Raw genomic sequence first — 56,284 nt, forward strand, 5'->3', positions numbered from 1 at the left:
GTCGAGCTGGACCAGAAGTACAAGGCCTACCACGACGAGCTCGACAAGGAGTACGACGGCTTCAAGGCGAAGCTGACCGCCGAGCACCAGAAGGTCCTCGCCGACGCCCGCGCCGAGGCCGACCGCATCGCCACCGAGGCCGAGACCGCCCGCGTCGAGGCGCTGCGGAAGCTCGACGCGGAGCTCAAGAGCAAGCGGACCGAGACCGAGAAGGCCATCGCCGACCTGGAGGCCGACGCCCTCGCGCGGGTCGAGAAGACCACGTCCGAGGCCACGGCGGCGGCCACCGCGCTGGTAGACGACGCCGAGTCGAAGGCGACGACCCTCGTGGGCGACGCCGAGACCAAGGCGGCGGCCCTGGTCTCCGAAGCAGAATCTCGCGCCGCGACGACCGTGCGCGAGGCCGACGAGAAGGCCGTGGGCCTGGTGAGCGTCGCGCAGGAGAAGGCCACCGGCCTGGTCCGCGAGGCGGAGGAGACGGTGACGCGTCTGAAGGCCGACGCCGACCAGCGCGCCGCCCACGCCGCCGAGCGCGAGGCCGCCCTGCGTGCCGCCCACGACAACCTGACCACCCAGTTCAACGCGGCCCAGGCCGCGGTCGAGGCGGCGATGACGGCGCTGAAGCCCCTGCCGTCCTCCGAGGTCGACTCCGACGCTGCCGCGGAGGCCGCCGCCCCGAAGGCTGGCGGTCCGAAGGCCGCTGCTCCGAAGGCTGGCGGTCCGAAGGCCAGTGGCTCGCCGGACTCCGAGCCGAAGACCGAGCAGTTCCCCAAGCAGCAGCGCCCGCAGAGCTGAGTCAGCCGGGGGGAACGGGGGCTACGGACCCGTTCCCCGCCGACTGACGCACGTGCGCTCGTTGCCGTGCGCGTCGATCAGGGCGTCGGCGGTGTGCCGCCGGTCCACGACGACCGCATGGGGCCGCGCGGGGCGAGCAGAAGGCGTCGGCGGCCTGCCGCCCGTCCACGACGACCGCATGGGGCCGCACGAGGCGAGCAGAAGGCGTCGGCGGCCTGCCGCCCGTCCACGACAATCCACGTGAGGCCACGCGACGCGAGCAAAAGGCATCGCCGGTCCGCCGCCCGTCCACGACGACCCGCGTGAGGCCACGCGAGGCGAGCAGAAGGCGTCAGCGGTCCGCCGCCCGTCAGGCCTTCTCCAGGAACTCCGCCCGTTCGTCCGTCAGCAGCGTCGTCACCATCCCCGCCAGCCCCGGATGCGCGGCCAGGTCCGGATCGGCGTCGACCACCACCTGGGCCGCGGCACGGGCGTCGGCGATGACGTCCTCGTCCCGCAGCAGCGACAGCATCTTCAGCCCGGACCGCTTGCCGGACTGCGCCGCGCCGAGGATGTCGCCCTCCCGCCGCAGCTCCAGGTCGAGCTGGGCCAGCTCGAAGCCGTCCAGCGTGGACTCGACCGCCCGCAGGCGTTCCATGGTGGCCGTCATCTCCGGCATCTCGGTCACCAGCAGGCACAGGCCCGGCGCGGAACCACGGCCCACGCGACCCCGCAGCTGGTGCAGCTGGGAGACGCCGAACCGGTCCGCGTCCATGATCGCCATGACGGTCGCGTTCGGCACGTTCACGCCGACCTCGATGACCGTGGTGGCGACGAGGACGTGGACCTCGTTCGCGGAGAAGGCGCGCATCACGGCGTCCTTCTCGTCCGGGGGCATGCGGCCGTGCAGGATCTCGACGCGCAGGCCCTTCAACGGGCCGGCGACCAGGGTGTTCGCCACGTCCACAACGGACAGTGCCGGGCGCTTGCCCTCGTCGTCGGGGCCCTTGGGCTCGTCGTCGCCGTCACCGATGCGCGGGCAGACGAAGTAGGCCTGGTGGCCCGCCGCCACCTCCTCGCGGACGCGGGCGAAGGCGCGGTCGAGCCACGCCGGCTTCTCGCGGACGGGGACCACGGACGTCTTGATCGGCGAACGGCCGCCGGGCAGCTCGCGCAGCGCCGAGACCTCCAGGTCGCCGTAGACGGTCATGGCGACGGTGCGCGGGATCGGGGTGGCGGTCATGACGAGGACGTGCGGGTTCTCGCGTTCGCCGCGGGCGCTCAGCGCCGCGCGCTGCTCCACGCCGAAGCGGTGCTGCTCGTCGACGACGACCAGGCCCAGCGAGTGGAACTCGACCTTGTCCTGGATGATCGCGTGCGTTCCCACGACGATGCCCGCCTCGCCGGTCACGATGTCCAGCAACGCCTGGCGGCGCTGGGCGGTGTTCATCGAGCCGGTCAGCAGCGTCACGCGGGTCGCGGTCTCGGCGGCGCCGAGCTGGCCCGCCTGGGCGAGGTCGCCGAGCATCTCCGCGAGCGACCGGGCGTGCTGGGCGGCGAGGACCTCGGTCGGGGCGAGCATGGCGGCCTGCCGGCCCGCGTCAACGGCCTGGAGCATCGCCCGCAGCGCGACCATGGTCTTTCCTGACCCGACCTCGCCCTGCAGCAGGCGGTTCATCGGCACGACCGAGGCGAGGTCGGACGAGATCTGCTCGCCCACCTCCACCTGGCCCGCCGTCAGCGTGAACGGCAGGCGCGCGTCGAACGCGTCCAGAATGCCGCCGGAGCGGCGGGCGCACGAGGGGGCCGGGCGGGCCGTGGCGGACTTGCGGCGCTGGGCCAGTGCGAGCTGCACGGCCAGGGCCTCGTCCCACTTCAACCGCTGCTGCGCCACGGAGATCTGCGCCCAGCTCTCCGGGCGGTGGATCGCGCGGAGCGCCTCCTCCAGACCGATCAGGCCGTGCTCGGCGCGGAAGTCGGCGGGCAGCGGGTCCTCCGGCACGCCGTCCCAGACCTCCAGCAGCTGCTTCACGCAGTTGGCGATGTTCCACGTGTTGATGTGCTGCGAGGCCGGGTAGACCGGCAGGAACGCCTGGAGGAACGCGGAGCTGTCCGACTCCGGGGTGAGGACCTCGAACGCCGGGTGCACCAGCTGGAGGTTCTGCCGGTAGCGGCCGACCTTGCCCGCGAACAACGCCTTCGTGCCCGGCAGCAGCTCCTTCTCCGCGACGAACGCCGGCTTGCCGAAGAACACCAGGTGCAGCTCGGAGGTGCCGTCGGTGATGACGGCCTCGGTCATCTGGCCGCGGCGCGCCTTCATCTGCCGCTTCTGGCACTTGCGGACCTCGGCCTGCACGGTGACGTGCTCGTCGATTTCCAGCGATTTGATGTCGGTCAGCTGCCCGCGCTCGTCGTAGCGGCGCGGGTAGTGGCGCAGCAGGTCACCGACCGTCGTGAGGCCGAGGCCGGTCTCCAGCGCGTCGGCGGACTTCTTGCCGAGCAGCGGCTGCAGCTTGTCGTCGAAGGAGATCATCGCGTCCCATTGAACTACTCGACACCGACAAAAATCACCGCGTCCGGCTGGCCGCCGGGGTAGGCGGTCACCTCGACCTCCGGGTGGGTGACGCGGAGGTGGTCCTCCAGCACGTCGACCAGGCCGCCGGGGGCGTCCGCTCCCAGCAGCACGGTCACCAGCTCGCCGCCGCCGGACAGCATGCGGTCGACCAGCCGGCAGGACAGGTCCAGCAACGACTCGGGAACCGCCGGGCCGGGCTCGATCAGCACGACCTCGCCGTCCAGCATGCCCAGGAGGTCACCGGGCTGGCAGCGGCCCACCCACGTGATGGCCTCGTCGGCGGCGATGGCGAGCTCGCCGCGGCGGGTCGCGGCGGCGGCCTCGGCCATCGCGACAACGTCGTCACCGGCCCGGCGTGAGACGTCGTGCACGGCCAACGCGGCGAGGGCCTGCACCGGCGACAGGGTGGGCACCACCACCACGTCCTGTCCTGCGGCCTGTGCGTACGCCACGGCCTCTTCCAGCGCCTCGCGGATGTCCGGGTCCCCCGGCAGCACGGCGACGTGACGCGCGCGCGTCGACACGATGGCGGACAACAGGTCCGTGGGCGTCGCCGAAGAAGATGCGAGGTCGAACACGGTGGCGCCCTCGGCGCGGAACAGGTCCACGGCTCCGCTGACCACCACCACGATCGCCCGGTCGCGCACGAACCGGGAGGCCTGCGCCGCGATCTGGTCGGCGAAGCGCGCCACCGTGATGCGGTGTGGACGCCCAGCGCGCACACCGGACTCGATGGCCGCGCCGATGTCGTTGCAGTGCACGTGCACGGTCCACAGCGAAGCGCCGTCGCCGACGACGGACACGCAGTCGCCGAGCCCGGTCAACGTGGCCCGCAGCTCGTCCACGGCCTTCTCGGAGGTGTCGTCGAGCAGGTACATGACCTCGTACTCGAACTCCGACGAGCCGCTCTCCCGCTCGGTGGTGAGCGACTCGGGCGTGCGCGGCAGCAGCGGCGCGTCCACGGGCGTCTCGACGGCCTGACCGGTGATCACCGCGGCCAGTGTGTCCAACAACACAACCAGCCCTCGGCCACCGGCGTCGACCACCCCGGCCTTGGCCAGGACGGCGAGCTGGCGGGGGGTGTCGGCCAGCGCGGCGGCACTCGCGCGGGAGGCCGCCACGACCACCTCGTCGAGCTCGTCGGACGGGCAGTCGCGGGCGGCTTCCGCGGCCGCGTGCAGCACCGACAGGACCGTGCCGGGAACGGGCTTGGACACCGCCGCGGTGGCCAGCTCGTCGGACCGCTGCAGGGCCCTGCGCAGCGCGGCCCCGGACACCTCCGAGATGCCCTGCGCGGTCTCCGCCAGGCCCCTGAGCACCTGCGACAGGATCACGCCCGAGTTGCCGCGGGCCCCGGCGAGCGCGCCGCGGGCCAGTGCCGACAGCGCGTCCCCCACGGTCGTCATGGGCGAGCGCAGCAACGCGTCGAGCGCCGACTGCATCGTGTGCAGCAGGTTCGTGCCCGTGTCGCCGTCGGGCACTGGGAAGACGTTGATCTGGTCGATCGACGCCCGGTTGGCGTCCAGCGACCGCACGCACGCGTCCGCCCACCTGCGCACCGCGACCGCATCCATGACCTGCATGGCGGGGAGGGTATCCACCCGGTTTGGTCACCGGTGCGGCCACCGGCTACCCTGACTGGGTTGCCGTGCCCGGTTGAGGCTTGTGCACGCTTGCGCGCCCACCGGGACGCGAGACTTACCGCTTGAGGAACCTGAAGGAGTGGCTGACGTGGCTGCCGTGTGCGACGTCTGTGGCAAGGGGCCGGGCTTCGGCCATTCGGTTTCGCACTCCCAGCGGAAGACGAACCGCCGCTGGAACCCGAACATCCAGTCCGTGCGCGCGAAGGTTTCGGCCTCGCAGCGCCAGCGCATCAACGTGTGCACCTCCTGCCTGAAGGCGGGCAAGGTCGTGCGCGGCTGATACCCCGCCACAGTTCGTGATCTACGAGAAGAGCCCGGCTCCGGCCGGGCTCTTCTCGCGTTCCGGGGTCCTGCGCAACGGCCTGGGATCGTCCCCCGCGCGCCGCCATCGGCGCGAAGCGTGCGGGGGACGACGGATTACGGCAGCTTCCAGTCGATCGGCTCTGCGCCCTGCTTCTCCAGCAGCTCGTTGGCGCGGCTGAACGGCTTCGAGCCGAAGAACCCGGAGTGCGCGGACAGCGGTGACGGGTGCGCGGACTCGATGGCGGGCAGCGGTTCGAGCAGCGGGCGCAGGTTGCGCGCGTTGCGGCCCCACAGGATCGAGACCAGCGGCGCCTCACGGGCGGCGAGCGCCTTGATCGCCTGCTCGGTGACGGCCTCCCAGCCCTTGCCCTGGTGGGAGTTCGCCTTGCCGGGCTGGACGGTGAGGGCCCTGTTGAGCAGCAGCACACCCCGCTCCGCCCACGGGGTGAGGTCACCGTTGGACGGGATCGGGTGTCCCAGGTCCTCCGCGTACTCCTTGTAGATGTTGATGAGCGACTTGGGGATCGGCCGCACGTCGGGTGCCACGGAGAACGACAGGCCGACCGCGTGGCCGGGTGTCGGGTACGGGTCCTGGCCGACGATGAGCACCTTCACCTGGTGGAACGGCTGCTGGAACGCGCGCAGCACGTTCTCGCCCGCGGGCAGGTAGGTGCGGCCGGCGGCGACCTCCGCGCGCAGGAACTCACCCATGGCGGCGATCTGGTCAGCGACGGGGGCGAGAGCTTCAGCCCAACCGGCTTCGACAACTTCGTTGAGGGGACGAGCCACGACTGTGAACCCTATCCCACTCAATCCAGGCGCCGGAGGTTCTCCCGGTACACCGCGATGTTCTGCACGTATTTGTCGACGATGAATGCCCACGCCTGTTCGGGCACGACATAACCGGCCCGTTCTCGTGCGGGAACTCCGAGCACCATCGTGCGTTCGCGGACGTGGCCGTCGAACGAGACCACGGCACCGGCGCCGACGATCGCGCCCTTTTCCACGATGGAACCGTTGAGCACCACCGATCCCGACGCGATCAGGCAGTCGTCGGCGACGGTCGCGCCCTCGATGTGGACGTTGTGCCCGATGACGCACCCCGAGCCGATGTGCACGGGGTGCACCTCGGTGCAATGGATCACCGTGCCGTCCTGGACCGAAGTGCGTTCGTCGATCACGATTCGGCCGTAATCGCCGCGAAGAACGGCCTGGGGCCACACCGACGAATGCGCGCCGATCCGGACGTCACCGATCACCGTGGCATCGGGGTGCACGTACGCGTCCGGGTGGATCTGCGGCGTGTAGTCCCCGAGCGCGTAGATGGCCATGGAGGCGAACCTACAACGGCTTGCCGTAGCAGCGGCTGTCCGGGTGGTCGCGGTAGACGCCGAAGTTCGCGATGCGCTCGTAGCCGGTGGCCAGGTACAGGCCGATGGCCTCGGGCTGGCGGGTACCGGTTTCCAGCACCATCTGCTTGTGGCCGGCCTTGCGCGCGGTGTCCTCCAGGTTCGTGAGGACGAGGCGGGAGAGGCCACGGCCGCGCAGCGCCTCGGCGACGTACATGCGCTTGATCTCGGCGGCGCCGTCGAGCTCCTGGTGCACGCGCCAGCCGCCGCACGCCACGGGCGTGCCGTCGAGGTAGCCGACCACGAAGTAGCCGAGCGGAGCGGCGAACTGGGCCGGGTCGACCGGCGTCACGTCCTCCTCGCCGTAGCGCTCGACGAAGACCTGCTGGAGGTCCTCGATCAGCTTGACCGAGTCTGGATGGTCATACGTGCGCGTGCATAGTTCCACGACCTGCAGTCTACGCGCGCCAGTGCTCCCAGCCAGGGGGTTTCTCGTACGCCCTGCCGTCGACCGTGACACCGCTGCCCGCGCGGACCGTGCCGATCGTGGTCCAGCCCTCCGGCACGGACTTGGGACCGGGGAAGGTCGCGGCCAGCGCGTGGTCCTCCCCGCCGGTCAGCGCCCAGTGCCGCGCGTCGCCGCCGAGCGCGGACGCCACGTCCAGCAGGCGCGGGTGCAGCGGCAGCAGCTCGGTGCGGATGTCGATCGCCACGCCCGACGAGTCGGCGATGTGGCCGAGGTCCTGCAGCAGGCCGTCGGAGACGTCGATCATCGCTGTCGCGCCGGCCTCCGCGGCCCTGGGACCCTCCTCGTAGGGCGGTTCCGGGGTGCGCTGGGCGTTGACGATGCCGACCGGGGAGCGGAAACCGCGCCCCAGCACGGCCAGTCCCGCTGCCGCCCAGCCGAGCCGTCCGGTGACCGCCACGACGTCGCCGACGAGCGCTCCCGACCTCGTGACCGGCTCGAGCCCGTTCATGTCGCCCATGGCCGTGATGGAGATCACCAGCGTGGCGGAGCTGACCATGTCGCCGCCGACGACGCCCGCGCCGGCCTTGGCCGCCTCCTCCCACAGGCCCGCCATGATCCCGGTGATCGTCGCCGCGGGGGTGTCCGGCGGGCACGCCACGCCGACGAGCAGACCGGACGGCAACGCCCCCATCGCGACGACGTCCGCGAGGTTCACCGCGGCTGCTTTTCGGCCCACCTGCTCAGGACTGGACCAGTCGAGTCTGAAGTGGACACCCTCGACCAGCACGTCCATCGACGCGACGACACGCCCGTCCGGCACGGCCACCACGGCCGCGTCGTCACCGGGACCGAGGACGGTCGTCTCAGGCTGCGCCCGACCGGTCGTCACCCGGTGGATGAGATCGAACTCACCCACGTCGGCGACCGTCTCCGCGTCGTGCGGCGGCTCCGGACGCAAAGTTGCCTCCCAATCTGAGCATTCGGAACCCCAACTGGGGTACGTTGCGTGACACGTTCCTACCTCGACCCAACCTGTCGCGACGAAGGGGCACGCCGTGGTGCATGCATACATCCTCATCCAGACCGAGGTCGGCAAGGCCGCTGCAGTCGCCTCCGAGATCTCCGGCATCACCGGCGTCGCCACCGCCGAGGACGTCACCGGTCCGTACGACGTCATCGTCCGCGCCGAGGCCGACACCGTCGACCAGCTCGGCCAGCTCGTGGTGGCGCGCATCCAGAACGTCGAGGGGATCACCAGGACGCTCACCTGCCCGGTGGTCCACCTCTAGCCAGCCCGTGTTGTCATAGCCGGGTGACTCAGCAGGAATCCACGTCGGCGCTGTCCCGGCCGCTCGTCCTGGCGGTCGGGCTCGCCGTGCTCCTCGCCATCGGTGTCGCCGGGCTCGGCCTCGTGCTGGGCACGGGGAACCAGGTCGAGGACGTCCCCGGCCGGTCGGGCCCGCTCGCGCTGGTCTCGATCGACGCGCCGGACGCCGGTTCACCGCAGTGCACCTCGCTGGTCGAGAAGCTGCCGGTGGGCCTGCCGTCCGGCAAGGACATGCTGCCGCGCCGGGAGATCGCCACGCCCGCACCCGCCGGCGCCGTCGCGTGGGGTGACGCCCGGCACGACCCGGTGGTGCTGCGCTGCGGCCTGCCGCGGCCGGCCGAGCTGACCCCGTCGGCCCAGCTGCGGGTGATCTCCGACGTGCAGTGGCTGCAACTGCCCGGCTCGGGCACCTCGACGTGGGTGGTCGTCGACCGCAGCGTGCACGTGGCGCTGACGGTGCCCGACGACGCGGGCACCGGACCGTTGCAGGACATCTCCACGACGGTGCGCGACCTGCTGCCGAAGCAGCCGGTCAGGACCTCGCCCTAGCGCAGGCCGGACCCGCGCGCGACCGCCGTCTCCACGAGCGTGGTCAACAGCGTGGCGAAGTCCACACCGGTCGCCGCCCACGCCTTGGGGTACATGGAGATCGGCGTGAAGCCGGGCATGGTGTTCAGCTCGTTGATGATCAGCTGGTCGTCCTCGGTGAGGAAGAAGTCCACCCTGGACAGGCCCTGGCAGTCGAGCGCCTTGAACGCGGTGACGGCCATCTCGCGCAGCCGCGCGGTGATGTCGTCGTCGAGCTTCGCCGGGATGTCGGACTCGTAGGAGTCGTCGACGTACTTGGCGTTGAAGTCGTACCACTCGACGCCCTCGCCCACCGGCCGCAGCTCGGCGGGCAGCGACGCCTCGACCCGGCCGTCGGGGAACTCGAGCACCGCGCACTCGATCTCCCGCGCGTTCGGCACGGCCGACTCGACGATGACCTTCGGGTCGTGCTGACGGGCCTCGAAGACGGCGGCGTCGAGGTCGGCCCAGTCGCTGATCTTCGTGATGCCCACCGACGAGCCGGCGCGCGACGGCTTCACGAACACCGGCAGTCCCAGCAGCTCGCGCTCGTCGAGGGTGAGCGTGGTGGCGGCGCGGTCGAGCGCGACGAACGTGCCGACCGGCAGCCCCTCGGCCTGCAGCAGCTTCTTCGCGAAGACCTTGTCCATGGCGGCGGCGCTGGCGAACACGCCCGGCCCCACGTACGGCAGGCCGCCCAGCTCCAGCAGGCCCTGGATCGTGCCGTCCTCGCCCCACGCGCCGTGCAGCAGCGGGAACACGACGTCGACGCCTTCGAGCGCCTGCCCCGGCTCGACCGCGACGACGGTCCGGTTGCGCAGCGTCGGGAGGTTGCCGGCGCCCGCCTCCAGCGCGCTCGGGTCCGTGCCGAGCGCCCACTGCCCCTGCGGCGTGATGCCGATCGGCACCACCTCGAAGCGGTCGGGGTCCAGGTGCGGCAGCACGCTCTTGGCGGACTGGCAGGAGACCTCGTGCTCGGAGCTGCGGCCGCCGAACACCACGGCCACCCTCGTCTTGCGCTGCGTCATGCGGGCGACCCTACCCGTTTGGGCGATTGCCCCTGATGACACGTTGGTGGCCGTCAGCGTGGCGTCCGTGCTGGAGATCAGACCGCTCGACCTCGACGATCTGGACGGTTGCGTCGCACTGCGGATCGCGGCCCAGACCGTGGACGACCCCGCTGGGCCGGTGCCGGACGGGGAGCGGATCGCGCGCGGGCTGCGGAACCCGCGCGTGGAGCACGGCGAGGTCGTCCACCGCATCGCCGTCCGGGACGGGGTGGTGGTGGCCGCGGCGTCGGTGGCGTTGCCGCCGGACGAGAACGCCAAGATCGCCGCCGGTGGGATCGAGGTGCACCCCCGTCATCGCGGGCAGGGCGTCGGCACCGAGGTGCTGGAGGCGTTGCTGGCCGAGCTGTGCGCCAGGGACAGGGAGACGTTCGAGAACCTGTGGGTGCCCAGGGGCAGCGCGGGCGAGAAGTGGGCGGTCGCACGCGGGTTCACGGTGGGTGCGCACCGGCTGTGGCAGGAGCTGAGGATCGCGGACGTCGACCCCGCGCTGTGGGACGTGCCGGTGCCGGACGGGTACCGCGTGCAGCAGTGGACCAACGCGACGCCGGAGCACCTGCTGGCGTCGGTCGCCACGACCAGGCAGTCGATCGCGGACGCCCCGGCGGAGGGCATCGTGCTCGTCGCTCCCGCCTGGACGCCCGAGCAGGTGCGCGCCAAGGAGGCGCTGTCGAGGGCGGCGGGTGTCGAGCAGCGCATCGTCGTCGCCGTGCACGGTGACGAGGTCGTCGCGCTGACCGAGATGTCGCTCTACCCGTCGAACCTGACCTCGGTGTACCAGGAGGACACGGTGGTGATGCCCGCGCACCGCGGCCGCGGGCTCGGCCGGGTGGTCAAGGCGCACATGCTGCGGTGGCTGCTCGCGGACCGGCCGGGACTGGAGCTCGTCGAGACGCAGACCAACGCGGACAACGTCCACATGATCCGGGTGAACCACCGGCTCGGGTTCGTCGACGCCCGGGAGTTCGTGACGGTCAGCCGGCCCTGCTGAGCAGTTCGGTGAGCACCGGCAGGGCGCTGATCAGCTGTTCCCGCGAGCAGGCGCTGTACCCGATGGCCAGCCCGTGCCACCGGGCGCGGTTCACGAAGTGGCGGGCCAGGCCGTCCACGCGCAGGCCGCGTTCCAGTGCCCGCTTCATCACCTCGCGCTCCGCGTCCGCGTTCGGCAGCAGGACCACGACGTGCGCGCCCGCGTCGTCGCCGAGGACCTCGATCCCCGCGCCGGCGAAGGTGTCGACGATCAGGGCGCGGCGTTCGGCGAGCTCGCGGCGGAGCTTGCGGAGGTGGCGGCCGAGGTCGCCGGTGCGGGCGAGCTCGACCACCACGCGCTGGCCCGCGGCGGCGGGACTGGTGCCGGTGAGGTCGCGGTGTTCGAGGACCGCGGTGGCGATGTGCTCGGGGGCGACCATCCAGCCGGCGCCCAGGGTCGGGGTGAGGATCTTGCTGGTGGTGCCGAGGTGGACGACGACGTCCGGGGCCAGTGCCGCGAGCGACGGGAGCGGCGCCACGTCGTAGCGGAGCTCGCCGTCGTAGTCGTCTTCGATGACCAGCCATCCGTCCCGGCGCGCGCGCTCGACCAGTGCCACGCGGCGGCCGGCGGACATGCGGCCGCCGAGCGGGTACTGGTGGGCGGGCGAGCAGTAGACGGCGCGGACGCCCGCGGGCACGGCGCCGGGCAGCAGGCCCTCGGCGTCGACCGCGGCCGGGACGACCTTCAGGCCCGCCGCGCGGAACACGCCGACCGCGCGCTGGTAGCCGGGTTCCTCCACGGCCACGGCGTCGCCCCGGTGCAGCACCGCCACCGCGATCTCGGTGAGCACGGCCGTGGTGCCGCCGGTGGCGAGCACGGGTTCGGCGTTCACGGCCAGGCCGCGGTGGCGCAGCAGGTGCTCGGCGATGGCCTCGCGGTACTCGGGCAGGCCCGCGCGTTCCGGGCGGGACAGCGGGGGTGCGTCCGCGGCGGCCCGCCAGGCGCGGCGCCAGGCCGCGCGGTCGAGGCCACCGGCCCAGGGGGCGCCGGTGCCGAGGTCGACGAAGTCGGTGATGGCGGGCACGACGGCCTTGCGCGAACGTTTGCGCATGGGGCCGGGCGGCGTCGTCGTCACGTAGGTGCCGGAACCGTGCCGGCCGGCGATCCAGCCCTCGGCGTGCAGCTGGTCGTAGGCGGCGGCGGTCACCGTGCGGGACACTCCGAGGCGTTCGGCGAGCGCGCGTGTGGACGGCAAGCGGTCGCCCGCGCGCAACCGGCCTTCGGACGCCGCGGCGCGCAGGGCGTCGGCCAGCTGCACGGCGAGCGGCTCCGGCGACTCGCGGTCAAGGGCGACGGGCAGTGCGGTCTCCACCAAAGTGGCCTTCTCAGATCGATCGAAAATGGCGCTTCAATGATGCCACTTGGACCGTCAGAGTGGTGCGCATGACCACTGACGTGCAGCTCTCCCCCACCCCGCGCAGCACCGTCGTCCGCGGCAAGAAGAGAGCGGTCGAAGACCGCCGGGTGCTCTACGACATCCTCGACGCCGGACTGGTGTGCCACCTCGCCGTGGAGGTCGACGGCGCCCCGTTCCTCATCCCCACCGCGTACGGGCGGGACGGCAACCGGATCTTCCTGCACGGCTCGACGGGCTCACGGTCCATCAGGAGCATGCTGGAGGGCAAGCCGGTGTGCGTGTCGGTCACGCTCGTCGACGGCGTCGTCTACTCGCGCTCGGTGTTCCACCACTCGATGAACTACCGGTCGGCGATCATCCACGGCACCGCGCGGGTCGCCGAGGACCCCGAGCACGCGCTCAAGGTCATCGTCGAGCACGTCACCCCTGGCAGCTGGGACTACGCGCGCCGGCCCAACCGGAAGGAGCTGGCCGCGACGGTCGCGCTGGAGCTCGACCTGACCGAGGCCAGCGTGAAGGTGCGCGACGGCGGACCCGGCGAGGACCCGGAGGACCTGGCGGCGAACCTGGTGTGGGGCGGGCACATGCCGCTCCTCACGACGTGGGGCGCGCCCGTGCCGCACGAGACGGACAAGCCCGTCCCGCCGCACGTCAGCGCACGGGGCCGTTGACCGGGTCGTAGCGGTACGGGGTCATGGCGCGCGAACCGTGCCGGTACACGTGGACCGACACGGCCGGGTCGACGCCGTCGTTGCGCACGTGGTGCACGTAGCCGGGGCCCCACACGCGCGACTGACCGGTGTGCAGCGTGTGCACGACCTGGATCTTCGTCGTCACGACCTCGGTGAGCACGCCGCTGACCACGGTGAACGCACCGGTGGTCACGGCGTGGTCGTGCAGGGAGGCCGTCTGACCGGGGAGCCAGCTCATGAGCCAGATCTCCTGGTCGGCGGTCTTCTCCACCAGCGTCGAGAAGCGCTCCTCCGGGTCGTAGCGCAGCAGGTGGGCCCACCGGGAGCGGTCGGCGGCGACCGCCAGCGCCACCCGGACGGGGTGCAGCAGCGCGGAGCTCTCGGGGAGCACGACGGTGTTCTCGGGAACGGCGAACATGGGAAGAACTGTCCTAACCATGGCGAATGCGCGAAAAGAGGACGCGGGACTATCGCCAGGTACAACACAGAACGCGGGAGGACATGTGGGAGAGGGTCCCGGAGCCGGGACCCCCCGTCAATCCAGTCCCAGCGCGTGGGACACGTCCGCGACCAGGTCCCGCGTGTCCTCACAGCCGGCCGAGAAACGCACGAGACCTGGGGAAACGGGGTCGCCGAACTGGGCGCGCCGGTCGGCCGTGGAGTGCAGGCCGCCGAACGACGTCGCCGCCGACACCACCCGAAGGCGTGACAGGAACTCGTCCACCGCCTCCGCCGACTCCAGCTCGAACGTGAGCACGCCGTTGAACCGCCGCATCTGCCGCGCCGCCACCGGGTGCGCGGGGTCCTCCGGCGCACCCGGCCACCGCAGTCCCCCGACCCGGCCCTTCAGCAGTTCGTGGAGCGCCGCCGCGTTCTCCGCCTGCCGCGCGAGCCGCAGGTCGAGCGTCGCCAGGCCGCGCAGCGCGAGCCACGTCTCGAACGGTCCGGGGATGGCACCGTTCGACGTCCGCGCGGTCCGCACCCTCTCGGCCAGCTCGGCGGAGGCGAGCGTCACGTGTCCGAAGAGGACGTCGCTGTGCCCGGACACCGCCTTGGAGTCCGACGCCACCACGACGTCCGCGCCCAGCTCCAGCGGCCGCTGCCCCAGCGGGGTCGCCGTCGTGTTGTCCACGGCCAGCAGCGCGCCCGCCGCGTGCGCCGCGGCGGCCAGCTCCGCGATGTCGCACACGTCGAGACCGGGGTTCGACGGCGTCTCCAGCAGCACGAGCGTGACGCCCTCGAACGACGGGTATGGCCCGGCCGTGGGCACCTCGACGACGTTGACGTCCATTTCGGACACCACGCGCCTGGTGAGGAAGTAGCCGTCCGACGGCACCGCCAGCGTGTCCCCCGCGGACAGCACGGTGCGCAGCAACGTCATGATCGCGGCCATGCCGGACGGGAAGATGACGCACTCCCCGCCCTCCAGCGACCCGAGCGCGTTCTCCAGCGCCCGCCAGGTCGGGTTGCTGACGCGACCGTAGAAGTCGTCGCCACCGAGGTGGTACGCCGACGCGAACACCGGCTGCGCGCCGAACGGTTCGCCGGGGGAACCCTGCACCGCGTGCACGACGCGCGTGCCGTCACCGAAGGTCTCGTTCACTGGCGCTCGTGCTTCCTGTCTCGTCCCAGCAGCGCGGCACCGAGGTCACGCGCGCTCAGCCCGTCGTGGCACACCATGTGCACGCCTTCGGTGATCGGCATGTCGACGCCGTTGGCGCGGGCCAGCTCGCGGATCGACGAGCACGACTTCACGCCCTCGGCGACCTGGCCGTGCGCGGCCTCCTGGGCCTGCTCCAGCGTCTCGCCCTTGCCCAGCCGCTCGCCGAAGGTCCGGTTGCGCGACAACGGCGACGCGCAGGTCGCCACCAGGTCGCCCAGCCCGGCCAGCCCGGCGAAGGTCAGCGGGTCCGCACCCAGCGCCGCACCGAGCCGCGCGGTCTCGGCGAGCCCGCGGGTGATGATCGACGCCATCGTGTTGTTGCCGTAGCCCAGGCCCGCCGCCATGCCGCACGCCAGCGCGATGACGTTCTTGCACGCCCCGCCGAGCTCGCAGCCGATCACGTCGGTGTTGGTGTACGGGCGGAAGTACGAGTTCGAGCACGCGTGCTGCAGGTCGACCGCGCGGTCGTGGTCGGTGCACGCGATGACGGTCGCGGTCGGCTGCCCGACGGCGATCTCCTTGGCCAGGTTCGGTCCGGACACGACGGCGACCTGCGCGGGGTCGGCACCGGCGACCTCGCTGATCACCTCGCTCATCCGCTTGAGCGTGCCCAGCTCCACGCCCTTGGACAGCGACACGAGCGTCGCGTCCGGCGGCAGCAGCTCCTTCCACGCCGACAGGTTCACTCGCAGCGTCTGCGACGGCGTGGCCAGCACCACCGCGTCGGCACCGTCGAGCGCCTTGGCCGGGTCCGCGGTCGCCGCCAGGTTCGCGGGCAGCGAGATGCCCGGCAGGTACCCGGAGTTCACGCGGGTCTCGGTGATCTCGTCGGCCACCTGCTGCCGGCGCGCCCACAGCACGACCTCGGGACCGGAGTCGGCGACGACCTTCGCGAAGGTCGTGCCCCACGAACCGGCGCCGAGCACCGCGACACGTTCGATTGCCATGTCAGGCCTTCCTCGGTCCGTAGAAGCCCGCCGGCGCCTGCTCCTGGCGGATCTCGGCGAGGCGGTCCTTGACGCTGCCCATCAGCAGGTCGGTGACCTCCCGCAGCAACGGCAGCGTCTCCTCCTTGCCGCGGTAGGCGGACAGGTCGACCGGCTCACCGACGAGGTGGGTGATCGTCTTGCGCGGGAACGGCCGGAACTTGCGCTGGTAGTGGTTGTAGAGGTCGAGGGTGCCCCAGCGGGCGACCGGGATGACCGGGCCGTCGTGCTGCAGCGCCAGCCGTGCCACGCCGGTGCGCGAGTTCGCGGGCCAGCCGTCGGGGTCCCTGGTGATCGTGCCCTCCGGGTAGATCACCACCACCTGGCCGTTCTCCAGCGCCTCGTGCGCCGCCCGCAGGCTCTGCTGGGCGTCGGAGGTGCCGCGGTAGACCGGGATCTGCTTCGCGCCCTTGAGGATCGAGCCCATGACCGGCACGTTCCACAGGCTGTGCTTGGCGAGGAAGTGCGGCACCCGGTAGCTGCGGTGCACGAACACGGCGTCGTAGCACGGGTCGAGGTGCGAGATGTGGTTCATCACGAGCAGGGCCGCACCTTGGCGCGGGATGCGGTCCTTGTGCAGGATCCGGTGCCTGCCCAGCACGAACGACATCGGGTAGACGATCGCCGCGGCGACACCGACCCAGAAGCCGCCCTTCTCCCGTTTGGCCACGTGGCCTCTCCTCACCTGCGTAGATCTGCGCCCATGCGCACATTAGTCGCCAGATCGTGGACTATGACGAGGTGCGGGATGAAGTCGACCTCGTGGTTCCGGTCAAGACGCTGGACAGGGCCAAGACCAGGCTGAGCAGTGCCACCGGCGGCGATCCGGTGTCGCACGCGGCGCTGGCGCTGGCGCTCGCCCTCGACACCGTGAGCGCCGCTCTGGCCACCCCCGGTGTCCGGCGCGTGGTCACCGTCACATCCGACCCGGCGGTGGCCGCGGAGATGGCCGCGCTCGGCGTCGCGGCGCTGCCGGAGCCGCCCGAGCCCGGTCTCAACGAGGCGCTGCTGCACGGCGCCCGGTCGCTGCGGTCGCACCGGATCGGGGCGCTGCAGGCCGACCTGCCCGCGTTGCGGTCCGGCGAGCTGCAGGCGGCGCTGGTCGCCGCCGACGGCAGGCGCGCGTTCGTCCCCGACCGCCAGGGCACCGGCACGACGCTGCTGCTCGCCGCACCCGGTGGTGAGCTCGACCCGCGCTTCGGCGCCGGCTCCGCCGGGCTGCACGAGCGGTCCGGCGCGGTCGCGCTGGCCGGACCGTGGCCGTCGCTGCGCTGCGACGTGGACACGGAGGAGGACCTGCGGCTGGCGCGGACCCTCGGGCTGGGCCGGCACACCGCGAACGCCTTGCCCGCCTGGACAACCTGAGCGGCTCACACGCGTCCTCGGAGGTGATCCACGACCTTGGGGACCAATGCGAACTCTGATCGGACTGGCGGTGCTCACCGCCGTCGCCGGCTGCGCCACGGCACTGCACCTGGACCGGCCGGACGGGTACACCGCACCGAGCAAGCTGCTGTCGTGCCGCGCGGAGCTGCCCGCGGACTGGAAGGACCAGCTGTCCCGCAACGGGACCGAGGTGGGTTCGCACGAACACGTGAGCGTCGTCGCCGCTGACGGCACCGCGGGCACGACGCTGGTGAAGACCAAGCGCAACCGCACCACCGAGCTCGTGCTGCGCGACCGGAGCAAGCGCCAGCAGGTCATGGCGGCGCAGGACGACGCGCAGATCTCGGACGTCGAGTTCGACGGCCGCTGGGTCACGTTCGCGACCGCGCCCGGCCAGGAGAGCCGCGACCTCACGATCTACGCCTGGGACTCCCAGAGGGACGGCGCACCCGTCGAGCTCGCGGGCCGCAGCGCTCCCGTGCTGCACAACGGCAAGGCCGCGTGGTCGGACGCCGGCGAGGTCCACCTGCACGACCTCGCGAAGAAGAAGGACACCGTCGTGGGCAAGGGCAAGTCGCCGGCGTTCTTCGGCGACATGCTCGTCTGGACGCAGGACGGGAGGTTCCGCGCGGTGCGGACCGACCGCGGCGAGGCGGTGGTCCCGGAGCCGCTGGCGACGGCGGCACCCCGCGGTGACGTGGCCTCGGACGGCCGGACCCTCGCGTGGGCGCAGGAGGACGAGCTGTTCGCCTGGCGGGCGGACTGGCCACGGCCGCGCAGGATCGCCGAGATCGAGGCGGTGCCGAAGACGGAGGGCATCGTGCTCCCGCGCGTCAGCGGCGACTTCGTGTCGTGGCGTTCGGAGTCCTCGTACGTCACGGACGTCCGCAGCGGCACCACCGTGCACACGACCGAGGACGACTACTGGCTGGAGGTCCACGGCGGCGCGCTCACCCGGCGCGGCCGCGACGTGGCGGCCGCCGCTCCCCTGTCGGCGCTGTCCGCACTGCCAGCCTGCTGACACCGTGACGAACGCCACGAATCAGTTACTCCGAGCAACGCAACGGGAACCCTCAGCACCTTTACATCCGTATCCCCCGAAGTAACCCCCTGGCGACGTGCCCCCGACGTCGTGTTCCCCGACGCGTTCCCGAGGTGTTCTGAGTTGTCTTCGTTGACGCACGCCGACTACCTGGCGTTGCGCCGCTTTCCCGCTCTCGACGGCCTGCGCGCCATCGCCGCCGTGCTCGTCGTGTTCTTCCACTACGGCGGCCCCGACTGGTTGCAGGGCTGGGCCGGTGTCCAGATGTTCTTCGTCCTCAGCGGTTTCCTCATCACCACGCTGATGCTGCGCGAGGAACGCAGGACCGGCCGGATCTCGCTCAAGGAGTTCTACCTGCGCCGGGCCTTCCGGATCATGCCGGTGTACCTGGTGGTGCTGGCGGTCGCCGCGGTCAGCTCGGCGCTCTACGGCACGTTCACGAGCAACGGGATCGGCCCGTCGCTCAAGTACTTCCTCACGTTCACCAACGAGTTCGCCGACAACAGCCCGTACGGCCAGTCGTGGTCGTTGGGCATCGAGCAGAAGTTCTACCTGGTCTGGCCGTTGGTGGCGATCGCGCTGGGCACCGTCGTGCTGCGCCGCCGCGCCGGTGCCGCGCTGCTGGGCATGCTGCTCGCGCTCGTCGCGGTCAACTTCACGGTGGGCCACGGCAACCCCGGCTGGCCGCTGCACTACTTCTCGATCCTCACCGGCGTGCTGCTGGCCGTCGCGCTGCACAGCCCGCTCGGCTTCGCGGTGCTGCGGCCGCTGACGAACCGCGCGGCGCAGCTCGTCGTCCCGATCGGATTCGCCGGCGTGCACCTGGCCGTGAAGCCGATGGCCGCGTTCCTCGACGGGCTGGCGGGTATCCCCGGTCACGTCCTGGTCATCCCCGTCTACGCGGTGGCGACCGCGGTCCTGCTCGCCGCGCTGGTCTCGCCGGGACCGGTCACGACCCTGCTGTCCACCCGGCCCATGCAGTTCGTGGGTGAGCGGTCGTACTCGCTCTACCTCGTGCAGACGGTCGCGGCGACGGTCATCTGGTTCTTCTGGCCCGAGCTGTCCGGCACCGGGCAGGCCGTGGCGGTCACCGCGCTGGGGCTGGCGCTGGCGAGCGTCCTGTACCGCGCGGTCGAGATCCCGATGATCAACCTCGGCCGCCGGGTGATCGCCCGCCGGCGCGTCCAGGAGGCGGACGTGCCTCAGCAGGGCGCTCCGCAGGCCCCCGCTCCGCAGTCGCCGGAGTCGGCGCGGTTGGCGACCATCGGGCAGGCTCAGCCGTAGAACGGGTTCGGGGCGAGCGGCACGGGTTCCCGGTCGCTCTCCCCGGCCGATCCGGCTCGTGCCCCGCAGGGCGGCGAACCCGGCGGGTGCTCGCGGGCCGGTCTTGGCGTCCGACCTGCCCAACCCCGCCGTCCACAGGAACGAGCACCCGTTGATGCACGCGGACGTGCCGGTGGGCAGCACCCCGAGTCCGGCCGGGTCCACAGCAGACACGATGTTGTGCCTTCGACGCCCCAAGTTCCCCCCTGGCTCTGCCGGCATCTGCAAGTACCACCAACTCAACATCAACAGGCGTTCCGGCTGGTCCGGTTCGGTGACGTCGGACGTCGTGAGGCCGGTCTCCACGCCGGCCCGGCGGCGCACCGGTTCGGCCGGTCGGGTCCGGACGTCTATCGTTCTGCTCCGTGCAGGCGACGGTGTCCACGTTTGACGGTGATGGTTCCGCGGTGGTCCTGCGGGACGACGGCGTTCTGCTCGACGTGAGCGCGGAAGCGGTCGCGGCGGGTGGCTGGCGGATGCTGCGCCCTGGTCAGCGGGTGACGCTCGAACGCGATGCCGACGGCGTCGTGACGGCCGTCCGGCCGCCTGTTCTGTGACGAGGAGTTCACCGGTCGGACGTTCTCGGCGGGGGCGCGCACGCCGATAGTGCGGAACAATGCGGGGCGTGAGCACGGAGAACACTGACGGCAAGCCGACACCTCCCCGGCGTCGAGCCACGCGGAGCAAGGCGGCGGAGACCCCGCCCGAGGCGACCACGCGCAAGCAGCCGCGCGCGGCCACGAGGCGGGCGTCCAACCCACCGCGGCGCAAGACCCAGCCCGCGCAGCCGGTGGCGACGCCGGTGCGGGGTGTTCCCTCCGCACCGCCCGCCGTGACGTCGAGCGCGCTGCCGACCGACCTGCCCGACGACCGCTACCTCAACCGGGAACTGTCCTGGTTGGACTTCAACTCGCGGGTGCTCGCGCTGGCGGAGGACTCCTCGCAGCCGCTGCTGGAACGGGCGAAGTTCCTCGCCATCTTCGCCTCGAACCTCGACGAGTTCTACATGGTCAGGGTCGCCGGGCTGAAGCGGCGGGCGGAGACCGGTCTCACGGTGCGCAGCGCGGACGGGCTCACGCCGCTCGAGCAGCTCGTGGCCATCTCCAAGCGCTCGCAGGAACTGGTGGAGCAGCACGCCCGCGCGTTCCTCGACCACATCAGGCCCGGTCTGGAGGAGCACCGGATCAGCATCGTGACGTGGGGCGACCTCACGGACTACGACCGGCTGCGGCTCTCGAACTACTTCAGCGAACAGGTCTTCCCGGTGCTCACGCCGCTGGCCGTCGACCCCGCTCACCCGTTCCCGTACATCTCGGGGCTGTCGCTGAACCTCGCCGTGACCGTGCGCGACCCGCAGGGCGGCGGCGAGCGCTTCGCACGCGTGAAGGTGCCGGACAACGTGCCGCGCCTGGTGCGGGTCGAGTCGGACCGGTCCTCGTCGTCGGCGACGTTCCTGCCGCTGGAGGAGCTGATCGCCGCGCACCTGGGCGAGCTGTTCGCCGGCATGCAGGTCATCGAGTGCCACGCCTTCCGGGTGACCCGCAACGCGGACCTGGAGGTCGAGGAGGACCGCGACGAGGACCTGTTGCAGGCGCTGGAACGCGAGCTCGCGCGGCGCCGCTTCGGCCCGCCGGTGCGCCTCGAGGTGGCCGACGACATGACCGAGCACATGCTCGAACTGCTGCTGCGGGAGATGGAGGTCGACCCGCACGACGTCGTGACCGTGCCGGGGCTGCTCGACCTGTCGTGCCTGTGGCAGCTCTACGGCATCGACCGCAAGACGTTGAAGGACCCGGCGTTCGTGCCGGCGACGCACCCGGCGTTCGGTGAGCGGGAGACGCCGAAGAGCGTGTTCGCGACGCTGCGCGAGGGCGACGTCCTCGTGCACCACCCGTACGACTCGTTCTCCACGTCCGTGCAGCGCTTCATCGAGCAGGCGGCGGCCGACCCGTACGTGCTCGCCATCAAGCAGACGCTGTACCGCACCTCCGGCGACTCGCCCATCGTGGACGCGCTGATCGACGCGGCCGAGGCGGGCAAGCAGGTCGTGGCGCTGGTGGAGATCAAGGCGCGCTTCGACGAGCAGGCGAACATCAAGTGGGCCCGCACGCTGGAGAAGGCGGGCGTGCACGTGGTGTACGGCCTGGTGGGCCTGAAGACGCACTGCAAGACCTCGCTGGTGGTGCGCCAGGAGGGCTCGACGATCCGCCGCTACTGCCACATCGGCACCGGCAACTACAACCCGAAGACGGCGCGGCTGTACGAGGACGTCGGCATCCTCACCGCGGAGCCGACGATCGGCGCGGACCTCACGGACCTGTTCAACGTGCTGACCGGGTACGCGCGCCAGGACGAGTACCGCTCGCTGCTGGTCGCGCCCTACGGCGTGCGCAAGGGCATCGTGGAGCGCATCAACCTGGAGATCGAGCACGCGCAGGCGGGCCGTCCGTCCGGTGTGCGCATCAAGGTGAACTCGCTCGTGGACGAGCAGGTCATCGACGCCCTGTACCGCGCGTCGCAGGCCGGTGTGCCGGTCGACGTGGTGGTGCGCGGGATCTGCGGCCTCAAACCCGGCATCAAGGGGTTGTCCGAGAACATCAACGTGCGGTCGATCCTCGGCCGGTTCCTGGAGCACTCGCGCATCTTCCAGTTCGTCGGCTGCGACGAGTTCTGGATCGGCAGCGCGGACATGATGCACCGGAATCTCGACCGGCGCGTCGAGGTCGCCGTTCGCGTGACCGATCCGCGGCTCACGAACCAGCTTTCGAACATCTTCGTCTCGGCATTGGACCCGCACACCCGCTGCTGGGTGCTGCGCGCCGACGGAGAATGGGAACCATCGCCCTCGGACGGCACGTCCGTGCGCGACCACCAAATGGAACTGCTGCACGAGCACGGAGCCCTTGGGTGATCAGAGCTGCCGGTGCGGTGCTCTGGCGCGACGCCGACGGGGACGTCGAGGTCGCGCTGGTCCACCGCACGCGTTATGACGACTGGTCGTTGCCCAAGGGGAAGCTCGACGACGGGGAGACCATCCCGCAGTGCGCCGTGCGGGAGATCGCCGAGGAGACCGGGTACGCGTGCGTGCTCGGCCGGCACCTGAAGCAGGTCTCCTACGACGTCAAGGGCGTGCCGAAGACGGTCGACTACTACGCGGCCGAGGCCGTGTCGGGGTCCTTCGCGGTCAACGACGAGGTCGACGAGCTGCGCTGGCTGCCGGTCGCCGAGGCCACCGCGCTGCTGACCTACGAACCGGACCGGCTGGTGCTGGCCGAGTTCGCGCGGCTGCCCGCGGACCTGCTGCTGGTGCTGCTGGTGCGGCACGCGAAGGCCGGCAAGCGGTCCGAGTGGGAGGGCGACGACGACCTCAGGCCGCTCTCCGACGCCGGGTGGCGGCAGGCCAAGGCGTTGCGAGCGCTGCTGCCCCTGTGGGCGCCCACGCGCGTGCACACGGCCCCTCGGGTGCGCTGTGCGGACACCGTGCGGGGTGTGGCCGCGGACCTGGACGTGGAGGTGGTCGAGGAGCCGCGGCTGTCCGAGGAGGGCTACTGGCCCGACCCGGAGGCGGGGCTGGTGCGGCTGCTGGAGGTCGCGGCTGACGAAGGCAGGGCCGTGGTGTCGTCGCAGGGCGGGGTGATCCCGTCCCTGGTGCAGACGCTGGCCGAGCTCGGGGGTCTGCGGCTGCCGGAGGTCCCGTGCAAGAAGGGCAGCACCTGGGTGCTCGCCTTCACCCGCCCGTTCGGCTCCTGGTCCACTTCGGACGCGCCTTCGCGCTGGCCAACGCTGGTGTCGGCGCATTACCTGGCCTCGCCGCTGCCCCGTCCCTGAGACCGTTCCGGCCGCGCTCGCACCGCCGCCGTCTTCTCGCCCGACGAAAGTTCGCCTCCGGCAACTGAGTGGGCCGGGAAGGCGGCGGTTTCGCTTGTGCGGGGGTGCGTTCGGAAGGGCCGAGCGTTATTTGTATTGGCGGAATGGAGATTGGCGGCGCCATCCGCGCCGCGAGCTCACGCCTGCGAACTCAGCGCCGGTTCCGGCCCGCACCGGCGAACACGAAGGCCCCGGTGTGCGCACACCGGGGCCTTTCGCATGATGCTGAAGTGACGCAGCCTCCTCTCCGGGAGGCCCGTCTCACTTCTTCTTGGCAGCCGTCTTGCGAGCAGCCGGCTTGGCCGCGGCCGTCGTCTTGGCAGCGGGCTTCGCCGCGGCCGTCGTCTTGGCGGCGGGGGCCTTCTTGGCCGGGGTGGCCTTGGCAGCCGTCGTCTTCGCAGCCGTCGTCTTCGTGGCGGCGGCGGCCTTGGTGGCGGGCGCCTTCGCGGGCGCCTTGGCAGCCGTGGTCTTCGCCGCGGCGGCCGTGGTGGTGGTGCGACGGGTCGCGGGCGCCTTGGTGGCGGCCGCGGCCGTGCGCGTGCGCGTCGTGGTCGCGCGGGTCGTCGCGGCCTTGGTCGCCGGAGCCTTGGTGGCCGCGGGCTTCGCGGTGGCAGCGGCGGCGGCGGGCTTCGCGGCGGCCTTGGCCGCAACGGCCTTCGGCAGCTTCTTCGCACCGCTGATGACGTCCTTGAACGTCGAGCCGGGCCGGAACGCGGGCACGTTGGTCTTCTTGACCTTCACGGTCTCGCCGGTGCGCGGGTTGCGCGCAGTGCGAGCCGCGCGGGCACGCTTCTCGAAGACGCCGAAGCCCGTGATGTTGACCTTCTCGCCCTTGTTGACGCTTCGCACGATCACATCGACGAGACCGTCAACAGCAGCACCGGCAGTCTTCTTGTCTCCGAGGCGCTCGGCGAGCGCCTCGATGAGCTGGGCCTTGTTCACCTTCAGTCCCTCCCAGGACGCTCACGGCCCTAGCTCGGGCCGACTAGAACGCAACGGTAGGCCCAAATCGCGGGAAATACCAATCGCCACGCCAAAATTTTCGTTGTGGCGTGGCTAATTGCGCCCCTTCGAGGGACTCCGGGCGCCGGATTCGCCCCTCTCAAGGGGAGAATCCGGCCCCCTCTCAGACCGCCGGAAGCGGATCCGTTGTGGGCAACCAAGTCTGGCGATTGCCCTCGAAATCGCTGATCTCGGCCTCGTGGCGCAGTGTCAAAGCGATGTCGTCGAGGCCTTCCAGAAGCCGCCAGCGGGTGTAGTCGTCGATCTCGAAGGGCGCCACCAAGTCCTTGGCGCGGACGGTCTTGTCGGTGAGGTCGACGGTGACCGGGGTGCCGGGTTCCGACTCGAGCAGCTTCCACAGCAGCTCGACATCGGACTGGGAGCACTGGGCGGCGACGAGGCCCTGCTTGCCCGCGTTGCCCCGGAAGATGTCGGCGAACCGGGACGAGACGACCACCCGGAAGCCGTAGTCCATCAACGCCCAGACGGCGTGCTCGCGGGAGGAGCCGGTGCCGAAGTCGGGGCCGGCCACGAGCACGCTGCCGGCCCGGAACGGCTCCTGGTTGAGGATGAAGTGCTCGTCACCGCGCCAGGCGGCGAAGAGGCCGTCCTCGAACCCGCTGCGGGTCACGCGCTTGAGGTAGACGGCCGGGATGATCTGGTCGGTGTCCACGTTGGACCTGCGCAGCGGCACACCGACGCCGGTGTGGGTGGTGAAGGCGTCCATGGTCAGTTCTCCAGGTCTGCGGGGGCCGACAGGGTGCCGCGCACGGCCGTCGCAGCCGCCACGAGCGGGGACACGAGGTGCGTGCGGCCGCCCTTGCCCTGCCTGCCCTCGAAGTTGCGGTTGGAGGTCGAGGCGCTGCGCTCGCCGGGGGCGAGCTGATCCGGGTTCATGCCAAGGCACATCGAGCAGCCGGCCTGCCGCCACTCGGCGCCCGCGTCCAGGAACACCTTGTCCAGGCCCTCGTCCTCGGCCTGCCTGCGCACCCGCATCGAACCGGGCACGACGAGCATCCGCACCCCGGAGGCGACGCGCTTGCCCTTGATGACGTCCGCGGCGGCCCGCAGGTCCTCGATGCGCCCGTTCGTGCACGAGCCGAGGAAGACGGTGTCCACCCGGATGTCGCGCAGCGGCATGCCGGGCTCCAGGCCCATGTACGACAGCGCCTTCTCGGCGGCCACGCGCTCGTTCTCGTCGGCGATGGCCTCCGGGTCGGGAACGCTCGCGCCGAGCGGCAGGCCCTGACCGGGGTTGGTCCCCCACGTCACGAACGGCGTGAGCTCGTCGGCGTCGATCGTCACCTCGGCGTCGAAGGTGGCGTCGTCGTCGGTGCGCAGCGTCCGCCAGTACTCGACGGCCTTGTCCCAGTCCGCGCCGGACGGTGCGTGCGGGCGGCCCTCCAGGTAGTCGAAGGTCGTGTCGTCCGGCGCGATCATGCCGGCGCGGGCGCCCGCCTCGATCGACATGTTGCAGACCGTCATGCGCGCTTCCATCGACAGGTCCTCGATGGCGGCGCCGCGGTACTCCAGGACGTAGCCCTGCCCGCCGCCGGTACCGATCTTCGCGATGACGGCGAGGATGACGTCCTTCGCCGTGACGCCCGGCTTGAGCGCTCCCTCGACGTTGATCGCCATCGTCTTGAACGGACGAAGGGGCAACGTCTGCGTCGCCATCACGTGCTCGACCTCGGACGTGCCGATGCCGAACGCCAGCGCGCCGAACGCGCCGTGCGTGGACGTGTGGCTGTCACCGCACACGACCGTCATGCCGGGCTGCGTGAGGCCGAGCTGCGGGCCGACCACGTGCACGATGCCCTGCTCCAGGTCGCCCATCGGGTGCAGCCGCACGCCGAACTCCGCGCAGTTGCGGCGAAGCGTCTCGACCTGCAGGCGCGACACGGGGTCCGCGATCGGCTTGTCGATGTCGACGGTCGGGACGTTGTGGTCCTCGGTGGCGATCGTGAGGTCGGGCCTGCGCAGCTTCCTGTCGGCGAGGCGCAGCCCGTCGAACGCCTGGGGGCTGGTTACTTCGTGCAGCAGGTGGAGGTCGATGTAGAGCAGGTCCGGCTCCGCGCCACTGCCGTGGCGCACAACGTGTGCCTCCCACACCTTCTCCGCGAGCGTGCGGCTCATCGCGACATCTCCCACAGTCTGGACGTGCCGACAGATCTGGACTTCTCACTGTCTGGGAAGTTAGTATCGGCTTGTGGGACAGCATAGCGGGATCGGCGTGCTGGACAAGGCAGTGGCCGTGTTGAACGCCGTGGCAAAAGATCCGTGCGGCCTGGCTGAGTTGTGCAATCGCACCGGCCTTCCGCGAGCAACAGCGCACCGCTTGGCCGTGGGCCTGGAGGTGCACCGCCTGCTGCGCCGGGGCTCTGACGGCCGTTGGCGTCCGGGTGCGGCGCTGGCGGAGTTGGCGGGTGGTGCGACGGACCCGCTCCTGGACGCGGCGTCCTCGGTGTTGCCGCGGCTGCGTGACATCACCGGTGAGAGCGTGCAGCTGTACCGCCGTGACGGCATGCAGCGCGTCTGCGTCTCGTCGGCGGAGCCGCCGTCGGGTCTCCGCGACACCGTGCCGATCGGTGCCCGCCTGCCGATGACTGCGGGTTCGGGCGCGAAGGTCCTGGCGGCCTGGTCGGATCCCGGCACCCAGCGCGCGGTCCTCGCGGACGCCGTCTACGGCGAACGCACGCTCTTGGAGGTCCGCCGCCGCGGCTGGGCGCAAAGCGTCGCAGAACGCGAACCAGGCGTCGCCTCAGTCTCCGCTCCAGTCAGAGACTCCTCCGGCGCCGTAGTGGCCGCAGTCTCCGTCTCAGGCCCCATCGACCGCATGGGCCGCCGCCCCGGCGCCCGCTGGGCAGCAGACCTCCTGGCCGCCGCAGAAGCTCTCCAAAGCCGCCTGTAACCCCTCTCACACACAAAGCCCCCGCTACTCAAGGCGGGGGCTTTGTTGCACACCAAACTAATAAGACCCGCCACCGCTCCCATTAATCGGGGGCGAGCGAAGCGATGCCCTGTCTGCCTTCGTTGTTTGTCACCCAAGGGGCGAGCGAAGCGAAGCCCGCACATTCCTCGACGGGAACCCCAACGGGGGGTCCGGGGGCGAAGCCCGCCGGCTGGGGGTCTGGGGGCTCGGCCCCCAGAGGACAAAGCGAAAGAGGCCTGTCAGCGCTTTCCGCTGACAGGCCTCTCCCACCTCTGTAGCCCCGAAGGGATTCGAACCCTCGCTACCGCCTTGAGAGGGCGGCGTCCTAGGCCGCTAGACGACGGGGCCCTAGAACTTCTTGCCTGGAGGAACCTTATCAGATCGCTCTGCCGGTTCCAAATCCGGGCTATTCAGTTCGTTTTCTTGCTTTGCCGAGATTCTCGATCGAGAGCTTACCACTCTCGATTTTCTTCTCAGCAGCTGGGGTACCAGGACTCGAACCTAGACTAACTGAACCAGAATCAGTCGTGCTGCCAATTACACCATACCCCATTGGCTCTCACGATCGTCTTCGGTTCTCGCTGAGTTCCGAAGGCCCTCGTTGCTGCCGGGAGAAATACTAGACCACGTCCCCGCCAGAAGTGAAATCGGCCCCCACCTAACGGCAAAAGCCCAGGTGGGAGCCGGTCTCGGGGAGCGCTCAGGCGGTGGCGGCGGAGAGCTCGCAGACGAGCAGCTCCGGCAGTTCCGCCAGCGTCGTGATGGACGACAGGCCCGTGGGCAGGGTGCCGCCGGTGGGGCCGGTGCGGTTGATCCAGACGCCGTGCATCCCGGCGTCCCTGGCGCCGATGGCGTCGGCGTGCAGCCGGTCGCCGACGTGCACGGTGTCGCCGGGCGGGACGCCCAGTGCGAGGCACGCGGTGTGGAAGATCACGCGGTCGGGCTTGGCGCAGCCGACCTCGCCGGCGATGAGCACGGCGTCGAAGTACGGCGAAAGGCCGAGCTGGGCGATCTTCACGCGCTGGTGGCGTCCGGAGGCGTTGCTGATCGCGGCGATCGGCAGGCCGGTGGCCCGCAGCCAGTCGAGCATGGGGATGACGTCCGGGAACAGGCACCAGCCCGCCGAGAGGACCGCCTGGCGTCCGAGCTCGCGGCGGGTGGCCTCCTCGATCGACAGCTCCTCGCCGAGGGCGGAGAAGAAGGCCTGGGTGCGGATGTTGCGCATCTGCTCGTACTGGAGCTCGCCGGCGAGCTGGCGGGAGACGTGGTCGTCGGTGATCCGCTGCCACAACGACCAAGCGTCGGCGTTACCGACCATCGAGGCCAACGCGGCGCGCGAAGAGGTGCTGTAGTCGACAAGTGTGTCGTCGACGTCCAGGCACACAGCGCGGATCTCGCCGGTTCTCTTACGCGTGAAAGTCGGGGACGCAGTTGTCACCCAGGAAGGTTAGGTGCGTGGGCCCCTCGTCCGATTCGGCTAACGAGGTGATTCCCGTGGGTCCTTGCTCGATCCAGCCGACCTTGAGGCCCCGAACGAACCAGTGAGACTCGTCCGGCCGCCGAATGCAATCGCCCGGACGAGTGTTGTTCGACTACCCCTGGCACCACTCGGAAGGCGGTTGTTCCAGCGGCGCGACACCTTAGCTCCAGTCGCACTGGATCGCACCAGCCGCAACGGTTTCGGGGCCTGGGGTACCAGACAGTCCACAGAGGACTGTCGAGCTGCGGCGCGACCGCGCGACACCCGCCACAGCACGACCGGCTTGACGGCCATGGCGATCAGGAGCATGCTGAATTTATTCAACGAGGGTTGAAAAGAGGGGATCGACATGGAGAGGACCACCTGCCTCGTCGTCGGAGGCGGACCCGCGGGAATGGTGCTGGGGTTGCTGCTGGCGCGCGGGGGCGTCGAGGTGACGGTGCTGGAGAAGCACGCCGACTTCCTGCGGGACTTCCGCGGTGACACCGTGCACGCGTCGACGCTGACGCTGCTCGACGAGCTGGGCCTGGGGCCTGCCTTCGAGCAGGTGCCGCACCAGCTGGTCGACGAGGTCGAGGTGCTGCTGGACGGCGGCCGCAAGGCCACGATCGCCGACCTGAACCGGCTTCCCGGTGCCCACCGGCACATCGCGATGGTGCCGCAGTGGGACTTCCTCGACCTGCTCGCGGACGCGGGCCGGCTGGAGCCGCGGTTCCACCTGCGGATGAGCACCGAGGTCACCGGGATCACCAGGAGCGGCGGCCGGGTCACCGGCGTCACCTACCGGGACCGGGCCGGCGGGCACGAGGGCGAGATCGCTGCGGACCTGGTCGTCGCGGCAGACGGGCGCGGCTCGATCCTGCGCGACGCCGTGGAGCTGCCGGTGTACCGCTTCGGCGCGCCGATGGACGTGTGGTGGTTCCGGCTGCCGCGCACCGAGGACGACCCGGTCCGCGGCGGTGCCGGCCGGTTCAGCGCGGGCAGCGGCCTGGTGCTGATCCCGCGCGGTGAGTACTTCCAGTGCGCGTTCCTGATCCGCAAGGGCACCGACGAGCAGGTGCGCGCGGAGGGCGTGGAGAAGTTCCGCGACCGCCTCGTCACGCTCGTGCCGTGGCTCTCCGACCGGGTGGGGCACCTGACCACCCTCGACGACGTCAAGCTGCTGGACGTGAAGCTGGACCGGTTGCGGCGCTGGCACGTCGACGGTCTGCTGTGCATCGGTGACGCCGCGCACGCGATGTCGCCGGTCGGTGGCGTCGGCATCAACCTCGCCGTTCAGGACGCGGTCGCGGCTGCCGCGCTGCTCGCGAAGCCGTTGCGGCAGGGCGGGGTCACGGGTGCCGTGCTCGCGAAGGTGCGGAGCCGCAGGCTCTTCCCCACCGTGGTCGTCCAGACGATGCAGCGGGCCGTCCACCGGCTGTTCCTCGGGCGCAAGCTCAACAGCACCGAGACGGTGTCGAGCACCGGCACGCCGTTCATGCTCCGGGTGGCTCGGCGGTTCCCGTTCCTGCAGGCCGTGCCGGCCTACCTGGTGGCCATCGGCCCACGTCCGGAGCACGCGCCGGACTTCGCGCGCAGGGCACCGCAGACCATCGTCAGGTCGTGACGAACGCCTCGGAGCTCTCCCCGAGCACCATCGCCACGGCGTGGGCCCGGTCGCGGGCGCCGAGCTTGCGCAGGATCGCCTTCACGTGCGTCTTCACGGTGTCGTTGCTGATGAAGAGCCGCTGGGCGATGCGGGCGTTGTCCATGCCCTTCGCCATCTCGGCCAGCACGTCGAACTCCCGCGCCGACAGCCGGCCGAGCGAGGCGGGCGGCGGCATCCGCGCGGGCAACCGGGCGAAGGACCCCACCCGTGCGTCGATCGTGGCGGGCGCACCCCGCACCGCGGCCGCGATCAGCGGCAGCAGCTCGGCCACGGGTGAGGTCTTCAGCAGGTAGGCGACCGCGCCGGCGTCCAGCGCGGCGCGGGCCCAGCTCGGACTGTCCGCATTGGACAGCACGACGACGCGGGCGTCCGGCCGGTACTGCGCCGTGTCCCGCACGGTGCGCAGCGGTCCGGCGCCCGGCACGTCGAAGTCCGTGACGACCAGGTCCACCGGCACGCCGCGCAGGCAGCGCGCGGCATCGGCCACGGTGTGGGCGATGCCCACAACGCGGAAGGAGTGCGTGCGGTGCAGCGAGATCCGCAGCCCCTCGGTGAGGAGCTGTGAACCGTCGACGAGCAGCACGCGGGTGGACGCGGGGTCCGTCATGACACCGGGAAGTTACTAGCGGGTACCCCGGTGCGTAACCTGCCGAACGCCGGATTGCTCCGTACGGCTACCTATTTGCCACCGGATTGGTGAGCGTGCCAAGGCCGTCCACAGTCACGGAGACCGTCTGTCCGGCCCTCAGCGGTCCCACGCCGGCGGGCGTGCCGGTGAGGATCACGTCGCCGGGCAGCAGCGTCATGACCGCAGAGACGTACTCGATGAGCGACGGGATGTCGTGCACCATCGAGGAAGTACGTCCGTCTTGCTTGACCTCCCCGTCGACCTCGGTGACGACGCGGACGTCCGACGGGTCGAACTCGGTCTCGATGAACGGACCCATCGGGCAAAAGGTGTCAAAGCCCTTGGCACGGGTGAACTGCACGTCCTTCTTCTGCAGGTCGCGCGCCGTGACGTCGTTGGCGATGGTGTAGCCCATCACCACGCCCATGGCCTTGGCCCTGGACACGTCCCGGCACGGCTGGCCGATGATGACGGCCAGCTCGCCTTCGAAGTCCACTCGTTCGGACGCGGCCGGAAGCTTGATCTCCACGTTCGGCCCGACCACCGAGGTGTTGGGCTTGAAGAAGATCAACGGCTCCGCGGGGACCTCGTTGCCGAGCTCCGCCGCGTGGTCCGCGTAGTTCCGGCCGACCCCGATGATCTTGGTGGGCAGGATGGGCGCGAGCAGCCTGACGTCGGCCAAGGGCCACTTGCGTCCGGTGAAAGTCGGTTCGCCGAAGGGGTGTTCGGCGATCTCTGCGGCTTCCTCGCCGTGAACGGCGACGAAAGCTACGCCTTGCGGGTGAGCGATCCTGGCAATACGCACGTACTACACCTTAGATGTGTGAGCCGGAACGCATCGACTTGTGCACCAACGCGTCGCACAGTGCAAGCCAGGAGGCCTCGACGATGTTCCCGTGCACCCCCACGGTCGTCCACTCGCGCTCGCCGTCCGTCGACTCCACCAGCACGCGCGTCACCGCGTCCGTGCCGGGGTGTTCGGTGAGGATGCGCACCTTGTAGTCGGCCAGCTCGACGGCGTCCAACCAGGACAGGTGCGGCAGCAACGCCTTGCGCAGGGCCGCGTCCAGTGCGTGCACGGGTCCGTTGCCCTCGGCGGTCGCGATGACCCGCTCCCCCGCCACGTGCACCTTGACCGTGGCCTCGGACACGATCTCGCCGTCCGAGCGGTGGTCGAGCACGACCCGGTAGGACTCCAGGGTGAACGGCGGGGTGTCCAGTTCGGACAGCTCGCCGCGCAGCAGCAGCTCCAGGGAGGCGTCGGCGGCCTCGAACGACCAGCCCTTCGCCTCCAGGTCCTTCACGCGCTTCAGCGCGGTCCCGACCTCGGTCCCCCGGCCGGCCAGGTCGAGCCCGAACTCACGTCCCTTGAGTTCGAGGCTCGCCCGACCGGCCATCTCGGTGACCAGCACCCGCATGTCGTTGCCGACGGTGTCCGGATCGATGTGGTTGTACAGCTCCGGGTCCACCTTGATCGCGCTCGCGTGCAGACCCGCCTTGTGGGCGAATGCTGACGACCCGACGTAGGCCTGGTGGGTGTCGGGTGCGATGTTCGCGATCTCGGCCAACGCATGGGAGACACGGGTGAGCTCGGCCAGCGCCCCGGTCGGGAGCACCTCCAGGCCGAGCTTGGTCACGAGGTTTCCCACGACGGCGAACAGGTCCGCGTTGCCTGCTCGCTCGCCATAACCGTTGGCGGTGCACTGGACGTGCGTCGCGCCTGCCTGGACGGCGGCGAGGGTGTTCGCCACGGCGCAGGACGTGTCGTCCTGGCAGTGGATCCCCACCCGGAAGCCGGTCTTCGCGATGACGTCGGCGACCGTCTCGGCGAGGCCGAGCGGCAGCTGGCCGCCGTTCGTGTCGCACAGCACGACGACGTCGGCGCCACCCTCCACAGCGGACTCCAGCACGCGCAGCGCGGTGTCCGGGGAGAAGGCGTAGCCGTCGAAGAAGTGCTCGGCGTCGAGGAAGACGCGCCGGCCGTTGTCCTTGAGGAACCGGACGGTGTCGCGCACCATCCGCAGGTTCTCCTCGGCGTCGGTGCGCAGCGCGCGCTCGATGTGCCGCAGGTCCGACTTCGCCACGAGCGTGACGACCGGTGCCTGGGAGTCGAGCAACGCCTTGACCTGCGGGTCTTCCTCCACACGCACACCGGCCCTGCGGGTCGCGCCGAACGCGACCAGCTCGGCGTGCTTGAGCTCCAGGTCCCCCGCCGCCGCGCGGGCGAAGAACTCCGTGTCCTTGGGCAGAGCGCCGGGCCAGCCGCCCTCGATGAACCCGACGCCGAGCCCGTCCAGCAGCCGCGCGACCGCGAGCTTGTCCGTGACGGAGTACGAAATGCCCTCGCGTTGTGCGCCGTCGCGCAACGTCGTGTCGTAGACGTGGAACTCGTCGGCGGGGCCGGCCATCGCGGGTCATCTCCTGTCCAGGACAAACAAAAAGACCCCCCGCGGATGCGAGAGGTCTGCGCGTCGGGTGCCAGGGGCGGCGACTACCCGACGCGCTCGTCGATAATGATGGCGGTGTGCTGAGCCATGACCGGGATGCTGCCACAGCTCAGCACGACGTACCAAGTGACGGGAGGAAATCTCCCACTATCTGGTCACGGGTTCACGCCTGGGACAGGTACCGCGCGAAGGCCTCGATGGAGGCCGGGTTGCGCGGCGACTCGACCAGTGCGGCGTACGGCAGCGCGTAGAACCGCTTGTTCCGCACGGCCGGCGAGTTCTGCAGCGGTGCGTAGCCCTCCAGGAACCGCTGCTTCTCCTGCGGGGTGTTCGCCTCGCCGTCGGCGTAGTCCACGATGAGCACGACGTCGGGGTCGCGCTGCACGACGGCCTCCCAGTTGACCGTGGTCCAGCTGTCGTTGAGGTCGCCGAAGACGTTGTCGCCGCCGGCCTTGGAGATGACGTCCTGCGGGGCCGCGTTCCTGCCGGAGGTGAACGGCTGGTCCTGGCCGCTGTCGTAGAGGAACACCTTGGGCCGCGGCTTGCCGGCCATCAGCCTGCCGGCGTTCTCGATCTGCTGCTGGTAGCCCTTGACCAGCTCCTCGGCCCTGGCCTCGACCCGGAAGATCTTCCCGAGGTTGCGCAGGTCCGTGTAGAGCGCGTCGAGGGCGGGCATGATGCCGCGCTGCTTGCCCACGCCGTTGCGACACGCCTCGGTGAGCTGGTAGGTGGCGATCCCGAGCTGCCGCAACGCGTCCGGGGTGAAGCCGGTGCTCTCGCTGAAGCCGTAGTTCCAGCCGGCGAACACGAGGTCGGCGTTCGCGCCCTGCACGACCTCCTTGGAGATCTTGTCGGACAGGTGCTTGCCGCTGTCGAAGTCGGCCTTCCACGGCGAGGTCCGCACGTCGACGGTGTCGATGCCGTTGACGACGTAGCCGGCCATGTGGTCCCTGAGGCCCAGCGCGAACATCAGCTCGGTGATGCCGGTGTCGTTGGTGACCACTTTGGACGGAATCTTGTCGTAGGTCACCTGCTGCCCGCAGTTGGTGACGGTGACGGGTTCGGTCGCGGAGGTGTCCTGCGCGACCGTGGCGCCGCACCCGGAGACGAGCAGCAGGGCGGCGGTGACGAGTGCGGTTCTCACGGGGTGACCTCCTGGTCGAACAGGAGCTGGGGGACTCCTGTCGTGGGGTGGGCGACCACGTGTGCGGTGACGTGGAAGACCTTGGCGACGAGCTCGGGCACGAGGACCTCCGCCGGGGTGCCGGAGGCGACCACCCGGCCCTCGTCGAGGACGTAGAGGCGGTCGCAGTACGACGCGGCGAGGTTGAGGTCGTGCAGCACGGTCAGGACGGTGACGCCGAGTCCCCGCGCGAGCGCGAGGACGTCGAGCTGGTGGCGGATGTCGAGGTGGTTGGTCGGCTCGTCGAGCACGAGCACGCGGGGTTGCTGGGCGATGGCGCGGGCGATCAGCACCCGCTGGCGCTCCCCGCCGGAAAGGCTGAGGAAGCTGCGGGCGGCGAGGTGCCCGACGTCCACTGTGGCCAGAGCATCGGCGACGACAGCGGCGTCGCGCACGGGGTCGCGGTCGTGCGGCAGCCGGCCCATCTCCACGACCTCGGTGACGGTGAAGTCGAACTCGACCTGCGACTCCTGGGTCAGCGCGGAGAGGTCGCGGGCGAGGCCCTGTCGCCTGTGGACGTTCTCGCCGTCGAGCAGGACCGCGCCGGCGTCCGGTCGCAGCGCCCGGTAGACGCAGCGCAACGTCGTCGACTTGCCGCTGCCGTTCGGCCCGACGATGCCGACCACCTCGTCGCAGGCGTGCAGCGTGATGCCGGAGATGATGTTCCGCACGGTGACGTCGTGCACCTCGACGCGCATCAGCGGCCTCCGAAGACGTACGCCCTGCGGCGCATCAGGAAGATGAAGCACGGCACACCCAGCGCGGCCGTGATGACGCCGAGCGGCAGCTCCTCGGGTGCGGCGAGCATCCGCGCGGCGACGTCCACCCACACCAGGAAGCTCGCACCCGCCAGCGGTGCCAGGGCCAGCACCTTGCGGTGGTCGGCGCCCACGACCATGCGCGTGAGGTGCGGCAGCATCAGCCCGACGAACCCGACGGCCCCGCTGACCGCCACCAGCACCCCGGTCATGGCCGCGGTGACGACGAAGAGGTGCGTGCGGAACCGGTTGACCCTCACCCCGAGCGTGGTCGCGGTCTCATCGCCCATCGCCAGCGCGTTCAACGGCCGCGCCTTGGTCATCAGGTAGGCGATGCCCAGCGCGGTCACGACCGTGGCGACCGGCAACGACCTCCAGTCCGCCCCGCCGAGGCTGCCGAGCAGCCAGAACATCGCCGCCCGCGCCGCCTCCCCGTGCGGTGCCTGGAACACCAGCAGCATCGCCACGGCCGAGAACCCGTAGGCGAGCGCGGTGCCGGTCAGCACGAGCCGCAACGGCGTGAGCGCCCCGCTCGACCGCGCGGTGAGGTAGACGAGCGCGGTGGCACCGAGCCCGGTGAGGAACGCCCCCGTCGACAGCGCGTACACGCCGAGCCCGGACAGCACCCCCATCGTCGCGACCGCCGTGGCACCCACGCTCGCCCCCGAGGAGATGCCGAGCACGTACGGGTCGGCCAGCGCGTTGCGGACCATCGCCTGGATCGCGACGCCGACCGCGCTCAGCCCCGCGCCCACGACGGCGGCGAGCAGCACGCGCGGCAGCCGGATGTTCCAGACGATGTGGTACTGCCCGGCGAGGTGGGCGGGCACGGTGCCGCCGGTGACCGCCTGCCACAGCAGGTCGGCGGTCACGCCGAAGGGGACGGAGACGGGGCCGAGCGCGACGCCCGCCACGATGCTGACGACGAGCACGCCGACGAGCGCGCTGATCTTCCCGATCACATGTGCCCTTCCCGCAGTCCACGGCAGGAGTTGGAGTCCTATGTCTGCCGTGTGCGGGCATTCGGGCTCGTCCCCTGGCCGGGGACCTACCGTTGCGGGTCAGCGCCGGACTTCGACCGGTCTTCCCCCACGCACGACTTCGGGTGACCCTACCTGCGCAAACAGGAAGTTCGAAAATTTCTCCGCTGTGATGTCGATCCGGCGGGGTGCCCGTTCGACCTGTGGACGTCAGCGAGCAGGGCACAACGCAGGGAGACCACCGTGAAGTACATGCTGATCATGCGCGCCACCGACGAGGCCTACGCGAACATGGGCGAGCTCGACTTCGACAAGATGCTGGAGGTCGTGGGCGCGTTCAACGACGAGCTGATCCGGGCCGGGGTGCTGCTCGCCGCCGAGGGCCTCGCCGACCCGTCCGAGGGCGTCGTCGTCGACTTCTCCGCCGAACCGGCGATCGTGACGGACGGCCCGTACGGCGAGACCAAGGAGCTGTTCGGCGGCTTCTACCTGCTCAACGTGTCCTCGCTGCAGGAGGCGGTCGAGTGGGCGAAGCGGATGCCGATGGCCGGGCCCGGGTTCAAGACCGAGATCCGCCGCGTGCCGACGATCGACGAGTTCCCGCAGGACAACGAGTGGATCCAGAAGGAGCGCGCCTGGCGCGAGTCCACCGCCCAGCTGTGAAAGTCACGCGGGGACCTTTCGTGCTCTACAAGAGTACGAAAGCTCCCCGCGTGCACTACAACGGTCAGCCCGTGCGGACGTTCGAGGACACGAGGGCGGCCAGGCGGTCGCCGATCGCGTACGTCGCGCCCGGCGACTGGTGGTCGCGGGTCGCCAGGTCGAACGCCACGGACGCCTCGATCCGGCGCGACGCCTCGTGCTCGCCGAGGTGGTCGAGCAGCAGCGCGACCGACAGCACGGCGGCCGTCGGGTCGGCGATGCCCTGGCCCGCGATGTCCGGTGCCGAACCGTGGACCGGCTCGAACATCGACGGGTTGCGCCGCGTCACGTCCATGTTGCCCGACGCGGCCAGGCCGATGCCGCCCGTGACGGCGGCGGCGAGGTCGGTCAGGATGTCGCCGAACAGGTTGTCCGTCACGATCACGTCGTACCGGGCGGGGTCGGTGACCAGGTGGATCGTGGCCGCGTCCACGTGCTGGTACGCCACCGTCACGTCCGGGTGCTGCAACGAGACCTCCTCGACCACGCGCGACCACAGCGAGCCGGCGTGCGTGAGGACGTTCGTCTTGTGCACCAGCGTCAGGTGCCGCCGCGGACGGGCCGAGGCGCGCGCGAAGGCGTCCCTGACCACGCGCTCCACGCCGAACGACGTGTTGAGCGACACCTCCGTGGCGATCTCGTGCGGGGTGTCCTTGCGCAGCAGGCCACCGTTGCCCGCGTACGGGCCCTCGGTGCCCTCGCGGACCACCACCATGTCGATCTCCGGCGGGTCCGCGAGCGGGCTGCGGACGCCGGGGTAGAGACGGGCGGGGCGGAGGTTCACGTGGTGGTCGAGCTCGAACCTGAGGCGCAGCAGCAGGCCGCGCTCCAGGATTCCGCTCGGCACCGACGGATCGCCTACCGCTCCGAGCAGGATCGCGTCGTGCTGGCGGAGCTCACCGAGCACCGACTCGGGCAACAACTCTCCCGTGGCGTGCCAGCGCGCCGCGCCGAGGTCGTAGCGAGTGATCTCGGCCGCCGGAACGACCTCGTTGAGGACCTTCAGGGCCTCAGCGATGACCTCGGGCCCGATCCCGTCTCCTGGGATCACTGCGAGCCGCATCCACACACCTCCCAGGTGTCAGTCCCCAATTGGTGGGACTACTTTCCTCCGCGAAAGGTTACCGGCACCACGGCCGCTCGCCGCATGCCGGACACCCCATCGGGGTGTTATCTCCCGTACTGCGGGACACCCACACGGCCCATTCCGCACTTTCGAGTGTCACTCGATCGCAGGAACAGGGTCGCGTCAAGGGGTGACGCCCGGCAGTTCCACGCAGTAACCCCGCTTCCCCCGGAACGCACGCGGGGACCTTTCGTACTCTCTGAGAGCACGAAAGGTCCCCGCGTGGACTTCAGAAAAGGTCGGAGGAGAAGGGGCTAGGAGCGGACGGCGCCTCGGACGGTGACGACAGAGGCGCGGTCGCCGGTGGCGTTGTGGTGGTTGAGCACCAGCAGGCCCTCGGACTTGTCGAGCTCCAGGGCCTTCGCGTCCCGGTTCACCACGAGCGCGGTGCCCGGCTTCGCGAGGTACGACAGCGCCGCGTCACCGCCGCCCTGCACCCACAGACCCGGCTTGAGCGGGTCGAAGGACAGCGGGCGGTCGATGACGTCGATCAGGCCGTTCGCGTTGCCCGGCGCCACGTAGTAGCCCGTGGTGCCGGCGGTGTACGAGATCCGCGAGGTGTCCTTCGCCGGGTCGATGCCGAGTGCGGTGAGCAGCACCGGCAGGACCGCGACGTTGGTGTCGGCGGTGTTCGTGTCGACGTCGCCCCACTGGTTGTTGACCGCCTGGATGTCGACCTCCAGGCCCGTCTTGAGGTCGACGGTGGTCGCGACCAGCAGGTCGGTGTCGGTCAGGCGCGTCGCGAACGTCTCGAAGTCCGCGACCCCGTCACCGGTGGTGTCGATGTCGATGAACGGCACGGTGTTGACGCCGAGGTTGTACCAGTTGCCCCACGTCGCGACACCGAACGCGAGCAGCGCCTCCTCCGGCCTGCCCTGGGCCTTGGCGAGCGGGGCCGTGGAGGCCGCGCCGACGTAGCGCAGGTCGCCGCCCTTGGCGGTCTCGTTGAGCGCGCAGTTCTCGGTGACGTTGCGGCGGCAGTCGCGCAGCTTCGGCGAGGACGCCTGCAGCTCCAGGACGCTGACCAGCGAGCGGTACGCCTGCGAGCCGGTGCCCTGGTCGACGCCGCGGCCGTTCAGGTTGAGCACGGCCTGCTTGTCGCCGCCGCGGAACCGCAGCGACGGGAAGGTGCTGATGTCGGCCACCGGCTTGGGCGCGGCGTAGACGGACACGCGCAGCGGCACCACGGCACCGGCGGTCGGCGTGAGGGTCACGCGACCGGAGGCGTCCGCGAGGAACTGGCGCGGCGTGTCGAGCTGCGTCGTCGCGACGGTCGGGTCGATCGTCTTGCGCAGCGCCTTCGGGTCGTCGATCTTCAGCGTCACCTTGACGCGGGCGACGCCGCGCGGGCTCAGCTTGACCTTGTCCTGCGAGAGCACGTAGCTCACGCCGGGGATCGTCGTGGCCGCGGTGTAGCCGACCCTGTACTCCACCGGCTTCGTGGACTTGTTGACGATCTTGATGGTCTTGCTCCTGGAAACCGGCTTCGAGACCTCGACGGTGCCGAAGTTGGCGCTCACGTAGCCGTGGTCGTCCTCGACGAACGCCAGCACCTGGTTGTCCAGCGCGGACTTGGCGTCCACGCGGCCGGTGCCGACCCGGTTGGGCGCGAAGGTCTTGCCGTTCTCCTTCACGTCCGCACCGGCGGTGTTCATGATCGAGGCCTTGACCTCCTCCAGCGTCCAGTCCGGGTGCGTCTGACGCACCAGGGCCGCGATGCCCGCGACGTGCGGGGACGCCATCGAGGTGCCGGAGATGACCGAGCGGTCGTTGCCGGAGCCCACGGCGGTCGAGGAGATCGTGTCACCGGGCGCCGCGACGTCCGGCTTGATCGACTGACCGCGGGTGCCGCGGCTGGTGAACGAGCTCGGGGTGTCCGAGATGGACTGGTCGTAGGTCGGCGTCGAGGTGCGCAGCTCGCCCGCGAGGCGGACGGTCAGCGTGCCCGCGTTCAGCGCCGGGCGCACCTGGGCGGTGGCGTCACCGGTGAACTGGAACATCGGGATGGCGGTGTTGCCCGCGATGCCGGCCGCGAAGTTGTTGAGCGTGGACGACAGCAGCACACCGGCACCACCGGCGGCCTGCACGTTGTTCGCGCGGGCGGCGGAACCGCAGCGGCGCGTCGCGTCGTTGTCGTCCCACTCCAGCCACACGAACTTGCCCGCGACCGCGTCGGTGATCGGCTGGCAGCCGTCGAGGTTGCCCGCCTGCGTGAGCTTCACCGCGGGCAGCGTCTTGTCGTAGCCGGGGTAGCCGGTGAAGTTCTGGCTGTACTGACCGGCCTTGAGGCCCTGACCGGGCACCTCGGCGCCGTCGCGCAGCACGTAGGAGTCGCGCACCGACGCCACCGTCAGCGCCTCGGGCGTGTTGCCCGGCGAGCCGCCGATGTCGTAGAGGTCGCCGCCGTTGCCCGCGGAGAAGACCGGCATGACGCCGACCTTGAACAGCTTCTTCACGAAGAGGCTGTCGGGGTCGTCCGGGGCGCCGTAGTCGGAGCCGAGCGACAGGTTGACCACGTCGAGGTGGTCGGAGAAGTCGCCGTCGCCGTCGGGGTCGAGCGACCAGTCGAGCGCCTGCGAGGTGACGTTGGTCGAGCCGTCGCAGCCGAAGACCTTGAGCGCGTAGACCAGGGCCTTCGGCGCGGTGCCGGGGCCGATCCTCATCGCGTTCAGGCTGTCGGCGGTCAGCTTGGTGTAGTCGCCCTTGAACGTGCTGCCGTCGGCGTTCTCACCGAAGCCGGCCGTGGTGCCCGCGACGTGCGAGCCGTGGCCGTTGCAGTCGATCGGGTTGGGGTCGGGCTTCGGCGTGTTGATCGCCGGGTCCTTGCTCTCCCCGTCGTAGTCCTCGCCGACGAAGTCGTAGCCGCCGACGACCTTCGCGGTCGGGAAGTTCGGGTCGGCCTTGCGCGGGTCGACGGCCTTGAACGCCTCGACCGTGCCGGGGCCGCCGAAGTTGGCGTGCGTGTAGTCGACGCCGGTGTCGATGATGCCGACCCGGACGTCGTCGCCGAGCTTGCCGTACTGCTGCCAGGTGTTGACGACCCTGGTGAGCTGCACCGCGTTCGAGTTGTCGCGCTTCTTCGGCACGACCGGGTAGACCGCGACGACGTCGGAGCGCTGGGCCAGCTCGCGCACCTTCGCCGCGTCCGCCGTCACGACGACACCGGGAACGCCGTTGGAGGTGCGGAACACCTCCCTGGTGGCGCCGTCCTTGGCCGTGAGCTCGCGGACGACCCCGTCGACAGCGGCCGACGTGTCGTTCTTCGCCTGCTTGGCGGCCTGCTTCTGCGCCTCTTTGCCCTGGCCCTGCTTCTCCGCGAACGCGTCGACGGCGGGCTTGCGGTCCAGCGCGACGAACGCGGTGACCTGGCCGGCCTGGTTCAGCCTGGGAGAAACCTTGAGCTGCAACGCCTTCGCGTCGAGCCCCTGAGCACCCTTGACCGGCTGCGCGAGCGGTTCGCCCTGCGCCTGCGCCGGTGCGGTGGCGGGTGCGATCAGCAGTGTGGTGATGGCGGAGAACACCACCAGGCTTGATCGTCTTTTCACAACGTTGCCCCAACCGAGGTGTGTGCCTTCGACCCGAACACGCAGTGCCGCGCCCTCGACGGCACCGGGTCAACCTCGCTGGGACGCTAATCGCTGATCGTGTGTCTGCGATTGCCCCGAAAGTATGAATGTTGTCTACGGGTAGTTGCCTGTTACGACTTCGTTGTGAAGGACGATAGAACCGGGAAGGGGACTTTGCGGTCCCCCTCCCGGTTTGTCGTGACTATCCGAAGTCGACCGAGCGGACCGTGCGCGCACCCACGGCGGCACCGATCGGGTCGAGCACGGCGGTGTCGACCGGGCGGTCCACTCGCAGCACCATCACCGCGTCGCTGCCGGTCTGGCTGATCTGCGCGGCCTCGATGTTCACGCCGGCCTCGCCGAGCAGCGTGCCGACCGTGCCCATGACACCGGGGCGGTCCGGGTACTCCAGCAGGAGCACGGTGCCCTCGGCGCGCAGGTCGAAGTTGCGGCCGTTGATGTTGACCAGCTTCTCGACCTGGGCGATGCCGCTGACGGTGCCGGAGACGCTGTTCGTCGTGCCGTCGGCCTGCACGGCCCTGACCGTGACGAGGCTGCGGTGGTTCGGGCTCTCCGTCTCCTTGGTGAGCTCGACGCTCACACCCAGGTCCGCGGCGAGGCTCGGCGCGTTCACGAACGTCACCTGCGACTCGACGACCTTCGAGAAGACACCGCGCAGCGCGGCCAGCGGCAGGATCTCGACGTCCTCATTGGACAGTTCGCCGCGCACCTCGACGGTGACGCTGGTCGGCGCCTTGGGCGAGAGCGCGCTGAGGACGGTGCCGAGCTTCTGCACCAGCGGCAGGTACGGGCGGACCTCCTCGCCGACCGCGCCGCCCTGGACGTTGACGGCGTCCGGCACGAACTCGCCGGCGAGCGCGAGGATCACGCTCTTCGCGACGTCGGTGCCCGCGCGGTCCTGCGCCTCGGCCGTGGACGCGCCGAGGTGCGGGGTGACGACGATGCCCGGCACGTTGAACAGCGGGCTCTCGGTCGTGGGCTCGGTGGAGAACACGTCGATGCCGGCGCCGCCGACCTGGCCCTCCTTCACGGCCTCCGCGAGGGCTTCCTCGTCGACGAGGCCACCGCGGGCGGCGTTGACGATGATGACGCCGCGCTTGGCCTTCGCCAGCTGCTCGGCGCCGATGAGGCCCTTGGTCTCCGGCGTCTTCGGCAGGTGGATGGAGATCGCGTCGGCGCGCTCCAGCAGCTCTTCGAGGCTCACCAGCTCGATGCCGAGCTGCGCGGCCCGCGCGGCCGAGACGTACGGGTCGTAGGCGATCAGCTCGACGCCGAACGCGGCGATGCGCTGCGCGAACAGCTGGCCGATCTTGCCCAGGCCCACCACACCGACGGTCTTGCCGTTGATCTCGACGCCGTTGAACTTGGAGCGCTTCCACTCGTGGTTCTGCAGCGTCTCGTGCGCGGCCGGGATCTGGCGCGCGACCGACAGCAGCAGCGCGACGGCGTGCTCGGCCGCCGACACGATGTTGGACGTCGGCGCGTTGACCACCATCACGCCGTTCTGCGTGGCGGCGGGCACCTCGACGTTGTCCAGGCCGACGCCCGCGCGGGCCACGACCTTCAGCTTGCGGGTAGCGGCGAACACCTCGGCGTTGACCTGGGTGGCGGACCTGACGAGGAGGGCGTCCGCGTCCTGGACGGCCTCGAGGAGGGCCGCGCGGTCGGTGCCGTCGACGTGGCGCACTTCCACGCCGTCACCGAGCGCGTCCAGAACGGACGGTGCGAGCTTCTCGGCGATGAGGACAACAGGTCGGCTGGTGTTGGTCACGGACATCGCTCCCAGGAAGGGTCGGATCGTGGGGCGCGGGCGTGGTCGGGGGCGGCAGGCCCGCGCCGACCGGGCACCGCAATGTGTCCGGACTGTTAACGAGCATAGACACCGGGCCTGCCGCGGGCTTCTGGCGGGTGGCTCAGGTCACTGCGGGCGTCCTGTGGGATGGGACGGGGTTTGCGCTGGTTACCGCACGGGTCACCAGGGCTCGTCGAACTCCCCGTCGCGCGCACCGGCCACGAACGCGTCCCACTCGGACATGGTGAACACCAGGACCGACTCGGGGTGCAGCGAGTTGCGCATGGCCACGTACGTGGCGCCGTCGGTGTGCTCCACCTGGGCGATCTCGGCGTCACCGCCCTCGGACGGCGGGCCGGGCGGGCGCTGCCAGACGGCGTTGCGCAGGTCCAGTTTGCCGCGCACGTGGGCTTTGTTGTCGTAGATCGGCGCGCTGTCGGTCATGGCCCAGAAGCTAGCGGATGCGGACGAACGGCCCGCGGCTCTGGGCCGCGGGCCGTTCGGAAAATCAGTCCAACAGACCAATCAGGCGGTCTCGGTGATCGGGCGGTCGACCCACGACATCATGTCGCGCAGCTTCTTGCCGGTCGCCTCGATCGGGTGGTTCTCACCCTCCTGCTGCAGCTTCTTGTAGTTGGCGCGGCCGTTGTCGTCCTCGGCCACCCACTCGTTCGCGAAGGTGCCGTCCTGGATCTCGCCCAGGATCTTCTTCATCTCCTCCTTCACCGCGGGGGTGATGACGCGCGGGCCGCGGGTCAGGTCACCGAACTCGGCGGTGTCGGAGATCGAGTAGCGCATGCGGGCGATGCCGCCCTCGTACATGAGGTCGACGATCAGCTTCAGCTCGTGCAGGCACTCGAAGTAGGCGACCTCGGGGGCGTAGCCCGCCTCGGTCAGCACCTCGAAGCCCGCCTGGACCAGCGCGGACGCGCCACCGCAGAGGACGGCCTGCTCGCCGAAGAGGTCCGTCTCGGTCTCTTCCTTGAACGTCGTCTTGATGACGCCGGCACGGGTGCCGCCGATGCCCTTGGCGTAGGACAGGGCGAGCGCCTGCGCGGTGCCCGACGCGTCCTGCTCGACCGCGATGAGCGCCGGGACGCCCTTGCCGTCGACGAACTGGCGGCGCACGAGGTGGCCGGGGCCCTTGGGGGCGACCATGGCGACGTCCACACCGGACGGTGCCGTGATGAGGCCGTAGCGGATGTTGAAGCCGTGGCCGAAGAAGATCGCGTCACCCTCGTTGAGGTTCGCGGCGATCTCGTTGGCGTAGATGTGGCGCTGCGCGGTGTCCGGCGCCAGGATCATGATCACGTCGGCCCACGCGGAGACCTCGGCCGGGGTACCGACCTCCAGGCCCTCCTCCTCGGCCTTGGCACGGGACTTGGAGCCCTCCTGCAGGCCGATGCGGACCTCGACGCCCGAGTCGCGCAGGGACAGCGCGTGGGCGTGGCCCTGGCTGCCGTAGCCGATCACGGCCACCTTGCGGCCCTGGATGATGCTCAGGTCGGCATCGTCGTCGTAGAAGATCTCGACGCTCACAGTATTTTCCTACCTTCTGGATTTAACGAACCGCGGTGGCGGTGATGGAACGAGCGCCACGGCCGATGGCGACCATGCCGGACTGGACGATCTCGCGAAGCCCGTAGGGCTCCAGCATGCGCAACAACGCGTCGAGCTTCTCAGACGTGCCGGTGGCCTCGATCGTGACCGCCTCCGGCGACACGTCGACGACCTTCGCGCGGAAGAGCTGCACGGTCTCGAGGACCTGCGACCGCACCGTCGCGTCCGCGCGGACCTTGATGAGCACCAGCTGCCGCTGGACGGAAGCGGTCGGCTCCAGCTCCACGATCTTGATGACGTTGATGAGCTTGTTGAGCTGCTTGGTGACCTGCTCCAGCGGCAGCTCGTCGACCGACACGACGATGGTCATGCGGGAGATCTCGGGGTACTCGGTGCGGCCGACCGCGAGCGACTCGATGTTGAAGCCGCGGCGGGAGAACAGGCCGGCGACGCGCGCGAGCACACCGGGCTTGTCCTCGACCAAAACGCTCAGCGTGTGCCTGGTCATCACAGATCCTCGTCGAACAGGGGGCGGATGCCGCGGGCGGCCATGATCTCGGAGTTGCCGGTGCCGGCCGCGACCATCGGCCACACCTGCGCGTCCTTGCCGACGACGAAGTCGATGACGACCGGGCGGTCGTTGATCTCCAGCGCCTTCGCGATCACGTCGTCCACCTCCTCGCGCGACTCGGCCCGCAGGCCCGCGCACCCGAGGGCCTCCGCCAGGAGCTTGAAGTCTGGGATGCGGTGCTTGTGCGTGCCCAGATCCGTGTTGGAGTACCGCTCGCCGTAGAACAGCGTCTGCCACTGGCGGACCATGCCCAGGTTGCCGTTGTTGATGACGGCGATCTTGACGGGCAGGCCCTCGATGGCGCAGGTGGCGAGCTCCTGGTTGGTCATCTGGAAGCAGCCGTCGCCGTCGATGGCCCACACCGTGCGGCCCGGCTCACCGGCCTTGATGCCCATGGCCGCGGGAACGGCGAAGCCCATCGTGCCCAGGCCGCCGGAGTTGATCCACGTGCGCGGGTGCTCGTACTTCACGAACTGCGCGGCCCACATCTGGTGCTGGCCGACACCCGCGGTGTAGATCGTGTCCGCCGGGGACAGCTGGCCGATGCGCTCGATGACGTACTGCGGCGACAGCGTGCCGTCGTCGGGCCAGTCGTAGCCGAGCGGGAACGTCTCGCGCAGCGCGTTCAGCGTGTCCCACCACGGCGTGAGGTCGACGGCCTTGGCGTTCTCGCGCTCGGCGCGGACCGCGTCGATCAGCTCGGCGATGATCTCCTTGCAGTCGCCCACGATCGGGACGTCCGCGCGGCGGTTCTTGGAGATCTCGGCCGGGTCGATGTCGGCGTGCACGACCTGCGCGTCCGGCGCGAACGAGCCCAGCTGGCCGGTGACCCGGTCGTCGAACCGGGCGCCCAGCGCGACCAGCAGGTCCGACTTCTGCATCGCCGCGACGGCCGCGACGGTGCCGTGCATGCCGGGCATGCCCAGGTGCTGGTGGTGCGAGTCGGGGAACGCGCCCCGCGCCATCAGCGTCGTGACGACCGGGATGCCGGTGTCCTCGGCCAGGCGCAGCAGCTCGGCGTGGGCGTCCGCCTTGATCACGCCGCCGCCCACGTACAGGACCGGCTTGCGGGCGCTGACGATCAGCTTGGCGGCTTCGCGCACCTGCTTGCCGTGCGGCCGGGTCGTCGGCCGGTAACCGGGCAGGCGCAGGTCGGGCGGCCAGGAGAAGCTCGTGGTCTCCTGCAGCACGTCCTTGGGGATGTCGACGAGGACCGGGCCGGGTCGGCCGGTCGCCGCGATGTGGAACGCCTCCGCGATCGCCCGCGGGATCTCCGCGGCGTCGGTCACGAGGACGTTGTGCTTGGTGATCGGCATCGTGATGCCGCAGATGTCCGCCTCCTGGAAGGCGTCCGTGCCGATCAGCGGCCGCGACTGCTGGCCGGTGATCGCGACGACGGGCACGGAGTCCATGTTCGCGTCGGCGAGCGGCGTGACGAGGTTCGTGGCACCCGGTCCCGAGGTCGCCATGCAGACGCCGACCTTGCCGGTGGCCTGGGCGTACCCGGTGGCGGCGTGGCCGGCACCCTGCTCGTGGCGGACCAGGATGTGCCGGACCTTCGTGGAGTCGAGCAGCGGGTCGTAGGCGGGCAGGATCGTCCCGCCGGGGATGCCGAAGACGACCTCGCAGCCGACCGCTTCAAGCGAGCGGACGAGCGACTGGGCACCGGTTACCCGGATCGGCGCGCCGGTGGGCGGAGCCGGTTTGGGCCGCGGACCTGGACGTGGCGACGTCGGCTCGGAAGCCTGTCGCGATGGTGCGCTGGTCATCTCATTGCCTCGTGGGTATCGGGGTCCGGACACGAAAAAACCCTCGACAACCCGGAGAAGGGTCGTGCGAGGGTCGCGCGTCGACGCAGGCTGTTCGGCTCAGGCGTCGACGCGCCTGAGAAGTACGAGAACGAGCGTGCGCTGCATGAAGCGGACGTTATCCCCTCCCGCAAGAGTGCGTCAACTCTGCGGGACGCATTTCCCGGATGGTGGACGTGGAACAATCCTCCGGGTGAAGAAGCTCGTCTTTCGCATCCAGTCAACGGCGCTGCTCGCGGCGTGTTTGATCGCGATCTGCGTGACTCCCGTCGCGTGGACCGTTCCCGGACTGCAAGCGCTCTACCTGTTCCCCGCCGGGTACGCCTACTGGGTGCTCCGCAACCGCACGACCGCCACCGAGGAGCGCCTCGTCGCCCGCGGCCTGTTCGGCTCGACGACGGTCGAGTGGTCGGAGCTGAAGTCCATCCGGCTCGCCGACAAGGGCTGGCTGAAGGCGGTGCGGGCCGACGGCACCGAGGTGACGCTGCCCGCGGTGCGGATGGTGCACCTGCCGGCGCTGTCGTTGATCAGCGGTGGCCTGGTGCCGGATCCGAGCGCCTCGCTGGAGGAGGCGAAGGCCGCGCGGCAGGCGGCCGAGGCCGAGGAGGAAGCCGGAAAGGCTGAACCCGGCGAGCCGGCCGTCGCGTCTGACGAGGCCGGAACGCCGGACTCCGTACAGTCGGAGAAGTGATCAAACGAGTTCCGCTGCTGAGCCTGCTGCTGTCCGTCGCGGGTCTGCTGGTCTCGGCTTACCTGACGTACGCGCACTTCGACCGGGACGCGCTGGTCTGCTCGGCCGACGCGGTCGTGGACTGCGAGACGGTGACCTCCAGCGACCAGTCGGAGCTGTTCGGCATCCCCGTCGCGATCCTCGGGCTGGCCTTCTTCGCGTTCCTCACCGTGATCTGCCTCCCGTTCGCGTGGCGGGTCGAGCCGCTCAGGTGGGTGCGGCTGGGCGCGGCGGGCGTCGGCGTGCTGATGGTGGTGTACCTGGTGGCGGCCGAGTTCCTGATCATCGGCAAGATCTGCCTGTGGTGCACGGCTGTGCACGTCATCACGCTGGCGCTGGCCTACCTGCTGGTCGCGGCCGATCTGCGTGGCGGTGCCGCCCACGGGCACGAGTAACCTTTGAGGCACCGCCCCCAGACTGGTGACGCCTGACCCGGCCGTCCCGCGCGCATGTCTTCTTGAACTGAATCTGGAGGAGCAGTGCCTCAGCTCCGCTCTCGCACCACCACCCACGGCCGCAACGCCGCCGGAGCCCGTGCCCTCTGGCGCGCGACCGGCATGACGGACAGCGACTTCGGCAAGCCGATCATCGCGATCGCCAACTCCTACACGCAGTTCGTGCCGGGCCACGTGCACCTGCGTGACCTCGGCGACATCGTGGCCGAGGCGGTGCGCGAGGCGGGTGGCGTGCCGCGCGAGTTCCACACCATCGCGGTCGACGACGGCATCGCCATGGGCCACAGCGGAATGCTGTACTCGTTGCCCAGCCGCGAGATCATCGCCGACTCGGTCGAGTACATGGTCAACGCGCACCAGGCCGACGCGATCGTCTGCATCTCGAACTGCGACAAGATCACGCCCGGCATGCTGAACGCGGCCATGCGGCTCAACATCCCCGTCGTGTTCGTGTCCGGTGGTCCGATGGAGGCCGGCAAGGCCGTGGTCGTCGAGGGCGTCGCCGTCGCACCGACCGACCTGATCACCGCGATCTCCGCGTCTGCGTCCCCCGCGGTGAGCGAGGACGGGCTCTCCGAGGTCGAGCGCTCCGCGTGCCCGACGTGCGGTTCCTGCTCCGGCATGTTCACCGCGAACTCCATGAACTGCCTCACCGAGGCGCTGGGCCTCTCGCTGCCGGGCAACGGCTCGACGCTGGCCACGCACGCCGCGCGCCGCGAGCTGTTCTCCGAGGCCGGCCGGGTCGTCGTGGAGCTGTGCAGGCGCTGGTACGGCGAGGACGACGAGTCGGCGCTGCCGCGGTCGATCGCGAACCGCAAGGCGTTCGAGAACGCGATGGCGCTCGACATGGCCATGGGGGGTTCGACGAACACCGTGCTGCACATCCTCGCCGCCGCGCAGGAGGGCGAGATCGACTTCACGCTGCAGGACATCGACGACCTGTCCCGCCGCGTGCCGTGCCTGTCGAAGGTGTCGCCGAACTCCGACTACCACATGGAGGACGTGCACCGGGCCGGTGGCATCCCGGCGTTGCTGGGCGAGCTGTACCGCGGTGGTCTGCTGAACGACGACGTCACGTCGGTGCACACGCCCACGCTCGCGGAGTGGCTCGGCAAGTGGGACATCCGCGCCTCGGACCCGTCACCGGAAGCGTTGGAGCTGTTCCACGCGGCGCCCGGCGGTGTCCGGACCACGCAGGCGTTCTCCACGTCGAACCGCTGGTCCTCCCTGGACACCGACGCGACCGGCGGCTGCATCCGCGACGTCGAGCACGCCTACACCAGGGACGGTGGCCTCGCCGTGCTGCGCGGCAACCTGGCCGAGCGCGGCGCGATCATCAAGTCCGCGGGCATCGACGAGGAGCTGTGGCACTTCGAGGGTCCCGCGCGGGTCGTCGAGTCCCAGGAGCAGGCCGTCTCGGCGATCCTGAACAAGGAGATCCAGGCGGGCGAGGTCCTGGTCGTGCGCTACGAGGGCCCCTCCGGTGGCCCCGGTATGCAGGAGATGCTGCACCCCACGGCGTTCCTCAAGGGTTCCGGCCTGGGCAAGAAGTGCGCGCTGATCACGGACGGCCGGTTCTCCGGTGGTTCGTCGGGCCTGTCGATCGGCCACATCTCGCCGGAGGCGGCGGGCGGCGGCACGATCGGCCTGGTCGAGAACGGCGACCGCATCCTGATCGACGTGCACGAGCGGCGGCTGGAGCTGCTGGTCGACGACGAGGTGCTGGCCGAGCGCCGCGCGAAGATGGAGGCGTCGGAGCGCCCGTGGCAGCCGGTCGACCGCATCCGCCCGGTGACCGCTGCGCTGCGCGCGTACGCACGAATGGCAACGGACGCGTCTACGGGCGCCGTCCGGGACCCCAGCCGCTAAAGAGCGAGAGCGAGCGCCAGACTGACGCCGAACACGAGCCAGCCCGTCAGCGGGCCGCTGACGGGCTGGTTCGTCTTCTTGACCATGAGACCGGCCACGACCAGGCCCGCGAGCAGGCCGAGCGGTGGCAGCAGGGAACGCGCGCTGAGCCCGAACGGGAACGCCACCAAGTAGACGACCGGGATGCCGGCCACCAGCAGGGCGAGTTGGAGCAGTGCTCCCGTCAGGTTCTTCCGCATGCCGCGTTTCTACCGGAACACGAAGAACGTCAGCGCCGCACCGCCCGCCGCGAGCAGGAGTGCGAGGAAACCGGCCACCAGCGGGTGGCGGAACCAGCTGCGGTTGTAGTCCAGCGCGGCTCGGCCGGGGCCGGCGAACAGGGCCGCGAACGCCATGCCCGCGAGCGCCAGCTCCAGCTCCACGCCGTTGGGGCCGAAGAAGCCGCCCTTGTACTTCAGCGCGATGACGTTGGCCATCACCGCGAGCAGGCCCGCCGCCGCGAGCGGGGTGAAGAGGCCGAGGACCAGCAGGCCGCCGCCCGCCAGTTCCGTGACGCCGGTGACCCAGGCGAGGACGACCGGCTCGCGGTAGCCCATCTTCTCCAGCGACTGCGCGAAGCCGGTGATGCCGGGGCCGCCGAAGAGGCCGAAGACCTTCTGCAGGCCGTGCAGCACGAAGATGCCGCCGAGCACGGCGCGCAGGCCCAGCAGGCCGAGGTCGGGACCGGCGGTCCAGCCGAACTTCTTGCGCCGGTCGTCGAACGGGTCGTCGCCGGCACCGCCGTTGTCCACAGTGGACCTTTCCAGCGGGGTGTAGGCCGTGGTGTCGAATGCCTTCGTCGTGGAGTCGTACGGCGAAGTGCCCTCGCCGACCCCGGTGGTGCCGTCGTCGAAGTGGTGCACTCCCCCTCCGCTGCCCGAGTAGAACGAGTCGTCGGAGAAAGCGCTCGGACTGCCCGAGCCTTTGTCGTGAGTAGCCACGCCCGCACGCTAGGAGACAGGGCAAGCCCGCGCGAGAGCCGAACGGCAGCCGAACTTCACCCCGATGGAGCAGCGGGAGGGCTAGTAGCTGCCCCGGACGAGGTTGCGCGGTTGCTCCCCCGCGGCGAACCGGGAGAGTTCGGCCGCGACCACGGCGTACGCGCGCTGCATGCTCCCGGTGCAGCTCCCGGCCACGTGCGGGGTCAGCAGCAGGCCGGGTGCGGTCCACAGTGGATGATCGGCGGGCAGTGGTTCGGGATCGGTCACGTCCAGGGCCGCGCGCAGCCGCCCGGAGCTCAGCTCGGCGAGCAGCGCGCCGGTGTCCACGACCGGGCCGCGGGCGCCGTTGACCAGGATCGCGTGGTCCTTCATCGCGGCCAGGAACTTCGCGTCGACCAGGTGCCTGGTCTCCTCGGTCATCGGCGTGAAGATCACGACGGCGTCGAACTCGGGCAGCAGCCCCGGCAGCTCGTCGATGCCGTGCACGCCCTCGCGGGCCGTGCGGCCGACCATCGTGGCGGTCGCGTCGAACGGTTCCAGCCTGCGGCGCAGCTGCTCGCCCAGGTCTCCGGCGCCGACGATCAGGACCTTCTTGTCCTGCAACGTGTCCGTGGGGTGGAAGTCCCAGCGGCCCTCGGCCCTGGCCCGGTCGAAGACGAGGAGGTCCCGGTAGATCGCGAGCAGCGCGCCGATCGCCCACTCGGCCGTACTGCCACCGTGGGCGCCGCGGCAGGTGGAGAGCAGCACCCCGTCCGGAATCCGTCCGACGAAGTTCTCCGCTCCCGCGCTCAGCAGCTGCACCAGCTCCAGGGCCGGCAGCTGCTCGAACACCTCGCGCGGGTCGGTGCCGGCGAGGAACTTCGGCACCAGGACCCTGGCGGTCGCGGCCTCGGCGGGCAACGGCTCGCCCGGCGTGTAGCGGACCGGCCGGACACCGTCCACCCGGGACAGCGCCTGGACTCCGAAGTCATCTGGCACCAGCACAGTGAGCGTCACCCCTGCAAAGTACGTCAGAATGTCGGTCATGCGGGAGCACGACGTCCTCTCCTGGGACGGCACGAAGATCCGGGCCTGGCGACCGGGCGGCGACGGACCGCCGGTGCTGCTGTGCCCCGGCGTCGGCTCGGGGCCGGAGTCGTGGCCGTCGCTGGCCGGTCGCGGTGGTCTCACCAGCTGGTACATGCGCGGCACGATGGGCTCTGACCGCCCGGTCGACGAGCGCAACATCGGGCTGGACGACCACGTGTCGGACGCGCTCGCGGTGCTGGACGACGCGGGTGTCGAGCGGTGCGTGGTCATGGGCTGGTCGATGGGCGTGACGATCGCCGCCGAGCTCGCGCTGCGCCACCCCGAGCGGGTCGCGGGCCTGCTGCTCGTGGCGGGTGCGCCGGGTGACTCGTTCGACGCGATGCTGCCGATGGTGCCGAAGTCCGTGCGCAGGCTGGTCGGTCTCACCGGCACGCGGCTGCTGCGGCAGGCGGGGCCGGTGCTGGACGAGGTGCTGCACCGGGTGCCGGTGACGGACCTGACGACGTCCCTGCTGCGGTACACCGGCGTGGTCAAGCCGAGCAGCGACCCGAAGGCCGTGACGCACGCCGTCGGCCGGTTCCTGCAGCACGACTGGCGCTGGTACTTCACGCTGGCGCTCGCGCTGGGCGCGGCACCGCGGCAGGACCTCGGCTCGATCGTGTGCCCGGTCACACTGCTGGCGGGCAGGGACGACGTGCTGGCGACCACGGAGAGCATGGCGGCACCGGCCGGTGCGCTGCCGCAGGCGCGGCTGAGGGTGCTGCCGTGCAGCCACTACCTGCCGCTGGAGGCGCCCGAGGTGGTGAGCGAGGAGCTGGACCTGCTGCTGGAACGGGTCGAGGCGGTCGACTTCGCCACTTCCGAGGTGTTCACCCCAGGCTCACGGTCGCGCACCTAGCCTGGTCCCGTGGTTCGTTCCGTTGCGTTGTTGGCCGCCGCCTGCCTGCTGGCAGGGGGCTGTGCGAGCTTTCCCGACGAGCCGCCGCCCACGAGCTGGAGCGCGCAACCGCAGCTGACGCCGCAGGCGGGCCCGCGACCGGAGCTGCCGGGCGAGTTCCGGCCCGCGCCCGGTCAGAACGGCCAGAACCCGACGCCGCAGAGCGTGCCGCCGCCGCAGGGCTGCAAGGACTTCAACCCCGGCGTGATCGCCACCTGCCTGAACACGGTCACCGGCGTGGCGCCGATCGGCGGCGACTCCAACGGTGGCGTGGCGGCCTACGCGACCGAACGCGGCGGCCGGCTGCTGAAGGTCACGAAGGACGCCGACCCCGTCCTCGTCGCACAGGTCGACGTGGACGCCTCCTCCGACGGCGGCCTGTCCGGGCTCGCGATCTCGGCGACGTTCGCCGAGGACCAGCTCGCCTACGTGTACGTGACGACCGCCACGGACAACCGGGTGCTGCGGATCGCACCGGGCGACGCGCCCAAGCCGATCCTGACCGGCATCCCGAAGGGCCCGACCGGCAACCGCGGTGCCATCGCGAGCGACCGCACCGGCTCGCTGCTGGTCGCGACCGGCGACGCGGGCAACCCGGCACTGGCAGCCGACCCGAACTCGCTGGCCGGCAAGGTCCTGCGCATCGACGGTTCCGGCAAGGCCGCCCAGGGCAACCCGGCGGCGGGCTCCGCGGTGATCGCGTCCGGTCTGCGGCTGCCCGGCGGCCTGTGCGTCTCCGGCGACACATCGAAGATCTGGGTGACCGACTGGGCCGCGACCGGCGACGTGGTCTACCGCGTCACGGCGGGCAAGCCGCTGGGCGACCCGGCGTGGCGGTGGACCGACCGGCCCGGCGTCCTGGGCTGCGCGTCGCTGTCGGACGTGCTGTGGGTGTCGACGTCGAAGGTGGCGGGCTTCCAGAACCTGCCGATGAACGCCGCCGGCGCCATCACCGGGAAGCCGGAGCCGGCCATGCAGGAGAACGGCTACGGCCTGCTCGGCCCGATGGAGCTGCTGAACGACTCCGCGGCACTGGTCGGCACGGTGAACAAGGCCGGTGGCCAGCCGGTGTCGTCCGACGACCGGGTCGCGTTGATCACGCGCCAGGGCCCGCCCGGCGGCACGAAGGACTGAGCGCCGCCCCTGTTCCTCAGGTCACGCGGTTGAGGTGGAAGCTGTTCTCCCGCGTCCCGGCGCATGTGGCCCTTGTGACACAACGGCCCGCGCATCGGCGAGAGCCGACAGGCGGGCCGTTGGCACGGACCCCGGCTCCCAGCCTCACCCCCTGGGGGGCTGCGACGACCGGGTCCGTTCCCCTCGGTCGAGGGGGTAAGGGTGGCACAGAACCCGCCGGAGCTGCGAGAAAAGTTCACCAACCACAGCCGCCAACCGGGTACAAGTCACAGCTGACCAGCGCGTTCGACAGCACGTGACCGGGACAACCACCCGATCGGCCTAGCCGGACCCCAGGCAGAGGAACGGCCGGCGGAACGGGTCCTTCGCCATCGCCTCCGCCAGCGCCACGGCCGGCGCCGCCCCGGCGAGCAGCGCCCGGTGGTAGTCCGCCATCGCCGCCGCGCTCGCCTCGTCCCCGACCTTGCTGGCCGCCGCGACCACGGTCCGGGTGCCGCCCGCGAGCATCGCCCCGGCGAACCCGAGGGCCTCGTCACCGGGCCTGATCCGGTTCAACGCGAGCGAACACGCCGACAGCACCACCTGCGCCGGCGGCCTGCGCAGCCGCCCCAGCTCGTGCGCGAACAACGGCCCGTCGAACAGCTCCAGCCGGGAGAACAACGCGTTCTCGTTCTCGTGCTCCCCGTGCGCCGCGACGTGCACCAGGTCCGCGCCGTCGAGGTGCGCGAGCACCTCCCCCGCGGTCGCCCGGTCCCCCGCGAGCACGGTCGCCTTCTCGTGCTGCGCCCCCAGCCGATCCAGCTCGCCGTCCGCGAACTGCAACCCCGGACCCCGCACCAGCAGCACCCGGTCGGACCTCGGCTCGACGGCCTGCGTGGCGGCGAGCCAGGCCGTGGCCGACGGTGCCGTGGTGACCGGTCTGCCGTGCAGGCTCGGCAGCACACCCCACGGCACCGCGTAGAGCGACCCGGTCGGCACCATGACCAGCTCGCGCTCACCGATGAGGTGGGCCAGCGGCTTGATCAGCAACGTGTCCAGCGCATCCGCCTGCTTGCGCGCCGACGCCCCGATGACCTGCACCAACGGTGGCGGCAGGTGGTCAGGCGCCAGCGCGTTGAGGTCGAAGTGCAGCTTCTGCGCCCCTTCCAGGGCGGGTTCGGCGACCCCCAGGCGCACCATCCGCACCCGGCCGCCCACGAGCACAACGGCGACCATCTCACCGTTGGACACCACGAAGCTGACCATCGCCCGCTCACCCAGCTCGGCGAACACCTCGCCGACCGTCGCCATCGGACGCGTGCGCCCCCAGCGCTGCGCGTGCCACCCGAGCCGGTTCGCCTCCCGCTGCGCCTTCGCGATCTCCGCCCGCAGCCTGGTGGTCGGCCGCCCGTCGAGACCGGCGCGCATCAGCTCCCGGCCCAGCCCCCGCACCTCGGCGATGCGGTCGGCCAGCTCGGGGTTCTCGACGAGCTCCAGCGGTTCGTAGCGGTAAGTCTGCGCACGGGTGCGTTCGATCCACAGGAACA

Annotated in this window: 53 protein-coding genes, 2 tRNA genes and 1 riboswitch (2 of these 56 cut by a window edge); of the genes, 20 read left to right on the forward strand and 35 right to left on the reverse strand. The window is 70.6% G+C overall.

The genetic code is table 11. From position 1 onward, the window contains the following. Window positions 1-795, forward strand: the 3' portion of a protein-coding gene (locus tag ACZ7CF_RS26145) for a hypothetical protein (protein WP_470370799.1). Its footprint begins 552 nt before the window's first position; the window shows 795 of its 1,347 coding nt (coding positions 553-1,347); the start codon falls outside the window, past its left edge; the stop codon is at window positions 793-795. Between the two features lie 349 nt (window positions 796-1,144). Here the strand turns inward: ACZ7CF_RS26145 and recG are convergent, their stop codons facing one another. Beyond that, the gene (gene recG, locus ACZ7CF_RS26150; RefSeq protein ID WP_360391140.1) at window positions 1,145-3,307 is read right to left on the reverse strand and encodes an ATP-dependent DNA helicase RecG; all 2,163 of its coding nucleotides are present in this window, start codon (window positions 3,305-3,307) and stop codon (window positions 1,145-1,147) included. Window positions 3,308-3,321: 14 nt separating this feature from the next. Then, window positions 3,322-4,932, reverse strand: coding sequence for a DAK2 domain-containing protein (locus tag ACZ7CF_RS26155; protein ID WP_458430584.1), 1,611 nt, complete (start codon window positions 4,930-4,932; stop codon window positions 3,322-3,324). 148 nt (window positions 4,933-5,080) lie between these two features. Between ACZ7CF_RS26155 and rpmB the strand changes: the two genes are divergently transcribed. After that, window positions 5,081-5,272 (forward strand): 50S ribosomal protein L28, encoded by a 192-nt coding sequence (rpmB, locus tag ACZ7CF_RS26160; RefSeq protein WP_030467945.1) that lies wholly within the window; start codon window positions 5,081-5,083, stop codon window positions 5,270-5,272. A gap of 137 nt (window positions 5,273-5,409) precedes the next feature. Here rpmB and ACZ7CF_RS26165 read toward each other — a convergent pair whose 3' ends face one another. The 4 genes from ACZ7CF_RS26165 to ACZ7CF_RS26180 are packed head-to-tail and all read right to left on the reverse strand — an operon-like array spanning window position 5,410 to window position 8,071. Then, the gene (locus ACZ7CF_RS26165) at window positions 5,410-6,084 is read right to left on the reverse strand and encodes a uracil-DNA glycosylase (RefSeq protein ID WP_470370800.1); all 675 of its coding nucleotides are present in this window, start codon (window positions 6,082-6,084) and stop codon (window positions 5,410-5,412) included. Between the two features lie 20 nt (window positions 6,085-6,104). Next, a complete protein-coding gene (locus ACZ7CF_RS26170; RefSeq protein ID WP_360391146.1) occupies window positions 6,105-6,626 on the reverse strand; it encodes a gamma carbonic anhydrase family protein in 522 nt (173 codons plus the stop codon). Between the two features lie 10 nt (window positions 6,627-6,636). Further along, the gene (locus tag ACZ7CF_RS26175; RefSeq protein WP_360391149.1) at window positions 6,637-7,092 is read right to left on the reverse strand and encodes a GNAT family N-acetyltransferase; all 456 of its coding nucleotides are present in this window, start codon (window positions 7,090-7,092) and stop codon (window positions 6,637-6,639) included. Between the two features lie 10 nt (window positions 7,093-7,102). Further along, window positions 7,103-8,071, reverse strand: a complete 969-nt coding sequence (locus tag ACZ7CF_RS26180; RefSeq protein WP_360391152.1) for a thiamine-phosphate kinase — start codon at window positions 8,069-8,071, stop codon at window positions 7,103-7,105. A gap of 97 nt (window positions 8,072-8,168) precedes the next feature. On the opposite strand from ACZ7CF_RS26180, the gene ACZ7CF_RS26185 reads away from it, so the two are divergent. Together ACZ7CF_RS26185 and ACZ7CF_RS26190 are read left to right on the forward strand one after the other, a co-directional pair. After that, entirely contained in the window at window positions 8,169-8,402 is a 234-nt protein-coding gene (locus tag ACZ7CF_RS26185) for an Lrp/AsnC ligand binding domain-containing protein (RefSeq protein WP_053736927.1), read from the forward strand. 23 nt (window positions 8,403-8,425) lie between these two features. After that, entirely contained in the window at window positions 8,426-8,989 is a 564-nt protein-coding gene (locus ACZ7CF_RS26190) for a DUF3515 domain-containing protein (protein ID WP_470370801.1), read from the forward strand. On the opposite strand, the gene ACZ7CF_RS26195 is transcribed toward ACZ7CF_RS26190, so the two are convergent. Next, complete coding sequence (locus ACZ7CF_RS26195) at window positions 8,986-10,035, reverse strand: D-alanine--D-alanine ligase family protein (RefSeq protein ID WP_458430583.1); 1,050 nt, start codon at window positions 10,033-10,035, stop codon at window positions 8,986-8,988. The genes ACZ7CF_RS26190 and ACZ7CF_RS26195 overlap by 4 nt on opposite strands. A 67-nt stretch (window positions 10,036-10,102) precedes the next feature. Here ACZ7CF_RS26195 and ACZ7CF_RS26200 point away from each other — a divergent pair, with 67 nt between their 5' ends. Next, window positions 10,103-11,065: a GNAT family N-acetyltransferase gene (locus ACZ7CF_RS26200; protein ID WP_470370802.1), complete on the forward strand. Its 963-nt coding sequence runs from the start codon at window positions 10,103-10,105 to the stop codon at window positions 11,063-11,065. Here ACZ7CF_RS26200 and pdxR read toward each other — a convergent pair. Next, entirely contained in the window at window positions 11,049-12,416 is a 1,368-nt protein-coding gene (gene pdxR / locus ACZ7CF_RS26205) for a MocR-like pyridoxine biosynthesis transcription factor PdxR (RefSeq protein ID WP_470370803.1), read from the reverse strand. The genes ACZ7CF_RS26200 and pdxR overlap by 17 nt on opposite strands. 71 nt (window positions 12,417-12,487) lie before the next feature. Here pdxR and ACZ7CF_RS26210 point away from each other — a divergent pair, with 71 nt between their 5' ends. Then, entirely contained in the window at window positions 12,488-13,132 is a 645-nt protein-coding gene (locus tag ACZ7CF_RS26210; RefSeq protein ID WP_470370804.1) for a pyridoxamine 5'-phosphate oxidase family protein, read from the forward strand. Here the strand turns inward: ACZ7CF_RS26210 and ACZ7CF_RS26215 are convergent. The 4 genes from ACZ7CF_RS26215 to ACZ7CF_RS26230 form a co-directional block, all read right to left on the reverse strand. Then, window positions 13,113-13,571, reverse strand: coding sequence for a cysteine dioxygenase (locus tag ACZ7CF_RS26215; RefSeq protein ID WP_360391168.1), 459 nt, complete (start codon window positions 13,569-13,571; stop codon window positions 13,113-13,115). The two genes, ACZ7CF_RS26210 and ACZ7CF_RS26215, sit on opposite strands and share 20 nt — an antisense overlap. Window positions 13,572-13,688: 117 nt before the next feature. After that, window positions 13,689-14,756 carry a cystathionine gamma-lyase gene (locus tag ACZ7CF_RS26220; RefSeq protein ID WP_470370805.1) on the reverse strand — a complete coding sequence of 356 codons (1,068 nt, stop codon included), beginning with the start codon at window positions 14,754-14,756 and terminating at the stop codon, window positions 13,689-13,691. Then, window positions 14,753-15,763, reverse strand: coding sequence for an NAD(P)H-dependent glycerol-3-phosphate dehydrogenase (locus tag ACZ7CF_RS26225; RefSeq protein WP_470370806.1), 1,011 nt, complete (start codon window positions 15,761-15,763; stop codon window positions 14,753-14,755). The genes ACZ7CF_RS26220 and ACZ7CF_RS26225 overlap by 4 nt, the downstream gene beginning before the upstream one ends. A gap of 1 nt (window position 15,764) precedes the next feature. Then, window positions 15,765-16,472, reverse strand: a complete 708-nt coding sequence (locus ACZ7CF_RS26230; protein ID WP_360391176.1) for a lysophospholipid acyltransferase family protein — start codon at window positions 16,470-16,472, stop codon at window positions 15,765-15,767. Between the two features lie 71 nt (window positions 16,473-16,543). On the opposite strand from ACZ7CF_RS26230, the gene cofC reads away from it, so the two are divergent. The 6 genes from cofC to ACZ7CF_RS26260 all read left to right on the forward strand — a co-directional run bounded on the left by cofC (window position 16,544) and on the right by ACZ7CF_RS26260 (window position 23,381). Beyond that, window positions 16,544-17,167 (forward strand): 2-phospho-L-lactate guanylyltransferase, encoded by a 624-nt coding sequence (cofC, locus tag ACZ7CF_RS26235; protein WP_470370807.1) that lies wholly within the window; start codon window positions 16,544-16,546, stop codon window positions 17,165-17,167. Window positions 17,168-17,213: 46 nt separating this feature from the next. Next, window positions 17,214-18,209 (forward strand): hypothetical protein, encoded by a 996-nt coding sequence (locus ACZ7CF_RS26240; RefSeq protein WP_360391182.1) that lies wholly within the window; start codon window positions 17,214-17,216, stop codon window positions 18,207-18,209. Window positions 18,210-18,353: 144 nt separating this feature from the next. Beyond that, window positions 18,354-19,514, forward strand: coding sequence for an acyltransferase family protein (locus ACZ7CF_RS26245; RefSeq protein ID WP_470370808.1), 1,161 nt, complete (start codon window positions 18,354-18,356; stop codon window positions 19,512-19,514). 416 nt (window positions 19,515-19,930) lie between these two features. Then, window positions 19,931-20,110, forward strand: coding sequence for a hypothetical protein (locus ACZ7CF_RS26250; RefSeq protein ID WP_470370809.1), 180 nt, complete (start codon window positions 19,931-19,933; stop codon window positions 20,108-20,110). Between the two features lie 59 nt (window positions 20,111-20,169). Further along, on the forward strand, window positions 20,170-22,464 hold the full coding sequence (locus tag ACZ7CF_RS26255; RefSeq protein ID WP_360391191.1) for an RNA degradosome polyphosphate kinase: 2,295 nt from the start codon (window positions 20,170-20,172) through the stop codon (window positions 22,462-22,464). After that, a complete protein-coding gene (locus ACZ7CF_RS26260) occupies window positions 22,464-23,381 on the forward strand; it encodes an NUDIX hydrolase (protein ID WP_360391512.1) in 918 nt (305 codons plus the stop codon). The genes ACZ7CF_RS26255 and ACZ7CF_RS26260 overlap by 1 nt, the downstream gene beginning before the upstream one ends. 300 nt (window positions 23,382-23,681) lie before the next feature. On the opposite strand, the gene ACZ7CF_RS26265 is transcribed toward ACZ7CF_RS26260, so the two are convergent. The 3 genes from ACZ7CF_RS26265 to leuC form a co-directional block, all read right to left on the reverse strand. Beyond that, window positions 23,682-24,362 carry an HU family DNA-binding protein gene (locus tag ACZ7CF_RS26265; RefSeq protein WP_360391194.1) on the reverse strand — a complete coding sequence of 227 codons (681 nt, stop codon included), beginning with the start codon at window positions 24,360-24,362 and terminating at the stop codon, window positions 23,682-23,684. 184 nt (window positions 24,363-24,546) lie between these two features. Continuing rightward, window positions 24,547-25,149 carry a 3-isopropylmalate dehydratase small subunit gene (gene leuD, locus ACZ7CF_RS26270; protein WP_360391197.1) on the reverse strand — a complete coding sequence of 201 codons (603 nt, stop codon included), beginning with the start codon at window positions 25,147-25,149 and terminating at the stop codon, window positions 24,547-24,549. Window positions 25,150-25,151: 2 nt separating this feature from the next. Beyond that, window positions 25,152-26,558 carry a 3-isopropylmalate dehydratase large subunit gene (gene leuC / locus ACZ7CF_RS26275; RefSeq protein ID WP_360391200.1) on the reverse strand — a complete coding sequence of 469 codons (1,407 nt, stop codon included), beginning with the start codon at window positions 26,556-26,558 and terminating at the stop codon, window positions 25,152-25,154. Window positions 26,559-26,631: 73 nt separating this feature from the next. Here leuC and ACZ7CF_RS26280 point away from each other — a divergent pair, with 73 nt between their 5' ends. After that, window positions 26,632-27,333, forward strand: coding sequence for an IclR family transcriptional regulator (locus ACZ7CF_RS26280; protein WP_053736944.1), 702 nt, complete (start codon window positions 26,632-26,634; stop codon window positions 27,331-27,333). A gap of 296 nt (window positions 27,334-27,629) precedes the next feature. On the opposite strand, the gene ACZ7CF_RS26285 is transcribed toward ACZ7CF_RS26280, so the two are convergent. From ACZ7CF_RS26285 to ACZ7CF_RS26295, 3 genes are all read right to left on the reverse strand, one after another. Beyond that, window positions 27,630-27,702: transfer RNA gene (locus ACZ7CF_RS26285), tRNA-Glu, on the reverse strand. 132 nt (window positions 27,703-27,834) lie between these two features. Continuing rightward, window positions 27,835-27,906: transfer RNA gene (locus ACZ7CF_RS26290), tRNA-Gln, on the reverse strand. 148 nt (window positions 27,907-28,054) lie between these two features. Then, the gene (locus ACZ7CF_RS26295; RefSeq protein ID WP_360391203.1) at window positions 28,055-28,792 is read right to left on the reverse strand and encodes an HAD family hydrolase; all 738 of its coding nucleotides are present in this window, start codon (window positions 28,790-28,792) and stop codon (window positions 28,055-28,057) included. Between the two features lie 391 nt (window positions 28,793-29,183). Between ACZ7CF_RS26295 and ACZ7CF_RS26300 the strand changes: the two genes are divergently transcribed. Continuing rightward, window positions 29,184-30,440, forward strand: a complete 1,257-nt coding sequence (locus ACZ7CF_RS26300) for an FAD-dependent oxidoreductase (protein ID WP_458430574.1) — start codon at window positions 29,184-29,186, stop codon at window positions 30,438-30,440. Here the strand turns inward: ACZ7CF_RS26300 and ACZ7CF_RS26305 are convergent. The 6 genes from ACZ7CF_RS26305 to ACZ7CF_RS26330 form a co-directional block, all read right to left on the reverse strand. Then, a complete protein-coding gene (locus ACZ7CF_RS26305; RefSeq protein ID WP_360391209.1) occupies window positions 30,430-31,089 on the reverse strand; it encodes a response regulator transcription factor in 660 nt (219 codons plus the stop codon). The two genes, ACZ7CF_RS26300 and ACZ7CF_RS26305, sit on opposite strands and share 11 nt — an antisense overlap. Window positions 31,090-31,156: 67 nt before the next feature. Next, window positions 31,157-31,915: a fumarylacetoacetate hydrolase family protein gene (locus ACZ7CF_RS26310; RefSeq protein ID WP_360391212.1), complete on the reverse strand. Its 759-nt coding sequence runs from the start codon at window positions 31,913-31,915 to the stop codon at window positions 31,157-31,159. A gap of 10 nt (window positions 31,916-31,925) precedes the next feature. Next, window positions 31,926-33,518 (reverse strand): citramalate synthase, encoded by a 1,593-nt coding sequence (gene cimA / locus ACZ7CF_RS26315; protein ID WP_360391215.1) that lies wholly within the window; start codon window positions 33,516-33,518, stop codon window positions 31,926-31,928. 202 nt (window positions 33,519-33,720) lie between these two features. Then, the gene (locus ACZ7CF_RS26320) at window positions 33,721-34,701 is read right to left on the reverse strand and encodes an ABC transporter substrate-binding protein (protein ID WP_470370810.1); all 981 of its coding nucleotides are present in this window, start codon (window positions 34,699-34,701) and stop codon (window positions 33,721-33,723) included. Continuing rightward, window positions 34,698-35,438, reverse strand: coding sequence for an ABC transporter ATP-binding protein (locus ACZ7CF_RS26325; protein WP_360391221.1), 741 nt, complete (start codon window positions 35,436-35,438; stop codon window positions 34,698-34,700). The genes ACZ7CF_RS26320 and ACZ7CF_RS26325 overlap by 4 nt, the downstream gene beginning before the upstream one ends. Then, window positions 35,438-36,460 (reverse strand): FecCD family ABC transporter permease, encoded by a 1,023-nt coding sequence (locus ACZ7CF_RS26330; protein WP_458430569.1) that lies wholly within the window; start codon window positions 36,458-36,460, stop codon window positions 35,438-35,440. Before ACZ7CF_RS26330 ends, ACZ7CF_RS26325 begins: the two co-directional genes overlap by 1 nt. Window positions 36,461-36,495: 35 nt before the next feature. Continuing rightward, window positions 36,496-36,638: riboswitch (cobalamin riboswitch) on the reverse strand. Window positions 36,639-36,721: 83 nt separating this feature from the next. On the opposite strand from ACZ7CF_RS26330, the gene ACZ7CF_RS26335 reads away from it, so the two are divergent. Continuing rightward, entirely contained in the window at window positions 36,722-37,141 is a 420-nt protein-coding gene (locus ACZ7CF_RS26335) for a YciI family protein (RefSeq protein ID WP_360391227.1), read from the forward strand. Between the two features lie 64 nt (window positions 37,142-37,205). Here the strand turns inward: ACZ7CF_RS26335 and ACZ7CF_RS26340 are convergent, their stop codons facing one another. The 7 genes from ACZ7CF_RS26340 to ACZ7CF_RS26370 all read right to left on the reverse strand — a co-directional run bounded on the left by ACZ7CF_RS26340 (window position 37,206) and on the right by ACZ7CF_RS26370 (window position 47,585). Next, window positions 37,206-38,243, reverse strand: a complete 1,038-nt coding sequence (locus tag ACZ7CF_RS26340) for a 3-isopropylmalate dehydrogenase (RefSeq protein WP_360391230.1) — start codon at window positions 38,241-38,243, stop codon at window positions 37,206-37,208. Between the two features lie 317 nt (window positions 38,244-38,560). Then, complete coding sequence (locus tag ACZ7CF_RS26345; RefSeq protein WP_470370811.1) at window positions 38,561-41,830, reverse strand: S8 family serine peptidase; 3,270 nt, start codon at window positions 41,828-41,830, stop codon at window positions 38,561-38,563. A gap of 244 nt (window positions 41,831-42,074) precedes the next feature. Further along, window positions 42,075-43,664: a phosphoglycerate dehydrogenase gene (gene serA / locus ACZ7CF_RS26350; protein WP_360391233.1), complete on the reverse strand. Its 1,590-nt coding sequence runs from the start codon at window positions 43,662-43,664 to the stop codon at window positions 42,075-42,077. Window positions 43,665-43,865: 201 nt separating this feature from the next. Next, a complete protein-coding gene (locus ACZ7CF_RS26355; RefSeq protein WP_470370812.1) occupies window positions 43,866-44,129 on the reverse strand; it encodes a DUF397 domain-containing protein in 264 nt (87 codons plus the stop codon). A gap of 81 nt (window positions 44,130-44,210) precedes the next feature. Beyond that, window positions 44,211-45,224, reverse strand: a complete 1,014-nt coding sequence (gene ilvC / locus ACZ7CF_RS26360; protein WP_360391239.1) for a ketol-acid reductoisomerase — start codon at window positions 45,222-45,224, stop codon at window positions 44,211-44,213. 22 nt (window positions 45,225-45,246) lie between these two features. Beyond that, window positions 45,247-45,753 carry an acetolactate synthase small subunit gene (ilvN, locus tag ACZ7CF_RS26365; protein ID WP_360391242.1) on the reverse strand — a complete coding sequence of 169 codons (507 nt, stop codon included), beginning with the start codon at window positions 45,751-45,753 and terminating at the stop codon, window positions 45,247-45,249. Then, on the reverse strand, window positions 45,753-47,585 hold the full coding sequence (locus ACZ7CF_RS26370; RefSeq protein WP_458430567.1) for an acetolactate synthase large subunit: 1,833 nt from the start codon (window positions 47,583-47,585) through the stop codon (window positions 45,753-45,755). Before ACZ7CF_RS26370 ends, ilvN begins: the two co-directional genes overlap by 1 nt. Before the next feature lie 232 nt (window positions 47,586-47,817). Between ACZ7CF_RS26370 and ACZ7CF_RS26375 the strand changes: the two genes are divergently transcribed. The 3 genes from ACZ7CF_RS26375 to ilvD all read left to right on the forward strand — a co-directional run bounded on the left by ACZ7CF_RS26375 (window position 47,818) and on the right by ilvD (window position 50,678). Continuing rightward, entirely contained in the window at window positions 47,818-48,315 is a 498-nt protein-coding gene (locus ACZ7CF_RS26375; protein WP_360391248.1) for a PH domain-containing protein, read from the forward strand. Beyond that, entirely contained in the window at window positions 48,312-48,749 is a 438-nt protein-coding gene (locus tag ACZ7CF_RS26380; RefSeq protein ID WP_360391251.1) for a vitamin K epoxide reductase family protein, read from the forward strand. Before ACZ7CF_RS26375 ends, ACZ7CF_RS26380 begins: the two co-directional genes overlap by 4 nt. An 84-nt stretch (window positions 48,750-48,833) precedes the next feature. Next, entirely contained in the window at window positions 48,834-50,678 is a 1,845-nt protein-coding gene (gene ilvD / locus ACZ7CF_RS26385) for a dihydroxy-acid dehydratase (protein ID WP_360391253.1), read from the forward strand. Here the strand turns inward: ilvD and ACZ7CF_RS26390 are convergent. The 3 genes from ACZ7CF_RS26390 to ACZ7CF_RS26400 all read right to left on the reverse strand — a co-directional run bounded on the left by ACZ7CF_RS26390 (window position 50,675) and on the right by ACZ7CF_RS26400 (window position 52,654). Then, complete coding sequence (locus ACZ7CF_RS26390; protein ID WP_360391256.1) at window positions 50,675-50,917, reverse strand: hypothetical protein; 243 nt, start codon at window positions 50,915-50,917, stop codon at window positions 50,675-50,677. The two genes, ilvD and ACZ7CF_RS26390, sit on opposite strands and share 4 nt — an antisense overlap. Before the next feature lie 9 nt (window positions 50,918-50,926). Continuing rightward, on the reverse strand, window positions 50,927-51,658 hold the full coding sequence (locus ACZ7CF_RS26395) for a DoxX family protein (protein WP_458430563.1): 732 nt from the start codon (window positions 51,656-51,658) through the stop codon (window positions 50,927-50,929). Between the two features lie 81 nt (window positions 51,659-51,739). After that, window positions 51,740-52,654 (reverse strand): 2-hydroxyacid dehydrogenase, encoded by a 915-nt coding sequence (locus ACZ7CF_RS26400; RefSeq protein WP_470370813.1) that lies wholly within the window; start codon window positions 52,652-52,654, stop codon window positions 51,740-51,742. Between the two features lie 28 nt (window positions 52,655-52,682). On the opposite strand from ACZ7CF_RS26400, the gene ACZ7CF_RS26405 reads away from it, so the two are divergent. Next, window positions 52,683-53,585 (forward strand): alpha/beta fold hydrolase, encoded by a 903-nt coding sequence (locus ACZ7CF_RS26405; RefSeq protein ID WP_360391265.1) that lies wholly within the window; start codon window positions 52,683-52,685, stop codon window positions 53,583-53,585. A gap of 9 nt (window positions 53,586-53,594) precedes the next feature. Next, complete coding sequence (locus ACZ7CF_RS26410; RefSeq protein ID WP_360391268.1) at window positions 53,595-54,758, forward strand: PQQ-dependent sugar dehydrogenase; 1,164 nt, start codon at window positions 53,595-53,597, stop codon at window positions 54,756-54,758. A 321-nt stretch (window positions 54,759-55,079) separates the two neighbouring features. Here the strand turns inward: ACZ7CF_RS26410 and ACZ7CF_RS26415 are convergent, their stop codons facing one another. After that, window positions 55,080-56,284 carry the 3' end of a CHAT domain-containing protein gene (locus ACZ7CF_RS26415; RefSeq protein ID WP_470370814.1) on the reverse strand. The gene runs 1,330 nt beyond the window's last position, so the window shows 1,205 of its 2,535 coding nt (coding positions 1,331-2,535); its start codon lies beyond the right edge, outside the window — the gene reads right to left on this strand; its stop codon occupies window positions 55,080-55,082.

This window comes from Lentzea sp. NPDC036955 (genome assembly GCF_055608005.1).

What these genes read in the sequence shown, in the direction of transcription:
- ilvN (WP_360391242.1), bottom strand. Translation starts at nt 45,753, where the DNA reads ATGACCAGGCACACGCTGAGCGTTTTGGTCGAGGACAAGCCCGGTGTG.
- recG (WP_360391140.1), bottom strand. Translation starts at nt 3,307, where the DNA reads ATGATCTCCTTCGACGACAAGCTGCAGCCGCTGCTCGGCAAGAAGTCC.
- ACZ7CF_RS26300 (WP_458430574.1), top strand. Translation starts at nt 29,184, where the DNA reads ATGGAGAGGACCACCTGCCTCGTCGTCGGAGGCGGACCCGCGGGAATG.
- ACZ7CF_RS26340 (WP_360391230.1), bottom strand. Translation starts at nt 38,243, where the DNA reads ATGCGGCTCGCAGTGATCCCAGGAGACGGGATCGGGCCCGAGGTCATC.
- ACZ7CF_RS26390 (WP_360391256.1), bottom strand. Translation starts at nt 50,917, where the DNA reads ATGCGGAAGAACCTGACGGGAGCACTGCTCCAACTCGCCCTGCTGGTG.
- ACZ7CF_RS26370 (WP_458430567.1), bottom strand. Translation starts at nt 47,585, where the DNA reads ATGACCAGCGCACCATCGCGACAGGCTTCCGAGCCGACGTCGCCACGT.
- ACZ7CF_RS26170 (WP_360391146.1), bottom strand. Translation starts at nt 6,626, where the DNA reads ATGGCCATCTACGCGCTCGGGGACTACACGCCGCAGATCCACCCGGAC.
- ACZ7CF_RS26195 (WP_458430583.1), bottom strand. Translation starts at nt 10,035, where the DNA reads ATGACGCAGCGCAAGACGAGGGTGGCCGTGGTGTTCGGCGGCCGCAGC.
- ACZ7CF_RS26355 (WP_470370812.1), bottom strand. Translation starts at nt 44,129, where the DNA reads ATGACCGACAGCGCGCCGATCTACGACAACAAAGCCCACGTGCGCGGC.
- ACZ7CF_RS26155 (WP_458430584.1), bottom strand. Translation starts at nt 4,932, where the DNA reads ATGCAGGTCATGGATGCGGTCGCGGTGCGCAGGTGGGCGGACGCGTGC.
- ACZ7CF_RS26405 (WP_360391265.1), top strand. Translation starts at nt 52,683, where the DNA reads ATGCGGGAGCACGACGTCCTCTCCTGGGACGGCACGAAGATCCGGGCC.
- ACZ7CF_RS26325 (WP_360391221.1), bottom strand. Translation starts at nt 35,438, where the DNA reads ATGCGCGTCGAGGTGCACGACGTCACCGTGCGGAACATCATCTCCGGC.
- ACZ7CF_RS26225 (WP_470370806.1), bottom strand. Translation starts at nt 15,763, where the DNA reads ATGGCAATCGAACGTGTCGCGGTGCTCGGCGCCGGTTCGTGGGGCACG.
- ACZ7CF_RS26210 (WP_470370804.1), top strand. Translation starts at nt 12,488, where the DNA reads ATGACCACTGACGTGCAGCTCTCCCCCACCCCGCGCAGCACCGTCGTC.
- ACZ7CF_RS26215 (WP_360391168.1), bottom strand. Translation starts at nt 13,571, where the DNA reads ATGTTCGCCGTTCCCGAGAACACCGTCGTGCTCCCCGAGAGCTCCGCG.
- leuD (WP_360391197.1), bottom strand. Translation starts at nt 25,149, where the DNA reads ATGGACGCCTTCACCACCCACACCGGCGTCGGTGTGCCGCTGCGCAGG.
- ACZ7CF_RS26255 (WP_360391191.1), top strand. Translation starts at nt 20,170, where the DNA reads ATGCGGGGCGTGAGCACGGAGAACACTGACGGCAAGCCGACACCTCCC.
- cimA (WP_360391215.1), bottom strand. Translation starts at nt 33,518, where the DNA reads ATGGCCGGCCCCGCCGACGAGTTCCACGTCTACGACACGACGTTGCGC.
- ACZ7CF_RS26240 (WP_360391182.1), top strand. Translation starts at nt 17,214, where the DNA reads ATGCGAACTCTGATCGGACTGGCGGTGCTCACCGCCGTCGCCGGCTGC.
- ACZ7CF_RS26305 (WP_360391209.1), bottom strand. Translation starts at nt 31,089, where the DNA reads ATGACGGACCCCGCGTCCACCCGCGTGCTGCTCGTCGACGGTTCACAG.
- leuC (WP_360391200.1), bottom strand. Translation starts at nt 26,558, where the DNA reads ATGAGCCGCACGCTCGCGGAGAAGGTGTGGGAGGCACACGTTGTGCGC.